A 57403-nucleotide genomic window follows, 5' to 3' on the forward strand; every position below is an offset into this window, starting at 1 on the left:
AAAGCTTTTTAGTTCCATATGGTAGATTTTACAAAAAGAAAAATCTTATACCAATTAGTCATCCATTTGGTCCCCTATATTAGTACATATTCCGAGAAAAGTAAAATCAAAAGAGGTTGTTTTTTTTGAATAGTAGCGGAAAGGCCCGTCAGTTTAACAAATAATTTATTTCTCGTCAATCCATTGAACAAGGGATATTCACTGTTACATTTTTAGGTGTTACAAAAGTGAACTTACATATAATCCACTTTCAAGATTGTCCTCAAAATTTCTTCGAATTTCTTTCTGAAAATGTGTTGACATTCCTTTCGAAATAAAGTAACTTAGTATCAATTGATAGTGAATAAACATACATTAAAATAAATAAAAATACACAACAGGGAGTGGAACGCAATGAGCAAAGAGAAAGTAGTATTAGCGTATTCAGGTGGGTTGGATACATCTGTATCAATCAAATGGATTCAAGAAAAATACGGTTATGACGTAATTGCACTCGGATTGGATGTAGGGGAAGGGAAAGACTTAGAAACAATCAAGAACAAAGCACTGAGCGTAGGTGCAATCAAATCGATCGTAGTTGATGCGAAGGAGTTGCTTGCAAAGGAATATCTGTTGCCGGCATTGAAATCAAATTGCCTGTATGAGGGAAAGTATCCATTATCTTCGGCTTTATCCCGTCCTCTTATTTCGAAGTTATTGGTGGAAGTTGCTGAACAGGAAGGTGCGATAGCAGTTGCCCACGGTTGTACAGGGAAAGGAAATGACCAGGTTCGATTTGAAGTTTCCATCCAGGCTCTGAATCCAGACTTGCAAGTGATTGCGCCAGTACGTGAATGGGGAATGACAAGGGACGAAGAAATTCAATATGCAGCAGAAAAAGGTATCCCGATCCCGGTCAACCTCGACAATCCTTTTTCAATCGATGCAAATATCTGGGGCCGTGCTTGTGAAGCCGGGGTGTTGGAAGATCCATGGGCAGAAGCGCCAGAGAATGCGTATGCATGGACCAATCCGATCGAATTGACCCCAGATGAACCGGAATATCTTGAAATCGATTTTGAAGAAGGTATACCAGTTTCTCTTAATGGTAAAAAGACACCGATCGTCGAGTTGATCGAAACATTGAACGAAATTGGTGGAAAGCATGGATATGGACGAATCGATCATATTGAAAATCGTCTTGTCGGAATCAAATCGCGTGAAGTATATGAAAATCCTGCAGCGTTATTATTGATTCAGGCGCACAAAGAGTTGGAATTCCTTACGCTCCCTCGAGAGGTCACCCAATTCAAGCCTCAGATTGAACAACAGATGGCGAAGCTTGTGTATGAGGGATTATGGTATTCACCTTTACGTTCCGCATTGGATGCCTTTATAAATGAAACGCAAAAATTTGTGAGTGGAACAATTAAAATCAAACTTCATAAAGGAAACGCGACAGTTGTGGGACGTAAGTCAAACCACAGTTTATATAATGAACAGCTTGCGACCTACTCTAAAGGCGATCTCTTCGATCATAATGCAGCTGTCGGCTTTATCAAATTATGGGGGATGTCAACAAAAGTGCATGCAGAAGTGAATAACAAACCGAACCTTAAGGTATACAGCAAGGAGAAAACCTATGTCTAAGCTTTGGGGGGGACGTTTTACGAAAGATACGAATGAGCTTGTTGAAGAATTCACAGCCTCCATTGAATTCGACCAACTGCTTGCATTAGAAGATATCCAGGGCAGTCTCGCCCATGTCCAGATGCTTTCTGAGTGCGACATCATCACACAGGAGGAAGCAGATAAGATCAAGGGCGGACTCCAAACCCTAAAGAAGAAAATCGAGAATGATGAGCTTGAATATGCAGTTGAACATGAGGATATCCATATGAACATCGAAAAGCACTTGATTGATGAAATCGGCAGCGTCGGTGGAAAACTGCATACTGGACGAAGCCGGAATGATCAGGTTGCTACAGATATGCATTTATACTTGAAGAAGAAGACGACAGAACTGATCCAATCAGTCGAAATGGTCCAACAATCGATATTGGAACAATCCAAAGCTAATGTGGATACGATTTTACCGGGGTATACGCATTTACAGCGTGCCCAGCCGATTTCCTTTGCTCATCATCTGATGGCTTATTTCTGGATGTTTGAAAGAGATAAGGAACGACTGATCGACAGCTTGAAAAGGGTGAACGTCCTTCCACTTGGAGCGGGAGCTTTGGCTGGTACGACATTCTCCATCAATCGGGAAAGGGTCGCTGAAATTTTGGAGTTCGATGCCATTTATCCAAACAGTATGGATGCGGTAAGCGATCGTGACTTCATATTAGAGTTTCTATCGATCGCATCAATCCTCATGACACATATTTCCCGTTTATCTGAAGAAATGGTGATCTGGTCCAGCCAGGAATTCAGGTTCATTGAATTGGATGATTCGTTCTGTACCGGTTCAAGCATCATGCCGCAAAAGAAAAATCCAGACGTTCCTGAGCTCCTGCGGGCAAAAACAGGTCGGACCTATGGAAATCTCATAGGATTGTTGACCGTCCTGAAAGGCTTACCATTAGCGTATAACAAAGATATGCAGGAAGATAAGGAAGGGATGTTCGATACGGTCAAGACATTGGACGGTTCCTTGAAACTGTTAGCGCCGATGATCAAAACGATGACGGTGAACAAAGGAGCTATGAAAAAAGCTGTGAAGGAAGACTATTCCAATGCAACTGATTTGGCAGATTACCTTGTCACGAAAGGATTGCCATTCCGAGAGGCACACGCCATCATCGGACAGATCGTCCTACATGCTATCCAAGAGCATAAATATCTCTTAGATCTCAAGCTGGATGTCTATAAACAATTCAGTCCTTTATTCGAGGACGATATCTATGATGTTCTAGCACCCGAAAATGTTGTGGCAGCCAGAAGCAGTACTGGTGGAACGGCTCAAGCAGAAGTCAGAAAACAGATCGAGCTCGCTGAATCAAAACTTAAAAGCATTGAAAAGGTATAAAAGGAGGGTTGGCCCATGAGTGTTTCATCAGGACCAACCCTTTTTCTATTCTATCTATTCCATCGGCATAAAATCTGAAAAAATGCGACAAGAATCAAAAAACCACGATAAACGCACATTAACTCTCAATTATATGGTGTACGGAGAAATCAAAAAGATGATCATCAATGTATGGAACAAGGCGAAATATCCAAACTCCTGATAGAAGTTCCAATGATTTTTCCTTACCAGGTGGGTGAAGAACCAGCTTAATAGGACAAGTACGATCGGAACGATGATTGAATACATTTGAAATGATAAGTAAATCGGCGAGTAAGCTTCAAACACCGGTGTGAAGAACCGTTGCAGCAAGAAATATTGAAATATGGTGAATAAACCGATTGCACTGTATCGGACCCAGCTTCGGCGCTGTTCGATCGCATCTTCATTCCAGAAGGTGACACAGAACAGGAATATAAGAGTCGGAGCAAGCCACATGACGGCTACTAACAAAAGAATCAATCCGTAAGGCAATTTCGCTATACCGCTGTAAAACCCATTTACCCAATCTGAAACTTGGAAGGTTTCCGCTTTTTCGATCAGGAATGGGTTATCAGAAACGGCTATGATTTTTGAATCCTTTCCTCTAGTATCGAGCCAGAATATTTCACCTTCATCTACATAGACATGGTTTTTCGACACAGAGGTTGAAGTACTGATATGATTTGCGATCCATTTACCATCCTTTTGTATTGCTCGATAAACGTTCCAGCTTTCAATCTTCGGTTTGATCATGCTTCTTATTGATAAAAATAATTCCGGCCCTCTTTCCGTCATTACTAGGTCTAAATTTTCGATTACTCGTTGTCTGCTTTTCGTAAATGTATCATAGACTTTAATTTCCTCAAATGAAGGTTGTTCATGAGGGGTACTGAACAGGTTATAATGCCCTCTGACAATGATCGTCCCTTCATAAGGTTGGGCGGTTTGATAGATGAGATGAATTCCATCCTCATTTTCTGCGATATCAATGTTTTTTACATTTTCCCCACTAATTGAATCAATATCGAATTCCTCGATCTTTTGAGCGTCACCTTTATTGGTTTTATATACAGAAACCTCTGTAGTATACTGTTCCTTTTTATTGATTACAGCAAAAAGCCCTTTTTGTTCACTTACAAAGAGTTTAGTAACAGGAGCACTTGTTTGTAAGAGCTGCCTCGAAGAATTATTGGTTGGGTCAATCATATAAACTCTATCATCTTTCCAATAGTAGAGATTTTCAGTCGATGCTTTAAACCCTTCTATCTTATTGTCTACCGTCTGTTTGTCTTCTCCATCAAAATAGACCAGCTCTTGATCTTCAAGGTAGTAGGCTTGGCCTTGATTTGCCCAAATAGAAGCATTCAAATCCAGTTGAACAGGCAGTGATTCTTTGTTTGTCACTTCAAGATTTTCGTTGACTTGAAGATTTGTCAGCTTGCCATTTTCATTAAAGTGGATATCATATCCGTCCCCAACTTTTTTTGCAGTCAACACTTTTCCTTTAGCTCCATCCGCAACTTCTGTATTACGGCTAAAGCCATTAGGTGTCAGGTCCCTCTCTTTCGTCGCGTGGTGAAACGTCAGCAATCCGATCAAAAGGATAAGAAGGAACGCCGGTAAATAAATGGTACGTTTTCTTTTTATATGCCGAACCACTAAATCCCCCCCTTTGGATGTTCCAAAATATGTATGTGTTTGATTATCGTATCATACGGGTTATGAGAATAATAGTTTCATTTTTACCAAAATTTTACCGGGTGTGAAAGGGGATCGCGGATTGAAGAAGAAAGTTTAAGAAGTGAAAGAAAGGCACTTAATGAAAAATATATCGCACTCTTGGATATCATTTTTTATGTCGTATTCCCATTAATTATGTGGCATTATGACAGGGATATCTGATAGGTGAATATAATGCAATGCTTGTATCCTCTGTACCAGGGATCATCTACAGCATCTACCGATTTCTCGATTCTAACTGTAATCGGATTTGTTTACATATCAAAAATTACTGCAAGAAGAAAAAGCGTTCAGGGAAATGATCGGTAACTCCCGACATTGCCAACCCTTTGAAAAAAGGAACGAAATGGATAGAGAGAGGTTATTTGAATGGGCAACCTAGTCATGTTAAGCAATATTGATGAACACCTTGATCAAGAATTAGAGTACAGAATTCGACATATTGTTTCAAAAAAGGGATTTATACTTGGGTATATCCCATCCCAATACGATCCGACAAAATTTTACTTTAATCGCATGAAACCGCATTTAGACAGATTCGGGTTCAAAAAGTACCTTTATTTTGATATTGATGAAGAATATACACCCCAGAACTTAGAAAAATTATCGCAGTGCGATGCGATCTACTTATCTGGCGGGAATACGTATTATTTTCTGAAGAACCTCCGATCGAGAAATATGCTTTCCTTCTTGAGGGATTATATGGGGAAAGGTGGATTGTTGATTGGTGTGAGTGCTGGCGCAATGATGATATCCCCGACGATTTCCGTTGCACAATTTTTAGATCCGAACGAGGTAGGATTATCCGACCTTAATGCCTTGGATCTGGCGTCGATACATTTTTTACCGCAGAGTGACAGGATCTCTAATGGAAAAGATGTAAAAAGCTTCGCAGATCAATCCCTTATACCCCTTTTTATGTAATGATAAAGCGGGAATCGTTATCGAAAACGAAAAAATGAGATGTTATGGAAACGTAAAAAGGGCTGGCCAAATCTGAGGCCGGTCCTTTTATAATACTCGATTACACATTGAATAGTCCACGATTGACCTGATTAAGATGAAACAATATACTAATATTCAAAAGAACGTTTGAATGAAAAGCATAGAGGTGAAAAAATGACGAAGATTGATGTTTGTAAAGTGACCTGTGTTCATGAAGAAAAAGTGGATCGGATAAAGGCTGACATAGAAGGAAAAGATACAATGTCAGCAGCGAAAATATTCAAAGCATTAGCAGATGATACGAGAATCAAAATCGCTTATACGTTATCGATAGAAGAGGAATTATGTGTATGTGATGTATCCAGTATCGTTGATTGTACTGTTGCAACCGCCTCTCATCACCTGCGTTTGCTCCGGAATATGGGGCTTGCAAAATATCGGAAAGCGGGAAAGCTCGTTTATTACTCTCTGGATGATGATCATGTTAGAGAGATCATCCAGACAGCATTCTCCCACTTGGAGGAGGGGAAACATCTTGAAACAAGCTAGAGTTAATGACACAGAACAGCATGTTTATCGGATTTCTGGTTTCACCTGAGCGAACTGTGCAAAAAAGTTCGAAACGAACGTAAAACGCCTGGATGGTGTTTTGGATGCAAAAGTGAATTTTACAGCCTCGAAGGTTACGGTTACAGGGAATGCGGAAATTCATGAGATTGAAAAAGCAGGTGCTTTCGAAAACTTGAAAGTCCGCCCAGATCACTTGAGAGACGAAGAGAGTAAAGAACCGGTCTGGAAATACCATTGGAATGTTTTTATTTCTGCTTTTTTAATGTTGACCGGTTGGATGATCAGTTTAGTAAATGTAGACGAATCGATTCTTTCTAACGGTTTTTATGCCGGTGCGATCATTTTAGGAGGTTATGGATTATTCCAAACCGGCTTAAAGAACTTGATGCGGCTTGAATTCGATATGAGGACACTCATGACTATCGCCATCATTGGTGCAGCTTTGATCGGGGAATGGGGAGAAGGGGCCATGGTCGTTATTTTATTCGCGATCAGTGAAATCCTTGAAACGTATTCAATGGATAAAGCGCGACAGTCGATCCGTGGGTTGATGGAAATTGCCCCAAAAGAAGCAACTGTCCGTCGGAACGCTATTGAAATGACGATTCCAGTCGATGAGGTTCAAGTAGGAGATACAATGTTGGTTTTGCCCGGTCAAAAGCTTGCGATGGACGGAATTGTCCTTAAAGGGTCATCTTACGTAAATCAATCTGCGATAACTGGGGAATCTGTTCCTGTCCATCTATCTGTCGGAGATGAAGCTTTTACAGGTACCTTGAACGAAGATGGATATCTAGAAGTTGAAGTAACGAAACGGGTAGAGGACACAACGTTAGCAAAAATCATCCACCTCGTAGAAGAAGCACAAGAAGAGCGTGCCCCCTCCCAATCGTTTGTCGATCGATTCGCAAAATACTATACTCCTGCCATTATTTTAGCAGCGATTGGAGTGGCCATTATTCCACCAATGTTGGGCGCAGCCTGGAGTGAATGGATCTACCAGGGGCTTGCTGTTCTTGTTGTCGGTTGCCCTTGCGCACTGGTGATCTCCACTCCGGTATCCATCGTCACAGCCGTAGGGAATGCTGCTCGAAACGGCGTTTTAGTCAAAGGCGGCGTTTACTTGGAAGAAGCGGGTAAATTGAAATCCATCGCTTTTGATAAAACGGGTACTTTGACTAAGGGTATACCCGAAGTTACGGACATATTCAGTTTGTCTGATTACACAGAGGCTGAAATTATACAGATTGCAGCTTCTCTAGAAAACCGTTCACAACACCCTATAGCCTCAGCTATCCTTAAAAAAGCTGAACAAATTGGGGGAGGAAAACCTTCAGATGATGTTGAGAACTTTCAATCGATTACGGGTAAGGGTATAAAAGGAGAAATCAATAAGACTGTTTTCTACGCTGGGAGCCTTTCATTATTTACCGATGAATTGCAATTGAAGCCAAAAGATGAAACCAACGATATTGTTAATCGTCTGCGAAATGATGGAAAAACGGTTTTAGCAATCGGAACCGAGGAGGATCTGATCGCAATGATTGCCGTAGCCGACACGATTAGAGAGGAAAGTTCTGATGTTGTGAAGGCCCTCCATGATATGAATATCAAAAATACGATCATGCTTACAGGTGACCATCAGCTGACAGCAAAAAGTATCGCAAATAAAATGAAAATTTCAACGGTAAAAGCTGAATTGTTACCAGAAGAGAAATTAAGCTACATTAAAGAGTATGGACAGCGTTATGGAAAAGTAGCGATGGTCGGTGATGGTGTGAACGATGCTCCTGCACTTGCAGCCTCCACAGTAGGGATTGCAATGGGAGGTGCGGGGACCGATACGGCAATCGAAACAGCGGATATCGCCCTGATGGGTGATGACCTGCGAAAGCTTCCTTATACAATAAAGTTAAGCCGAAAAACCCTTGCCATCATTAAACAAAATATCGCTTTTTCCCTCGGCATTAAGCTGTTGGCACTATTGCTTGTCGTCCCAGGCTGGTTGACACTATGGATCGCGATTTTTGCTGATATGGGCGCAACACTTCTTGTGACACTGAATGGGCTTAGACTTCTGCGGGTAAAAGAATAACAATAGAAAGGAACTGGCTGTTTAAGATAAGCCAGTTCTTTTTCTTATAGAACCATATAGGGTAAAATAGGGATAGGTTTTTTAAAAGTAGATTCGAATATCCGGTGGTTAACCGTCCTAAAAACGCACCTATTATACGGGCGGAAGAAAAAGATGAAGCCAAAAGAAGGGGCTGGCTGACGGGGATTGTACCTCATGATTTGCATACATTCCAGAAATGTTGTAATATACCACCAAGGGTATTATTAGACTAAATATAAGGGGGTCGAGCCTCATGGAATATACAGATCAAATGAAAAATCGCGTAAAGCGTATTGAAGGACAAGTCCGCGGAGTCCTTAAAATGATGGAAGATGAAAAGGACTGTAAAGATATCGTGACACAAATGTCTGCAATACGAAGTGCGTTGGACCGTACAATCGGCCTGGTTGTCGGTACGAACCTTGAACAATGTGTCAGAGAGCAATTGGACAAAGGTGAAGACACGGATGAACTCATTAAAGAAGCGGTCAATCTGCTAGTAAAAAGCAGATAAATCGTCAGGTGTTGACATTGGATTGAATGCATAGTATTATACCACCATGGGTATAAAGCAACACCTTTTTATTTTTACAAAATATAATACCTATACGGGTATATGTATAAACATTTTAAGGAGGAAGTAACGATGACAGAAGTAAGGAAAGATAAGACTACAATCGTACTGTTCAGTGGTGATCTGGATAAAGCTATAGCAGCGTACATCATTGCGAATGGCGCAGCAGCGTATGATCATGAGGTGACAATTTTCCACACATTCTGGGGATTGAACGCACTCCGTAAAGATGAACAGGTCCTAGTGAAAAAAGGTATGCTTGAAAAAATGTTCGGATGGATGATGCCGCGTGGAGCAAACAAGCTCGGCTTATCTAAAATGAACATGGCTGGCATGGGACCGAAAATGATCAAGCATGTCATGAAGAAACACAATGCAATGTCACTGCCAGAATTAGTGGAAATGGCTCAAGAGCAAGGGGTAAATCTCGTCGCATGTACGATGACGATGGATTTGTTAGGTCTGCAAAAAGAAGAATTGCTGGATGATATCAATTATGCCGGTGTTGCAGCTTATCTGGGAGAAGCAAACGAAGGAAAAGTCAATTTGTTCATTTAATTTTGCCTAAAAATATACCCCTATAGGTATTAATGGGGAAAGGACTTAAATTTAAAAACCTTGAAGGAGGCTCCACACATGATGAAAACAGACAAAGTATTAGATGCTAAAGGGCTTGCGTGTCCTATGCCAATCGTGAAGACCAAAAAGACGATCGGTGAAATCGAAGCTGGTCAGGTTCTTGAAGTTCAGGCGACTGATAAAGGATCTACTGCAGATATCGCAAGCTGGGCAAAATCAGCTGGCCATCAATATCTTGGGACAAAAGATGAAGAAGATGTACTAAAGCATTACCTCCGTAAAGCAAGCCCAGAGGAAGCAAAGGAGGAAACAATCTATCCGAATGTTATCCGTAATGACGAGTTGAAATCAAAGCTTGATGAAGGAGGAACTGTACTGGATGTACGAGAGCCGGCGGAGTATGCATTCAACCGCATCCCAGGAGCTGTATCGATTCCTTTAGGTGAGTTGGAAAGACGTCTGGATGAACTGGATAGGGACGATGACATCTATGTCGTCTGCAGAACTGGAAACCGAAGTGATAGAGCATCCCAATTATTGGCTGACAAAGGTTTTTCTAAAGTGAAGAACGTGGTCCCTGGGATGTCCCATTGGGACGGCCCTACTGAAAAAGAAGACTAGAACCACTGACTTGTTAAATGGGAGGGAAATCAGAAATGGCTTTAAAAGAAATGACAGCAAAAGAAATCACCCGAAAAGTATTAAAAAATGAAAAGCTCTTTATTCTGGATGTTCGAAACGAAAGTGATTTCGGTGATTGGAAAATTGAAGGTGACGCTGTCGAAACCATCAATATGCCATACTTCGAATTGCTCGAAGGAGTGGATCCTGTGATGGATCAGCTGCCGAAAAACCAAGAAGTATTGGTCGTATGTGCGAAAGAGGGGTCTTCCAAGTTCGTAGGTGAACAATTGGTCGAAGCAGGTTTGGAGGATGTGTTTTATCTAGAAGGTGGCATGAAGTCCTGGAGTGAGCATCTTGAACCTGTAAAGATCGGTGATCTAAGAGACGGAGGTACCATCTATCAGTTCGTACGGATTGGAAAAGGGTGTCTATCTTACTTGATCGAGTCTGATGGAGAAGCCATGATCATTGACAGTAACCGTATGACAGAGCCTTATGAAACGTTTGTAAAAGAAAAAGGGTTGAAAGTGAAGCATATTGCTGATACCCACCTTCATGCGGATCACATATCTGGTGGACGTAGGCTCGGAGAAATATTTGATGCAGATTACTACCTGCCTCCAAAAGATGCACAAAAAGTAACCTTTGAATACAACAAGCTTGAAGAAGGCAACGATTTGACAGTTGGGAATACAACGGTACAGATCCAACCTATCTATTCACCAGGCCATACGATCGGAAGTACGTCATTCATTGTTGATGATCAATATCTGTTGACTGGTGACATTCTCTTTGTTAAATCCATTGGACGTCCAGACCTTGCTGGTAAAGCAGAAGACTGGGTAGGAGATCTAAGGGAGACATTGTACAGCAAATATAAAAAGCTTTCTGACGATCTGATGATACTGCCGGCTCACTTCTCGAAAGTTGAAGAGCTTGGTAAGGATGGTTCAGTGAAAGCGAACCTAGGAGATCTTTATAAGAAAAATTCAGGGTTGAACATTGAAGATGAAAGGGAATTCCGAAAGGTTGTGACGGAAAATTTACCTCCTCAACCCAATTCATACCTGGAAATCCGTAAAACGAATATGGGTAAAATCAGTCCAGAAACTGATGAACAACGTGAAATGGAAATCGGTCCTAACCGTTGTGCAGTCGAAGGATAATAATTAATTTTCATTAAGCGAAATTTGTGAGACTCCTGCGGGAAAGCGAGCCAGGCAAGACCCCACAGTGAGGGACGAGCGAGGAGGCTTGCGGATCGCCCGCGGAAAGGGAGTGAATTTTCGTTGGTAAATATAAAAAAATCAGGAGGTATTATAAATGAATTCAGATAAAGTACTAGATGCAAAAGGTTTGGCATGTCCAATGCCTATTGTCAAAACAAAAAAAGCGATGGACGAAATCGATTCTGGTCAAGTTCTTGAAATCCATGCGACAGATAAAGGTTCGAAAAGCGACCTGACTGCCTGGGTAAAATCAGGCGGACACGAATTGCTTCAAGATGCAGAAGAAGATGGTGTCTTCAAGTTCTGGATCAAGAAAGCGTAAAGAGAAACGGGAAGGCTCAGTACGGGAAGGATGGGTAATATGCTGCCGATGCATTCCCTTAATATGAGCCTTCTTTTTATAAAGGAGGAAAGAAATCATGGATATTGCCTTTATCATCACGATATTCTCAATCGGGTTTGTCGGCTCATTTGTTTCCGGAATGGTTGGAATCGGCGGATCCATCATCAAATATCCAATGCTCTTATATATTCCATCATTATTGGGATTTGCCGCATTCACGTCTCATGAAGTCTCAGGAATCAGTGCCGTGCAGGTGTTCTTCGCCACAATCGGAGGGGTTTGGGCTTACCGTAAAGGCGGGTATTTGAACAAAGCACTCATCATTTATATGGGTATCAGCATTCTGATGGGTAGCTTCATTGGTTCGTATGGATCAAGATTCCTATCTGAAGGTGGAATCAACATCACTTACGGTATCCTCGCAACAATCGCTGCTTTCATGATGTTTATCCCGAAAAAAGGACTCGATGAGCAGGCGCTGGAACTCGTGAAGTTCAACAAATGGTTTGCTGCAATTCTTGCTTTGATTGTTGGAATTGGTGCGGGGATTGTTGGTGCGGCCGGTGCATTCATACTTGTTCCGATTATGCTAGTCGTTTTGAAAATCCCGACGAGAATGACGATTGCAACCTCACTTGCAATCACCTTCATTTCATCAATTGGTTCGACGATCGGAAAAATATCAACCGGACAAGTTCTATTAGTTCCTGCCATCGTCATGGTTATCGCTAGTTTAATCGCTTCCCCATTAGGTGCCAAGACAGGGCAGAGGGTCAATACAAAAATTCTTCAATGGATTTTAGCAATTTTGATCGTCGCAACATCCATCAAAATCTGGCTCGATATATTAAGTTGATTTTGTGTTTCAATTTAGAGTTCAAAGCCGAATCCTATATAAGGATGGGAAAAGGCATATGTGATCAAAGCAGTAGATAACCTGATTCATATCGTTTAAGTTTATATTGAAAAGGGAAAATCATTTATACGCTATAGGGTATAATAAAGACTAAATCAAAAAAGGAGATGTTTTGATGTTCCATTATACGATAACCACAAATCAAAATATTGATGAAGCTTGCGAAACATTGGAGAAACAATTAAAGGAAGAACAGTTTGGTGTACTATGGAACTTTGATCTGAAAAATACTTTGAACAACAAAGGCTTTGAGTTCAACCGTGATTTTCGTATTTTGGAAGTCTGTAATCCGAAGGAAGCGCAGCGTGTCTTGAATCAAAACGTAATGGTCGGTTATTTCTTACCATGTAAAATGGTTGTTTATGAAGATGCTGGGGTGACGAAGATCGGGATGCCCAAACCATCATCCCTAGTAACCATGGTCAATGATAAAGAAATCACCGAAATGGCAGAGGATATTGAAAAAAGATTGATAGCATGTATGGAGAAATCAAGCGTCTAAATCCTGATTTCAGACATAGAATGTACCTGTGAGATTCAATAAACATATTACAAATAAGTTACAAATATTCAAAATTCTGTTTCATTGTAAGAGCTGCAGGGTAGAAGATAAGACAATTTTCAGAAACTGTTGATTTTTGCGATGACATCCTAAGATAGTGGTGTTATAATAAAAAAAGATTTTCAGATTAGAAAATAAAAACGCAGGTGCGCCAACACCTGCGTATCATACGATAAGCTTTTCCCTTAAAGGGGATCGGCTGGACTAGAGTAGACCGTGGCCTAAAGTGTGCAGCTCAAGGACGGTCTATTTTTTATACGGGAATGACAATACGCTGATAATCAACGTGGCAAACGAGATGGTAACCATCAACGTTTGAAACACTGTCATCTTTACACCACCCCTTTCGAGTGTAGTGCCGACCGCCCTTGAGTACCGAAACTTATCGTATTTATACAATTCTATCACTTTTGGTAAAATTTCTCATGATACATATGGACCAGTTATAGCACGGCCAAACCTCCTACTAATTTGGGAGAGTAGGGGTGGGACAAGCGTTATGCATGTTAAAAGTCGCAGTTAATCGTGTAGCCTGGGAATAATAGGGTATGGTATCTGTAGGCAGCAATAATCTTAATGGAGGGAAAAGTGTGAGTTTACAAAATGAAATCATTAAGAAGTTACATGTCAAGCCGAGCATTTTACCTGGAGAAGAGATTGATCAACGTGTTGATTTGCTGAAGCAATATGCAAAAATGTCCGGAATGAAAGGGTATGTGCTTGGGATCAGTGGTGGCCAGGATTCTTCGCTTGCTGGCAAGCTCGCTCAGCTTGCAGTTAAACAATTGAGTGAAGAAACTGGAAAAGAGTATACGTTCATCGCTATGCGGTTGCCTTATGGCGTCCAGAAGGATGAGGATGATGCCCAGAAAGCACTTCGTTTCATAAATCCTGATCAGACAGTGACCTTTAATATAAAAGAGGCGGTTGATGCTTCTTATCGTTCATTCAGGGAAGGAACTGGCGAAGATTTGAGCGACTTTTTAAAAGGGAATACGAAGGCTCGTGAGCGTATGAAGGTCCAATATGATCTTGCTGCTTATCATAATCTGCTTGTCATCGGAACTGACCATGCTGCAGAAGCTGTGACAGGTTTCTTTACGAAGCATGGGGACGGAGCTTGTGACATAGCACCCCTCTTCGGCCTTAACAAAAGACAAGGAAAACTACTGTTAGAAGAACTAGGTGCTCCAAAAGCATTATATTCGAAAGTTCCAACAGCTGACCTTGAGGATGACCGGCCGGGTCTTCCTGATGAAGAAGCACTTGGATTAACCTATGAACAAATCGATGACTACCTGGAAGGGAACGAGATCGATTCCGAAGCAAGGGATACTCTCGAAAACCATTACGTGAAAACCCGTCACAAGCGTGAAGGTGAAGTTACGCTTTATGATGGCTGGTGGAAAAACGAATCGAAATAAAAATGCTGAAGGTATTTTAAAGGGCTGTCCTAGAAACGTAGGGACAGCTTTTTTTATTTGTCTTTAATGTTGTATTTTTATGAAAATTTCTTTAAGCGAAATTTGCTACACTCTGCTGGAAAAGTGAGCCAGGCTAAACCCCGCAGTGATTTAAGGATCTTCGAGTATAATAATGAACTTCGACTAAATACCCCACGTCCTGTGGTAACGTCGAAGTCAGTACATCCTGTACAAGTACGTCCTGCGCCTGGGGTTATTCGGCCCAAAACTACAAGGATGGATATGAGTCCGTGGTCTTGTGGTGAACGTCGAAGCCAGCATAAGGAAAGCTTCTAAGAATTCTCATCGCAGACACGAAAATGATTTCATTTTTGTGTTGAGATCCTGTGCAAGTGAGCGAGGAGGCTTGAGGAGCGCCCGCGGAAAGGGAGTGAATTTCTCAAAAATAGATAATTAAGCATAGAAATTTTTAATTTAAAAGGTTTTGGTCACAATAAATAGTGGAGATAAGATTTAAGCTGAAAATTTTTGCTGAAAGGGATCCTTAATTATGGTTACAGCAATCATCGTTTGTTTCGTTACCATCTTGTCTTTTTCATCATTGAAATATTGTAAGAAACGATTTGATGTGTTGGAATTGATCATTCTTTTTCTTTTTAGCAGTTGTATCTGCCAAACCATCTTTTATAAGATATTCTCCGCTTATGACCGATTGGTTATCGTCGAATCATTTTATGCAAGTTTTTCGGTCAAACTGCATTTTGGGATGATGTTGCCATCATTACTTATCTGGGTGATGTTCGTCTTAAAATCCAAGACAGAGCTATTGACCAAATTGATCGTGTCTTTTTCGTGGATTCTTTTTAATGTGATAGGTGAGAAGATCTATCTGCTTGTTGGCGTATTAGAATCTAAAACACCAAGCTGGTATCCCTCGATCGATTTGTTTTTCGGAATGTTGATCATCCCTGGGACATTGTTTTTTCTTGAAAAAATGAATGACGTATTACGAAAGGACCATGTTATTCAATGAATGTCCTCCAACCATTACTACCAGTAAAATTTGATGAAAACGAAATATATACGATTACTATCACAATGATCGTATTCATCTTGTTCATCTATTTACATAAACGGCCAAAACAATTAATGACAAGTGAAGTCATATTGTTTTATTTTATCAATTGGTTCATTGGATCGGTTGTTGAATCGATCTTAGCGGAACCGCCTCTTGATTTATATGATACTGTGGACAAACCACATGCAGAATTGATGGATATCATTTTACAGGGTTGGACCTATCCTTTACGATTTTGATTTCCTTGCATTTCTACGCAAGATATTTACCAAACTGGTTTTTATACAGTATACTGTGGACTGCCATATTGACAGCCCTGGAATTGATACGGTACACTTTTTTCAATTGTTTAAGTTCAAGGGATGGTATACCTACCATTCATCCATGTTTTACTTTTTAATACTGATTCTGAACTTCCGTTTGTTTGAGCATTTCCGATCAACTCTCGTTATAAAAACATATGGATAAGGACAAAAATCAAAAAAATATAAGCGGCATAACGATGGAACCTTCTGCGTTTTCCAGAAGACTTTTTCTTTCTTAAATACCCTGTCACCAGTAAAGGGATCAAAGCACAAACAGCCAGGAACCCTGATACACCTGATACGGTTTGTCCCCATCCTTCGCCCAACATATGAACAATGTGAAAAAGTATAGAAGTTACACCTAAAATAGCCATCGCTACGTGGAATCGTATAAAAATCCGTGTAAAGGTGACTATTTTTTTTCGTATCGAGGTTTGCCCTAAATTGCTGATCAATCGTAAAAAGATATAGAGCAAGAATGAAAGGAGAAAATAAGACAAAGCGGTATATGCCCAAAGAATAGCTTTTGTATGATTGTTTGGCGTCATCAATAAATAGACGAACCATGGAGAGGACAGCAAACAAACAATCACCATACTCTGCCAGACATTGATCTGGTATAAGAACTTGAACAATTGCATTTTCATTGATCCCATCCATTCCTGAGCGTATTCAACACTTCCTCTTAGACAATTGCATATTCTGCATTATAGACGAATATCACAATTGGGGGAAGAAGTATGGGGATTGAGCTGACTATGCTCCATGGTGTGTATCTCTTATTCATTTTCATCATAATCGGTATCATGATCATGCGAAGAGACACTACACTTGTCTGTGTGATTGGCATTTTCCTTTTAGGATTGATTGCTTCGAATTCGTTGAACATAGCAGTAAGCGGGGTCTTCAACAGTTTCATTTTTGCTATCCGTGAACTTTTAGGAACGATTCTCATCATCTCGATCATTGTTGCGATGAGCAGGATTTTGATAAGACTTGGCATAAATGAGGTGATGATATCACCATTTACAAAAATGATCAGGACACCTACACTTGCTTATTGGACGATTGGAATCTTGATGATGGTCATATCCTGGTTCTTCTGGCCATCTCCAGCAGTTGCTTTATTAGGAGCTGTTCTTTTACCTGTCGCTTTAAGAGTCGGACTGCCCGCTCTCGGAGTAGCAATGGCCATGAACCTCTTCGGGCATGGGATTGCATTGTCGGGAGATTATATCATACAAGGTGCGCCAAAGCTCACTGCTGATGCGGCAGGGATACCAGTAGGGGAAGTCATGGCGGCGAGTGTTCCGCTTGTGATCATTATGGGAGCAGTAACGACAGTGGTGGCATTTTGGATGCTGAAAAGGGATATGAGGAAAGGGAAATTAATTGTTTCAGAGGAAGAATTGATTCTCCACCAGGAGGATGAAAAGCATGAGGTCTTATCTTTTCAAACGAAGAAAACACTCGCACTCTTGATCCCTGTTGTGCTTCTGATCGATGTCGTGGTCATGTTCACCCTTGATTTACAGGGAGGAGATGCGACAGCACTTATAGGTGGTACGGTCATTTTCATCCTGATCCTGATCGCTATGATGGGTTACCGGAATCAAGGGCTGGAGAAAATTACATCTTATATGATTGAAGGTTTTCAATTCGGTTTTAAAGTGTTTGGTCCAGTAATCCCTATTGCCGCATTTTTCTACATGGGAGACGCTGGTTTCACATCGGTGTTCGGAGAGTTGTTGCCTGAGGGATCACAAGGGATTGTAAATGATCTCGGTTATGCACTAGCCCAGAACGTCCCTGTGCATGATTCAATTGCAGCCATTACTTTAACAATTGTGGGTGCGATAACAGGATTGGATGGATCGGGATTCTCAGGAATCTCATTGGTAGGTTCGATTGCGAGCCTATTTGCTATAGCAATAGGCAAAGGAATCGCAACTTTAACTGCTCTTGGCCAAATATCAGCTATTTGGGTTGGCGGAGGTACGCTTGTTCCATGGGCACTGATTCCAGCAGCTGCAATTTGTAATGTCAGTCCCTTTGAACTCGCCAGAAGAAACATGCTCCCGGTCATCATCGGCCTGTTGGTAACGACAATCGCCGCAATGTTAATCCTATCCATTTAGAATAGACTATTCCTAAAACCTATGTGTATAAGAATAGGATAATTTGAATAAACTAGTAAAAATCACTCATTTTGAAAAGTGGGTGATTTTTCGGTTTTGCGCGCCCAAATATTGGGTATAAGATATCACTTCTTGTTAAAGGTGAGATGAAGAGTGATTAAGAGGAGCGGGGATTTATTCATCATCGGCGGGAATGAAGATAAGGAAGGTGATCTGGAAGTCTTATCTATTTTCGTAGAAGATGCGATTTCGAGTGGCGGTAAAATTGGTATTTTAACTACTGCTACGGGATATCCAGAGGAAATCGGTAGTGAATACCGGGACATTTTCTTGAAGCTTGGAGCCTCTAAGGTTGATCTATTACATATTAATACCCGTGAAAAAGCTGATGAGGAGTCGTTTACAAATCAAGTCCATGGTCTATCAGCATTATTCATGACTGGCGGAGATCAGAATAGGCTTTCGAGCATCATAGGAGGAACCGCTTTTTTTAAAGAGGTGCAAAAAGCCTGGCAAAATGGAATGATTATTGCAGGAACAAGTGCGGGTGCCGCCATCATGAGCAGGCATATGATCGTTTCAGGAAAGACAAAACTGAAGCATGACAAGATTCACGTAGAAATTGGTGTGGGCTTCGGATTTCTTGAAGATGTCGTCATCGACCAACACTTTTCCCAAAGAGCCCGCTTTGGTCGTCTGCTACACGCAATTGCGCATAACCCCCAGGTTATCGGAGTCGGAATTGATGAAAACACAGCCATCTGGGTGAAGGATGGCGGTAAGTATTTTGAAGTTATTGGTGAACATTCAGTAACTGTAATAGATGGTTGCAAACTCTCATTTGTGGATATTGCAGATGAAGCAGAAAGTGATGAAGTGACGATAACAGGTGTACAGCTGCACTCTATTGCAAAAGGCTATCAATTTGACTTGGAGAACCGTAAGTTAATCAAGAAAGAGAAGGGATCTGCCCAATGAAAATCAATAAGGTGAAGTTTCTTTCTGGGCCAAACTATTATAGTTATAAACCGACCATTTGGCTTGAGTTAGATATTGAAGAACTTGAAGATATGCCGTCCGATAAAATTACTGGTTTTACAGACAGGTTGTTAGAAGTGATGCCCACATTGAACACACATTCTTGTTCACGGGGCTATGAAGGCGGCTTTGTTGAGCGGTTACGCGAAGGAACGTGGATGGGTCATATTCTTGAGCATATGGCGATCGAACTGCAATCGCTTGCCGGTATTGGTGTGAAAAGAGGAAAGACGGTTACAAGTGAGCGCGTTGGTATATATTACGTTACCTATCGTTACAAAGAAAAAGAGTCTGGATTATATGCCTTCAAAGCAGCTATGGAAATCGTCAATCATCTTCTCGAAGGCCAAACTGTCTCGATCGATCCCTATGTGAATAAAATTGAACAACTTTACTATGATAATAAATTGGGTCCAAGCACGGAAGCGATTTTTAAAGCAGCCTATAAACGTAAAATTCCAGTCGAGCAAATCGGGGATGAAAGTATTCTGCGGCTAGGTACCGGTCGAAAACAAAAACGGATGGAAGCAACAATGTCCAGTCAAGCATCATTTTTAGCAGTGGAATATGCTTGTGATAAGGTGATGACCAAATCGATCTTACAAGACGTTTGTCTTCCGATCCCAGAAGGCTGTGTCATATCATCCGAGTCTGAAATGCTCAAGGAAGCAGAACGTCTCGGTTATCCCCTTGTAATAAAGCCAGTGGACGGCCACCAAGGACAAGGTGTCTGGACGAATTTACGTTCTCAAAAAGAACTGGTTGCTGCCTATAAACAACATAAGAATGAAGAAAAAGTAATCCTTGAGCGTTATTATACAGGGGACGATTATCGGTTTACTGTAGTGGATGGCCAGCTTGCTGCAGTCAGTTTACGTCTTCCGCCTTTTGTTGTCGGTAATGGTCGTGACTCGATAAAGGTTTTAATTGAAAAGGAGAACGAAAATCCATTACGTGGCGAAGGCCATGAAAAACCGATGACGAAAATTCCGATCAATGATTCTGTTGTCAATTATCTCCGCCAATCGAATTTGAGTCTCGAAACGGTTCTTGATGAAGGGCATATTGTTCAAGTCCTGGGGAATGCCAATCTATCAACTGGCGGTTTAGCTATTGATGTGACGGACAAAATACACCGTTCTTACAAAGAGATTGCAGAAAGTTCAGCCCGAGCCATAGGATTGGATATTGCAGGGATCGATATGATCATTCAAGATATTACTGCTGCTTATAAGCCAGGATGTGCTGCAGTCCTTGAAGTGAACGCGGCTCCGGGGATCAGGATGCATCATTATCCTAGTGCAGGTACTCCAAGGGATGTCGGCGGTGCAATTGTCGATTACCTTTTTAAGAATAGGGAGGAAGCGACTATTCCTACGGTTGCTGTAACAGGAACAAACGGGAAGACAACGACAGTGAGGCTTATCTCACACTTTCTGCAACAAAAAGGAAAAACGGTTGGAATGGCACATTCAGATGGGGTTTATATTGGCAATCGTTGTATTGATAAAGGTGATTGCAGCGGCCCTGTCAGTGCCAGAAAAGTTCTCCACCATCCTGAAGTTGATGCAGCTGTTCTTGAAACTGCTAGAGGCGGTATGCTTCGAGAAGGGACAGCCTTCCGTTTTTGTGATATTGGAATCGTAACGAACGTTTCAGAGGACCACTTAGGCTTGGATGGAATCGAGACGATCAATGAACTTTGTAAGCTGAAACGGTTGATTCCAGAGGTTGTCCATCCTGATGGATATTGTGTTTTGAATGCTGATGATGGTGCCGTAGCCGAAATGAAGGATTACACGGACGGGACGGTCGTATTCACTTCATTGGATGAAAATAATGCCTATTTGCAAAACCATCGCTCAGCTAATCAAGAGTGCTGGTATGTGCAAGGCCAATGGATTGTCCACGAGAAGGATGGCAAGTCCGAGAAATTTATGAAGTATGCTGATATTCCGATCACGTTCAATGGGTATGCGAAACATAATATAAGCAACTTGCTTCAAGCCTTGGCATCTGCATATTTGCTTGGTGTTTCATACGAAATGTTACGCACGAAAGTCCTCACTTTCTTCCCGGACTTCCTACAAAGTCCTGGACGATTCAATAAAGTCGATCAAGATGGACGAACGATCGTTGTTGATTATGCACATAACACAGCAGGACTCAAAGCGATTTATAATACACTCAAGGCCATACCGTGCGAACGTCTAATTACTGCTGTATCGGCACCTGGGGATCGTTTGAATGAAGATATCCGCAATTTGGCACAAATAATCGGCAAGGAAACCGATATTGTCGTGATAAAGGAAGATGGGGACTTGCGAGGAAGGAAACCGAAAGAAGTTGCTGCCATTATGGATAAGGTGCTGGCAAAACAGCTTCCGTCAAGCTGCAGAATCATCGAGCTTAAGGAAGTGCAAGCCTTCCATAAGGCCTGGGAGACATCCCGGCCTGGTGATCTGCTCTTGTTCCTTTATGATTCATTCAGCTCGGTTGAAAACTTCTTTAAGGAGTATAAAAGGAGACGGTCCGAATTTACGAACAGATACCGCAAAACCTCTTCATTGTAAAATAAACAAAAATGTCAGGTATACCTGTACAATAGTTTTGCATCCATTTTAAGTTGATGTAAGATTGTAGTATAGATAAGCCTGACTTTTTTTCTGAAGGGTAAAACAGTATAAACATCAATGATGTCAATTACTTTTTATGTGGTAACCCACGTAGAACAAAGTCTTTGCTTGGTTCGAACCTCCCTATCGAACTTCCAATGACCTTCGAGGCTTACCAGGGTGCTTTCAAAAAAGGAGGATGATTAATGAACGTACTACCAAGTTTCCGACTGGATGGAAAAGTTGCTGTCATTACAGGTGCAGGGAGAGGAATCGGACGAGCGCTTGCAACTGGGTATGCAGAAGCTGGTGCTGATGTCGTTCTGCTTTCGAGAACAGAGACAGATCTACATAAGACGGCTGAATCGATACAGTCATTAGGGAGAAAAGCATATGTATTTCCGACTGATTTAACGAACATAGATGAAGTGAATGATATGGTGGAAAAAAGTGATTACTGAAGTTGGACAAGTTGATATCCTCGTCAATAATGCGGGGATGAACATCCGTACGCCTGCCTTTGAAGTGACAGAGGATGAATGGCAGACGATCATGGACACTAATTTAAGGTCAGCCTTCCAGCTCTCACAAAAGTTTGCACACTATATGAAAGAAACAGGAAGTGGAAGAATCATCAACATATCCTCTGTTGCCGGGACCACTGCACTTCGAACAGGGGTGGTATATGCTGCAACGAAAGCAGCGATGATCCAAATGACAAAAAATTTGGCCATGGAATGGGGAGAGCTTGGCATACAGGTCAACTCGATCGGACCATGGTACTTCAAAACACCTTTGACGGAAAAACTTCTGCAGGATCAAAAATACTTGGACAGCATCTTGTCGCGCACGCCGTTAAAACGTGTAGGTGAGCTTCCGGAATTGGTCGGTCCCGCTGTCTTCTTAGCTTCGGATGCAGCTTCTTATGTAACCGGACAAACATTGTTTGTTGATGGCGGCATGACGATTTATGGATTTTGAGTTCAGAATGAGAAAATGGGGCTGCCCAAAAGCAAAGTATCAGACCCTTACGGAAATAGTCATTTACTTATTGGACGGCCCCTATCTTCAATATATTCACCTAATCGATTTGTCCAGCTTCAGTCCCGGGCATAGCTGACATCTTTGGTGGGATGCATGAAAGGACTGCCCTTCGGTATGCGGTTCTCCTCAGCCAGCTCGCGATTTTCAGTTGAATTCCAACCGATATCATTATAAGGGTGGACCCATTCATCTCCAGACATGATTGCTGGATCGGTTTCATCGCTCCAGTTCTCAAGCGGAGAATTTTCAGATTCATAATGACTGTCCCCGATAATCACCCCGTATTGATTGACAAATGGCTGGCGTTCCTGTTCATCGACATTTTCGAAAACGGGAGCATTGGCCTGATGAGGAAGCGTACCTTCAATTGATGGATTTTGGTTTTTACTATCCATTTAATGACACCTCCAATAGAGGATATCCTTATTGTAAACAAACTCCGGTGCTTTTATGTTGATACGATTAACGGATTACACCGGATTCTAAAATATTTGTTTTAAACTTCACTTTTATATCGAGTTCAGGGTATATTTCATTCCACTTTTTTTCATCCCAGTTTCGGTAATGGGCATTTGCGCTTTTGCCAATCCCTAAAGGATCCAAACCCTGTTGTTGAAGGGTCTTGATCATAGTTTCTGACTTTTTTTCAAGAACCTTGTCAACCGATTTTTCGATGAGCTTCACCTGTTTTTCAATCCCTTTGATATTACCGGAATATTCATTGATAAGCCCTTTTGGTTGGATGATATACGTAATTTGAGGTGAATTTACATCCCCCTTTATTTTAATTTCGGGTTCAGCATTGATATGACCTAATGATACTTCTGCATTGAGTTCTTTGATAGGGATGACAAAACTTCCACTTTCGAAACCGCTGTGAAGCAAGGTGAACATGTGTAAATCCGAAGCTGGCAATTTCGATACCATCTTTCCTTTTTTAAACAAACTGACACCTTTCAAATAGACCTTACCATCTTGTGTGCCAAGTAACGGCAAAAATGGATCTTTCCCTTCAGTAAAATAATCCCTAAAAAAGAGATGGATGTTCGTTCTAGGAAACGTTTCTTGTTTTATATTTTGTTCAATCAACCTTGTCAAAGCCATTCCTAAATCTTGATTGGGAATCCTATGATCCAAAATAAAATCATGGACATTACCATCATAAACCGCTAATTTCATATTGGCGCTGACACTTGGGTCTCTTCTGAAGATATCATTCGTTTCGATGAGCCCTCTTTCAGCAAATTCAGTTCCGAACAAAACGATTTCTAGCTTACCGTTTACCAGTGGACGTTGAGCCTGTAAGGTCAATTTTTGCCCTATGTCATACCCGATTTCACCAACAGCGCTAAAATATTCATTTTGGACCGTCCCATCTGGTTGGTATTGTGGAACGACCACTGTCCCCCGTGTCTTTTCATCAGAATGATCAAAACCGACTAAGGTGAGCAGATTGATATCGTCGAGTATTTCTTTTTTTGTTGAGCAGCCGGCCAAGAGCAGACTAGTTATTAACAACAATGAGAAGATCCGTTTCATCAGCTGCTCCTCCTTCTTGATTGAAGATGGAAGACGATGAATAGGAACGGGGTATAGAGATAGATCATAAAAAATCCTACTCTGGAGACAGCGTTCATGAACATATCCGTCATTTCACGATCCGATATCAAAAGCTGTAAAACATATACGATCAAAAGCATGACAATCAGTGATCCTCTTTGTCTGATATTAAATGTCCTTTTTAAAGCCCGGCCGGCACACCAGAGACTGATACAGATATTGGGAAAGATGATCAATGCCCATATTGTGATTGCAATATATTCAAAGCGTTCCACAAATGGGAATTCAACGATCTTGAACATGCTCAAAGTAGTCCAGATTTGCCTTCCCAGCTGTTCTTGACTGAAGTAGGAGAAGGAAACGATTGCGACAATAACATAGAGGATTATTGAAAAAAGGATGCCAAATTGCCCCCATTTTTGCGACTTTTCCGGCTTTTTAAGAAAAGGATATAAAATCAGTATCACTTCAAATCCGATATATTCAAGTGTCGCTGTCTTCGAAGATAATAAAATATCTTTGATCGAGTGATTGAAAACCGGCTGTAAATAGTCCCAATCACTATACTGTAGTGGAAAATACAAAAAGAAAACAAGGAATAAAGGGAGTATGACACCAAAGAATGCGACCCCTGTGATGAGTCTGAAACCGCCTGATATCGTATAGTAGAGAAGAAGGATAAAGATCACAAGAAAGACCCAATGCTCCATCTCCGGAAACATCCACACCTGGACAACCTCCATATAACTCCTGAGCACAGTTACGCCCATCAACAGAAAATAAAGTGCGAATAGGAAGCTGAAAAAATTTCCTGCATGTTGGCCATACGCACGTTGATGGATTGCGATCAAATCACCTTTCTCTTTATTCAACATCGAATACATCATCCACAGGATCAAATGGATGGACAGACCGGATATGATGATGGAAATCCAAGAATCATACTCTGCGTTCACGGCTATATATCGTTCGTATCCAAGGATGCCGATCCCGATCTGCATCGTATGGATCAGAAAGAAAGCCATGCCGGGGGAGACTTTAAAGCGTTCTTGTATATTGGAGCCCATAAAGGTCTGCCTCCTTTCTACCTACTCGTCAATATCCCTTTTTTGTTTTGCTTTATGTTTTTTGAAGCGTTTCGTATCTTCAGTCTGAAGATTGATTGGACGTAAGGATTGTGCAGAGAAAGGAAGCCGCACAATCGTATCTTTCAAATCCTGGACCCTGGGTGGAAACAGGGGTTCAAGGTACGGCCTCCCAAGGGATTCAACCCGTAACAAATGGACAAGCAAAAAGCAGAAACATATCATGATTCCTAATAACCCCCATAATTGAGCAAAAAACAAAAATGGGAATCGTATCAACCGGATCGTATTGCCCATTTTATACACTGGTGTTGTGAAGGAAGCCAGTGCAGCAAGTGCGACAATGATGAGGAGGACGTTGCTCGTCAAGCCTGCTTCAACGGATGCTGTTCCAATGACGATACCTCCAACGATCCCGATTGTTTGGCCGACTTTTGTCGGAAGTCGGGCACCAGCCTCACGTAACAATTCAATCGCAAGTTCAAGGATGATTGCCTCTAATATAGGTGGAAATGGAATGTTGCTCCGGGAAGTGACCAAAATTCCCAATAAGTCTTTCGGTATCAATTCATAATGATAGGTCAATACAGCAACATAGATCGGTGTGGCAAAAACCGAGAACATGACCGAAAACATCCGGATTACCCGGAAGGTCGTAGCTACGTGCCAGTTCAAAAAATAGTCTTCAAAGGATGAAAAGAACTCGATCAAGGTTGTAGGACCGATCAAGGCATGTGGAGATCCCTCAACTAAAATGGCGATCTTACCTTCCGACAGCGCAGCTGATACACGGTCAGGCCTCTCTGAGTCAATCAGCTGGGGAAAAGGTGAATTCTGGTTGTCCGCGATTAATTGGGTAATGAATGAGCTGTCCAAAATTTGGTCGAATTCAATTTCTTCGATCCTTTGAAGAACGGTATTGATGTTCTCTTCATTGGCGATTCCTTTTACGTACAAAACACTGATTAGTGTTTTCGAAGTCGTCCCGATCCTCATTTCCTCTACCGTCAGGTCCAAGGTCGGCAACCTTTTCCGGACCAGGTGCAGGTTTGTATCGAGTGACTCGACAAAAGCTTCCTTAGGACCGAGTACACTAAATTCGATTTCAGGTGCAGCAACTTCTCTGCTCGAAGATGAAAGAGCCTTTATCAATAGACATTCATCATTGTTCGTATTGAGTTGCAAAACAACATAACCAGCAAGCAGTTTTTCTTTTATTTCATGGATTTTATCAGAAATGAGGATATTATCGATAGGAATGTTCCCTTTTAAATCCTCTATATTCTTTTGTTTTTCATGCTGGACATATGGAAGGATGTCACGGTGTAATGTATCCATATCAACCAGCGTCTTGATGTAGGATATATAGATTGTCCCGGTTTCTTTCTTTATCTCAAAGCGAACAAAATCTTTGGAGCTGGATGCCATGTCAAAGAGATCAGAAAGGGTTTGGGGTTCAATTTTTTTGTTTTCATTTTGTTGTGGAGAAGAGTTCATCCACTTTTGTAAAAATTTCTTCATTACAAAAATTCCTCTCTCGACCATCTTTGTTACTCTTTACGGTTACCAATTATTAGTAAGAGTATGCGATAATGGAATAAACTCTTTTATCTTGAATAAAACGTAAATATTGGGGTTACATAGTAGAATTTAACGAGTCAAAACATAAAAAAAGAAGGTCCATAATTGGACCTTCAAAGTGCGTTTTCGCTGCTTCTATTTAAGCTTGAATGATTGAATTGACTTTAACAGGGCTTGGGCTGTTATCGTTAACGAGTCTGCCTGGTTGTTGACTTCCGCCATAGTTTCCAGTTGTTCATCGGTAGTCGCAGATACCTGCTGGGTACGGTCTGCAGACTCTCTTGCGATTCGTGCTGTGTCAGTAGTGGATGAATGTACCTGTTCTGAACTCGCTGAAATTTCTTCAACAGAAGCAGAGACGTCTTAAATTTGTCCGGCAACCTCTTCAATGAGGGTGGCGATTTTTTCAAATGATTGTTCAGCGTCCCCGATCACAAGCGACCCATTCTCGACTTCTTTTTTACCGCTGTTCATAACTGATACGGTCTGTTGTGTTTGGGTTTGAATACGTTTGACAAGTTCTGAGATTTGGGAAGCGGATTGCTCGGATTGTTCCGCAAGCTTTTGAACTTCTTTCGCTACGACAGCAAATCCTTTTCCGTGTTCACCGGCACGGGCAGCTTCGATGGCAGCATTCAATGCCAGGAGGTTCGTCTGATTAGCAATCTCTGTAATGACATTGACAATCTGATTGATTTCTTTCGATTGTGAGCTGAGCTGCTGAATTTTATCTGCTACGTTGTCTGTAACAGAATCGATCGCATCCATCTGCTCCCGTACTTTTATGATGAATCTCTTGCCAGAATCAACTTCTTCTGTAGCTTTATTGGACTTTTCAGCGACAACTGAAGCAGATTCAGCGATACGTTGGATACCGGCTGTCATTTCATCCATGATTCGAGCCGTTTGTTCTGCACCGCTTAATTGTGTATCGGTACCTATTGCAACTTCTCTCAGCATTGTATTGATTTCCTTTGAGGATGCTCTCGTCAGCTGAACTTGGTTAATGAATTGTTTTGACGTATCGACAACTTGATCACTATTTACAGATTTTCCGAACGGGAAAGCCCATGCAGGGCATAGCCCGCCTTTAGGCATGGGATGAGAGTGAGAACGGATACGGAGCACCGCTAAAACCGTATCATTAATCAACTATCATTTCGTTTTTTGTCCTCGATACAGAAGGAAAATATTTCTCCGTACTGATGTAGAGGAACGATTTAAACAGTTAGTACAGGAAATATGTGAAGAATTAGAAATTGTCATTGTTGCTTTAGAGTGCGACAAAGACCATACCCACATGTTCCTAAACACACTACCAACACTTAGTCCTGCTGATATTATGGCAAAAATCAAAGGAGTGACTTCTAGAAAGTTAAGAGAGGAATTTCCTCATCTTCAACATCTGCCGAGTCTTTGGACACGTTCCTATTTTGTATCGACCGCAGGAAATGTATCGAGTGCAACCATTAAGCGTTATGTTGAACAACAAAAAACAAGGGGGTGAGCGTTTTGGATAAACAGGAAATCACACTTAATGGACTTGTTGCAAGACAAGTTTCATGAATGGAAACACGAACACTTCCAGCTATATGATGAAGATGGAAACGAATTAAACGAAGATTTGGAAATCGAAATCGACCAAACTCTACATGACTTTATAGAAAATACATCTCATGAGATCTATTCCAACAAAATTTTAAAGAAATGGGGGTGAATATATGCCGACAATCACGCTACGCTTAGAGCTACATAAACCGACTCTTGCCAAACAACAGATGTATAAACGAATGGCAGAGACAAATACAGGATTTGCGAACTGGTTATTGCTTCATCCAGACATAAATCAGGCAACCAGTCGAATCTTTAAGGAGTTTTCAGCAGAGAAATTTCCATCCGCAGTCATTAATCAAACCATTAGAGAAGTAAAATTTCAAAAGAAAAATCAGAAAGCAAAGACCTTCCGTAAAATGTGGTGCTGCTTTAATAATCAAAACTTAAAAATAGAAAAGAAGAGTAAATTATACACCGTTTCTTTTCCTACACTTGCAAAACGTATAGGGGTTCCAGTAATAGCAAAACCATTTCAAATAAAGTGGCTTGATCAAATGATCAGTGGAAGCGTAAAGATAGGGACTGGAAAGCTTTATCAAAAGAAAAAGAAATGGTATCTTGCCATTTCAATCACTTGGAATGTGGAATCATCACAAGGTAAAAAAGTCATGGGGATTGACTTGGGACTTCGATATCTCGCAGTTGCCAGTATTGGAACAAAGTCTTTCTTCTTTAAAGGCTCAAAAGTCGCATATACTCGTAGACACTTCTCGGCAAGAAGAAGGAGACTAGGAAAAGCGAAAAAACTACAAGCCATTAAGAATTCCAAAGGCAAAGAGTCTCGTTGGATGAAAGACCAGAACCATAAAATCAGCCGTCAAATCGTTAACCTTGCACTCGCCAACGGTGTTGGAGTGATTCGCATGGAAGACTTGACGGATATTCGAAATACTACCAAATCAAAGAAAAACGACCAAGGTAGGAGCCTGCATTCATGGTCGTTCTACCAACTTAAAGAGTTCATCAAATACAAAGCTGAGATGATAGGGATCCGTTTTGAATTGGTGAATCCAGAATACACCAGTCAAACTTGCAAATGTGGTCATCAAGCGAAAGAAAATCGAAACGGTCTCCATTTTCAATGTAGAGAATGTGGCTACACCTGTCATGCTGACCTCAATGGAGCCATTAATATATCGAAAGCGATTTCGGGTTTAGTAGCCTAGCATACTGGTAATAGGTATGCCGCCCATGTGGGTACATTTTAACTGCATGGGACGGGGTAATGAGATACCCTCATCTTGGAGGCTGTTCAAAACAGAAATGGACTGCGAACGCTTAGTCATTCAAGAATCTCACCCCTCACACCGTAAGGTGTAGGGCTTGCGGCTTTAGCCGTGGGAGTCTCAACCTGATATTTTCTATAAGTGCTCTTAAATTACCGGTCATTTGATTAAAAGCATCTGCAAGCTATCCAAATTCATCCTTAGATTGAATATCAAGCTCCGTTCTTAAATCGCCATTTGCTACTTTTTTCATTGTCCGGACTGTTTCATATAAAGGATTTAAGATCAGTAAGCGAACGGCCAGCATGAAAAGGAAAGCAGTAACGGCAAGACTTACGATCGTATTGAGAACAATAGCGACACTTGCAGGAAGATCATCAATCAATCCAGAGAGCATACCATTAAGGAATGTGGAAATAGGTGTACTGATGAGCAAGCTGACAAGCAATACAAGAAAAAGTTTAACACCGACACTTTTCAAGGAACGTTGAAATTTGAAGGATGAAACTGTGTTTGTTAGGACAGAGCTTTTTGTGGACATTTTATAATTTCCTCCGTTTCAAATAAACCATTCATTCTAAATATAATATCGACACTTTTCGGAAAACTTTGACTCCATCTTTCAGCTAATGAATATTTTATTCGTCTTTGAAACTTTTTCGGGGGAAAATCGACTATTAATAGTAAGAGGGGGAGAAAACCGTGATGGAACATATATTTAACCGGTTATATGTTGACTATCACCAATCGCTGTTTCAATTTCTCGTTTATATGTTAAGAGATCGGGATGCAGCCGAAGAACTCGTCCAAGACGTTTATATCAAGGTGATAAACTCCTATGACAAGTTCAAAGGGGATAGCAGTGAAAAAACTTGGTTGTTTTCAATCGCGCGAAATGTAGCGATCGACTATATAAGAAAGCAGAAAAGACAGAGAAAAACAGTAATAGGTTCATTCGATATGGAAGAGAGAGAAAATCAACTGGTCCATCCTGACAGACTACCGGATGAGATTCTAGAACAGAATGAATCCTTCAGACAAATGTTTGATGCATTATCTCAATGTAAGGAAGATCACCGTCAATTGATTTTATTACGATACATCCATGGTTTTAGTATAAAAGAATCGGCAGCGATCATGGGTTGGTCCGAAGGAAAGGTGAAAACGGTGCAGCACAGGACACTGAAAACTTTGAAAAACATTCTTGATGACAGCAAGAAGGAGGAAGAATTGTCAAATGGGACAATCTAAATGGAACGAAGAAAAAATCATTCAAACACTCCGTGATTTTCCTGAGATTGAGGATCGTCAGAAAAAAGAAGAGTTGTTTGCAAAGATAGAAGAGCGAATCGAGTCAAAAAAAACGAAACGGAAGACTTTCCGCTTCATGCCGATGCTTGCTGCCGCGTGTGTCCTGTTGATCGCTGCCATCATTTCACCAGTTGTCCTTCAAGAAACAGTGTTCAAGAATCCAGGAAGCGAAACGGGACAAAAATCATCAGGTTCCCCGTCAGAGCCAGGAAATGAACCTCCGAATATACAGAAGACCCCCGAAAGGTCCGTACCGCCTGCTTCTGACACAGAAGAGGGGAAAACACTTAAAGCTGAACCGCCTGCAGAAAGTGAGATTGAACCAAAAGCTTATGAAAGCCACAATGTCACCTATCATTCAGGGGTGGTGGAAGTGCCTCAAGACAAGCAGGTGATCACTGTCTATTATACGGATGAAGTAGCCGAAGGTGTAGTTCCTGTCAGTTTTTTGGCGGATAAAGAATTGCCGAAAATCGAAGCACTTCAACAGGCGTTCCAAATGATCAATCCGGATGAACTAGGCGTTTTTGAAACAGAATTCCATAAGGGTGATAAGGTCAAAGTTTCAGATGACCAGGAAAAGAAATCGCTCATTGTAGATATCGAACCAGGATCGATCCAAGGGGGAACGGGTGAACGTATGTTCATGGATACTGTGAACTTCACGGCCTATAACCTGGGATATGAGAAAATCATTTTTAGAACAAGTGGGGAGCCTGGTTATGAATTCCCTCATTTCGGACCACGTGAAATGGTGGAGATTGAATCACCAAAAGGAGTCAGTACTTTACTGACAAAGAACGGAACACTTCTTCTCGTAGAAGGAACCAACGCGAATGAATCAGAAGAGCGGTCAAATTTTGAAGAGATCATCAGGACGGTTAAAATCGATACAAGCGGATTTGGGTATGAAGAGACCATCCAACCTAGCTTCTTCATTAAAGAAATAAGTGAAAGCGAAAATACTGTAACAGTAGAGCTTGTTAAAGGATCAAAGCTTGAAAACAGCATGATGTACATTGCTATGATTGAAGCCATGTTGCTGACAGCAGGTCAGTTTGGATACGAGCAGGTGCACCTTATCGGTTCAGATACCAAAGAGGTTGGACCATACAACTTAGAAAAGCCGATCCCTGTTCTAAAAGCACCGAATGTCATTTCAAATTAAGAAAGCAGCTGCCATTGATATGATCCCCACATAGTAGACAGAAAAAAGAAAGCACATTAATCTGTCTATTATGGAGGGGATTTTTCTATGGGGAAAATGAGACAATCATATGATGTTGCATTTAAGAAAAAAGTAGTGGATCTATATATTAAAGATGGTATGGGCTACGATACGGTTGCGAAGGAAGTAGGTATTTCTAGTTCAGTTGTACGTCGTTGGGTTCAACACTTTGAGGCAGAAGGAATAAAGGGTCTCGAGGAAAAGCGCGGGAAAGCAAAAGGACCTGGGAAAGGCAGACCAAGAACCCGTCCTGAGGATCCAGAAGAGAAAATCAAACGATTAGAAGCCGAGAATGAAATGTTAAAAAAGTTCTTAGGGAAGTAAAAGGGGGTATGGAAGCCGTATCAACAGGTACTAAGTATAAAGTGATTCAAGATATGTCCAAGAAACAATACCCTGTCCAACTTCTATGTGAACTTGCAGGGGTATCAAGGGGCGGATATTACAAGTGGTTAAAGCGTCAGGAAGCCCCCTCTTCTAAACAGTTAGAGGATGATAAAATCAAGAAGTTAATCATAAAGTGTCACACAAAGCTCAAGGGGATTTATGGTTATAGAAGGATACATGTCTGGCTTAAGTCGGTACACAATTTACATATGAATCATAAACGGGTTCAACGCTTGATGGGTGAATTGGGAATAAAAGCCATCATAAGAAGAAAACGGCCCTACTACGGAAAGAAGGAAGCTTATGCCATCTCAGAAAACCATTTGAACCGAGATTTTAAAGCCTCTAAGCCAAATGAAAAATGGGTAACAGACATTACATACTTAATTTTTAATGGACAAAGATTGTATTTATCGGCTATTAAAGACTTATACAATAACGAAATCATCGCATATAAAATCAGTCAAAGAAACGACCTTCAACTAGTAATGGATACAGTAAAAAAGGCAAGAAGAAAACGGAGTGTAAAAGGAATTATCCTTCATAGCGATCAGGGATTCCAGTACACCTCAAAACAATATAACCAACTGCTTAAAAAATACAAAATGAAAGCGAGTATGTCTCGAAAAGGAAACTGTTGGGATAATGCTTGTATGGAGAACTTTTTTAGCCATTTTAAAACAGAATGTTTTCACTTATACTCTTTCCGAACCTCTGAAGAGGTTAAGTTTGCCGTCCACCAATACATACGATTTTATAATCACCAGAGATTTCAAAAGAAATTAAACAACCTGAGTCCCTATAATTATAGAGCTCAGGCTGCTTAAAAATGCTTTTTAATTTCTGTCTACTTGACAGGGGTCACTTCACATTAGGCGGCTGTTTTTTATGAGCGATAAATATCGAGAGGTAATCGATATTTTCAAAACAAAGAAAGAAGCTGAACATATGGCTCAGCTTCTTTTCCTAGGTGACTCTATTCTTTAAACGGTAAGATCTTCACTTCAACTCTTCGGTTTTTCGCTCGTCCTTGACTCGTATCATTGGAGGCCACAGGTTGGAATTCTCCATATCCAGTTTGACTGAACTTGGTCGGGTCGAGATTTTCATTTTGGAGCAACAATTGCATGAAATTGATGGACCGTTGTGCACTTAACTCCCAATTAGAGCTGAATTCATTATTTTTAATAGGAACATTATCTGTATGACCAGCAATGACGATCTGTCTCGGGGGGTCTGTTACGAGCAACTGCGAGACCTCTCTTGCAAGGCCGACAGCATCCTCTTTAATGTATGCACTTCCTGAATCGAATAACGCATTATCCAATATCGTTATGATCAAACCACTCTCGGTAAGTGTCGTTTTCAAGCTTTTACTCAAGTCGTTTTCATTGATATATCCATCAATTTTCTTTTTTATTTCTTGCAGTTGCAGCTGATCAAGATCCCCATTTGTTTCTTCACGGTCATCTGTTGGATCAAGTGCATTTTCGCTGGTTGGAATTGACGTCTGTTCCACAATGCTTACAGGGCTCGTATAATCCAGGGGACCTGTTCCGCCATTGAGTGCAGATTTGAAGGAGTTGGCCATATTTTCAAATTTTGCAGCATCGACAGTACTAACCGCAAAAAGAACAATGAACAAGGCCAGCAGCAAGGTAAGCATATCTGCATAGGGAATGAGCCACGTTTCATCAATGTGCTCTTCTTTTTTCTTTTGGCGAGTCTTAAGCATTAAGCCCCTCTCCTTCCCGTACAACAGGAGCTTCTTGATTACGTTGATTAGCAGGGACATAGATCTTCAGCTTTTCTTCTATAACACGAGGAGATGCACCATCCTGGATCGATAAAATCCCCTCAACCATGACCTGCTTCACCATTACTTCTTGCTTTGACTTGCGTTTCAACTTGTTCGCAAACGGATGCCATAACACGTATCCTGTGAAAATACCGAATAAAGTTGCAATGAATGCTGCAGCGATTGCATGTCCTAGCGCTTCGATGTCCTGAAGGTTGCCCAATGCGGCAATAAGTCCGACAACAGCCCCGATCACTCCTAGGGTAGGAGCGTATGTACAAGCCTGCGTAAAGATGGCAGGTGAACTTTCATGACGTTCTTCCATTGCCGCGAGATCCTCAACCATCACATCACGGATAAATTCGGGTGTCTGGCCGTCAATCACCATTTTCATTCCATTCTTTAAAAATGGATCATCGATGTCATCTGCATGTGCTTCCAATGCAAGTAATCCTTCTTTTCTAGCAATTGTAGCCCACTCTGTAAAAATCGGTACTAACTCTTCTACTGTCGTCATTTTTTTATCCGTAAACAAAATCTTCAAGAGCTTAGGAAATTTTTTGATCTCATCCAATGGAAAGGCGATTAGTATTGATGCTGCAGTTCCTGCAAAAATAATCAATAGAGCAGCAGGGTTGAACAGCGCCACAGGGTTCACCCCTTTATTTGGAATCAATGGAAGGATGGACGGAAAAATCGATCCTATACCTGTATGAGTAGAAGGGGGACATCAGGGGACACACTAACAGGCAAATGGTAAAAAAGGTCTCCATCGCCCTGGTAGATGGTCTGATCAAAAGGAGGTTCAAGAATGGCATCAACCAATAAGAAAGAAGATGAACATGTTGCGAAAGAGCTCGCAGGGACGGTCAAACCTGAGATGCCGGTTAAAGAGGAAAGGGACGGTGAAGAGATTACTAACCCTTACCTGATTGTCCAGCGATTGATAGAACGGGCATGTGAAACATTGGAACTGCAAGAAGGGGTATTTGATATTTTGAAAAAACCGAAACGGATCATGAAAGTTTCGATCCCGGTCCGTCGTGATAATGGTGATGTTGTCAATTATACAGGTATGCGTTCGCAACATACTGATATCCTTGGACCGACGAAGGGAGGGGTCCGTTTCCATCCGAATGTCAATGAAGACGAGGTCATAGCTTTATCAATGTGGATGTCATTGAAGGCAGCGATCGTCGGAATCCCGTTCGGTGGTGGTAAAGGCGGAATTATCGTCAATCCGGAAGATATGTCTGAACGCGAAATTGAGGAGTTGAGCAGAGGGTTTATACGTGAGCTTGAACCGATCATGGGACCTGAAAAGGACATTCCTGCGCCCGATGTAAACACCAGTCCGCAAATCATGGGATGGATGCTGGATGAGTTTGATCGTCTCAGAGGTCACAATGTTCCTGGTTTCATCACAGGGAAACCATTAATCATCGGTGGTTCGGAAGGTCGGATTGAGGCGACAGGCCGCGGCGTGGTCATGACCATTCAAGAGGCAGCAAAGCGTCTTGACCTTAAGCTAGACGGAATGAAGGCAGTCATACAGGGATTTGGAAATGTCGGTTCCATTACTGCGAAATATTTGGATGAAGCAGGGGTAAAGGTCATTGCAGTCACAGATGCCAAAGGTGGTGCATTAAACGAGAATGGTCTAGACATCCCGACATTGATTGAATACATGCCTGAGCATAACACTGTAAATGGCTTTTTTGACAGTAAGGATATATCGAATGAGGAATTGTTCAGATTGGAGTGTGACATCCTTGTGCCTGCCGCATTAGAAAACCAGATTACTGGTGAGAACGCAGGGGATATAAAAGCGAAAATCGTTGCCGAAGCGGCGAACGGTCCAACAACGCCAGAAGGCACACAGATTTTAGAAGATAAGGGCGTATTCATCATTCCGGACATCTTATGTAATTCAGGCGGTGTAACGGTGTCTTATTTTGAATGGGTACAGAATGCGATGCACTATGCATGGAAAGAAGACGAGGTTCTTGAAAAACTTGAAGAAAAGATGACGGTGGCTTTTAAGGCTGTATACGATATGAAAAAAGTAAAGCAGGTCAAGATGAGGGAAGCAGCTTACTTGTTGGGAATTGGACGCTTAGCTCAAGCTATGAAAGCAAGGGGTTGGATCAAAAATTGGGAAATGCCGATTGAATGTTGAATGAATTTCACTGATTACATCTAAAAACCGGCCCGGCTGCACCCATCTTTAAAAATCGGTACGTTACCTTTAAAAATTAGAAATTATCTTTAAAAAACAGAAAAGAACTTGAAAACAGGAAAAATTATCTTTAAAGTGGCTACATTATGTGAATCCAACAGTCATTTTTTTCATAAATCCAACCCGATCAGACAAAACCGTTTATCCTGAGTCCGACATAATACGGGCGGATGGATACTATAGTCCGCTTACTTTATTCGACAATCAATCAATAAAAAGAGAGTGACCATGACGTCACTCTTCATTGATTATTTTTATCAGCATACTCAGCGATTATTTTTATCAGCATACTCAGCGAACCGTAACAAATCACCGTAAATCAGACCATCGGATAGATCCAGCTCGTCAAGCTTTTGCCTTGCTTTTGAACATGCCCGGTTATCCACCTGTTTTCCAGATATACGTCCATAACAGTTATCGGAAGTATAGACATACTTGTCAGTTACGACACTCCGATCTCTGAAAATAGCAAAGTCTTTATGATCAGGGGAGAAGAGATCTGTACCGAATTGGACCCCTTCATCCTTAATCCCGAGCAAGTTCAAGATAGTCGGTTTTAAATCAATCTGGCCAGAAACATTTGAAATTGTTTTTCCTTCATGTCCAGGAATATGGATGATCAGGGGAACGCGTTGCAATTGCACACTTTCATAAGGTGTGATCTCTTTATTCAAGACCTGGGCCATCGCATTGTTATGCTGTTCGGAAATACCGTAATGATCCCCCAAAATGATAATGACCGAATCCTCGTATAAGCCTTCATTTTTCAATTGTTGGATGAAATTTTTGATCGCCTCATCTGTATACCGGACGGTGACTGGATAACGGTCAACAATCGGATCCCCAGTTTCGAAAGTAGGGACCATCTGATCCTCTGCACCGAATTTGAATGGATGATGGTTGGTCAAGGTGATGAATTTAGCATAAAAAGGTTGTGGAATCTCCTTTAAATATTTCATCGATTGATCAAAGAAAGGCTCATCCTTTAAGCCGTAATTGATTTTATTCGTTTCATTGATCTCATAATATTCTTCAGCAAAGAACCTATCATAGCCCAATGACTGGTACATGATATCTCTGTTCCAGAAGCCTTTGTTGTTGCCATGAAAAACGGTGCTATAATACCCATGCTCCTTGATGATTTCAGGTGTGGCATAATATTCATTCAAAGCGTGTGTTTGAAAAACAGCACCTCTCGGCAATGGGTACAAAGAGTTATCGATGATGAACTCAGAATCTGAAGTTTTCCCTTGACCGGTTTGGTGATAAAAGTTGTCAAAGTAATAACTCTCCTTGATGAAATCATTCAGGAATGGGGTAATCTCCTTGCCGTTGATTTCTCTTCCAATCACGAATTGCTGGGTCGATTCCATTGAAATCAAAATGATGTTTTTGCCTTCAGCGATCCCGTAAAAATCTTTATCCGGTTCGGCAGACTTTTTCTTTGTATAATGGTTGATCTCAATCCTATCGACGTTATCAGCTAAAACCTTCTGAGCAGAAGTCTTTGATTGCAGTACAAGGTCGTATAAATGGTAATTGTATGTACCCAGGTTCTTTACGAGCAGCTCCCTGTCAAATGTACGTGTCAGCAGTTCTGGTCGTTCAGACTCGGCAAGACCGAGATTGACCGTCAGGAAAATAAGAGCAGTGAGTAAAATCTTATAGAGCCTTTTCTTCGAATAGACCGCGGGTTTAAGATGTCCGCGTTTTGCTAAGAAATACAGGAAAATGAGATCAGCAAAAAAGACGATGTCATACCAATACGTTTGTGCAATGACACTGTTTCCGATATCACCAACGTTATTCGTCTGGAATAATACAGGGACCGTAATAAAATCATTAAAAAATCGATAATACAGTGTGTTTGCATAAAGGATGATGGAGAAGCTGACAGCAATGATCCAGATCATCCGGATTCGAAGGCGGACTGGAAAAAGAAAAATAAGTGTTAAAGAAAACAAGACAGAACTAAGAGGATTGATGAAGAGGATCAATTCCTGAACCCAATTGCCCGTCTCTAGATTGAAGCATACTTTATATACAAAATAGGTTTTGAGCCACAACAGAAAAGCTGTTATGACAAGGCTATCATAATTTTCAATTCGCTCTTTCATACAAGCAACCTCCTAGTTGACACAAGCGCACACTGTAAAAACAACCTATTTTATAGACGAGCGGATGTTAATAAAGTTCCATGATTATATGTAGGATTCCATAATAACAAATTTTGTTAATTTGTTGAAATTTTAAGGTTTCAGTCAAACTCTTCCTCAATTACTATTGCCAATTACAGATAACATGACTATAATAAGAAAAAATTAACAATGAACTTTGGTGAAGAGGATAGTAGATATCAGGTGATCACGAAGCGAGCTGGAGTTGGTGGAAGTCCAGTATAACCTGTTATTGAAGCGCACCTCGGAAAAGCTTTTTTGAAAATAAAGTAGGAAAAGCCGCTACCCAGCGTTAAAGGGTCAAGTTGGTTCTGATCGTTTGAACAAGCAGAGTGGTACCGCGGGGTAATCTCGTCTCTCATTTTATGGAGAGGCGTTTTTTTAATTTTAAAAAGGAGTGTCAGTACATGACGATTCAAAAATACACAGCACAACATTTAGAACAGATCCTTGATGTGCCATTAGATGAAATTGAAAAAGCACTTGAAGTTCCTCCTGATCGATCGTTAGGAGACCTGGCCTTCCCGTGTTTTATATTAGCAAAAAGATTGAAGAAATCACCGGTTCAAATTTCCCAGACTCTAGCTGAAAAATTGAAGGATTCAAAAAGCTTTGAACGAGTAGAGGCTGCAGGACCGTATCTGAATCTCTTCTTACCGAAACAAGAGCTGACAGAAGAAGTCATCACAAAGATTCTGGAAAAAGGACAGTCATATGGGAATGAAACCACGAGTAAAGGTACTATTACCATTGATCTCTCGTCACCGAACATTGCAAAACCATTCTCCATGGGCCACTTACGTTCCACAGTAATCGGGAATGCCATTGCAAACATCGCTTCCAAGAAAGGGTATCAGCCTATCCGTATCAACCATTTAGGAGATTGGGGAACTCAATTCGGGAAACTCATGGTTGCCTATACCAAATGGGGTGACGAAGCTGCTGTCAAGAAAAGTCCTATCAAGGAATTGAATACGCTCTATGTTAAATACCACGAAGAAGCGAAAGGTAATCCTGACCTTGACCATGAAGGAAGACAATGGTTCAAGAAACTTGAAGATGGGGATGTAGAAGCAAGAAAGCTATGGACATGGTTTAGAGAGGAATCCTTGAAAGAATTCCAAAAGATATATGACTTGCTCGATGTACAATTCGATTCTATGCATGGTGAAGCTTTTTATAACGATAAAATGAAACCCGTAGTAGAAGAGCTCAGTGAGAAAAATCTTTTGATTGAATCGGAGGGTGCATTGGTAGTGGATCTTTCAGAATTCGATCTTCCCCCTGCTTTGATCCAAAAGAAAGACGGCGCATCCCTTTATGCGACGAGAGATCTCGCTGCCGCCCAATATCGAAAAGGTACTTACCAATTCGTGAAATCCCTTTATGTCGTAGGGCATGAGCAATCCTTGCACTTCGAACAGGTGAAAAAGGTCCTTTCAAAAATGGGATATACTTGGGCTGATGATATGGAGCATATTCCGTTCGGGATGATTCTTCAAGATGGCAAGAAGATGTCTACTCGTAAAGGGAAGACGGTGTTGCTTGAAGAAGTACTCAATCAAACGATCCAGCAGGCAAAAGAAAACATCGAAAGCAAGAATCCTACTTTAGAAAACAAAGAAAAGGTCGCCGAAATGGTCGGGGTAGGAGCCGTCATATTCAATGATTTGAAACAATCGAGATTGAATAGCGTCGAGTTCGATATCGAAAGCATGCTTCGATTCGAAGGTGAAACCGGACCTTATGTACAGTACACTTATGCGCGTGCTTGTACCTTGTTGGCGAAAGGAGACTGGGACGTTGAGAAGACCTCAGCCTCCAATGATGTCGAAGAGCCGTATTTGTGGGAGATCATTCTGGCGCTGGAAAAATTCCCTGGTACAGTAGACAGAGCTTTCCATGATTATGAACCGTCAATCCTATCTCGTTATTTGATCGAGCTCTCCCGTTACTTCAACCAGTATTATGGGAAAGTACGAATCTTGGCCGGGACGGAAGAGGAGCAGATGGCACGACTTAATCTCGTAAAAGCTGTGACGGTAGTGTTGGAGGAAGGGCTACGTCTACTTGGAATTAAGGCACCAGATAAAATGTAGGAAAGGGTGGCTCATGTTCAATGAAAAGGAAGAAAGGACTCATCCACCATATTGAACTGTATGTCTCGGATCTGAAAAAAACAATCGACTTTTGGGGGTGGTTGTTGCCAGAGCTTGGGTATTTCGAATATCAAAATTGGGATAAGGGACGGAGCTGGAAGCTTAGAGATTCATATATCGTTTTCGTCCAAGCTGACAAAAAATTTCTTGATGTGCCGTTCCATCGCTGTCGGGTGGGTTTGAACCATCTTGCCTTCCATGCAGACTCGATGGATCAAGTGGACCATCTCACGAGCGAATTGAAGAAAAGAGGCGTGACGATTTTATACACCGACCGTCATCCTTATGCGGGTGGACCCAAGCATTATGCAGTGTATTTCGAAGATCCCGACCGGATTAAGGTGGAGATCGTAGCTCCATTATGAGAGGACAGAAGTAACAAAACCTGAATGGAATCATCTTTTCCATCCAGGTTTTCTTGCTCATTATTGACCTGCAAGCCAGGATACAGTCCAAACGCCTTTTGACTCATCAAAAACGAGCCTGAAGTGTTGCGTGTTTTCCTTTGTATCACCCCATGTGATATACGCTTCTTTCCTATCCTGCGGAGTCTCTTGGATCATTTGAATGAATTTCTCGGTTTCTTGTATCTGTTGAAGTTTCTTTTCGGTATTTTTACTTAAGACAGGATCTTGGGCAATTTCATCGAGGTATAGCTGTTTAGAAGGCATCGATCCCGCAGGGTCTTGGAAATACATCACATATTTCGTTTCATGATCTTCTTGCTGTTCGGCATGGTAATAAATTTGCATCACTTCAAAGGGTTCTAGCCCTTTGAGCGCTTCTTGGTCCTGATCAGTTTTCAATTTTTCATATACCGATACAAGGCTCTTATCTATAGGGAGCAATGGACCTGTGATTTTTTGTTGATCGGCATCACCTTTTTCGGCGATTGAAAAATCGTCTTTTGGTGGCAGGGCTTCCGTGTCTTTCTGCCCCTCTTCGCCTAAAGCAGGCATTGTTTTATCAGGTCCTGCACTACCGCTGTCACCGCTATGGTCTATTGCAGAACTCAACGTAGCATTTTCATTTCCGCTTGAACTTAGGCTTCTGGATGAGAAGTTATTCATGGCAGCTTGTGCAATAGCTATGAACAGCAAAAGACAAACAGCGGTACTGAGTATCGGTTTCCAATGGGAAGATAGGAAAGCAAACCGCTTTGATCGCTTTTTGGCTATGGCGGTTCTGATGTTCTGCTTTTGTTTTTCCGTAAATCGCTCTTCTGTTGCCATCATTCGGTTCAAGCTTTTGTTCAGATCTTTAAGTTGATTGTCCATCACCGATACTCCTTTCTGATGAAATAAATTCTTTTAGAAGCTGACGGCCTCGATGCAGGCGTGTTTTTATTGTAGATTCATTCGTAAGAAGCATCAGACTGATCTCTTGTATAGATAGTTCTTCAAAATAATATAGCAGCAGCACTTCCCGATATTTAAGGGGCAAGGCAAGTACTTGTTTTGCTAGTGCTTCACTTTCGTCTTTTGCGATGAGATCAGCTTCAGGTGTGTGTGTATCTCCCTTTATCCAACGGGATATTTTATCTGTAAATTGAAGGTTCCGGAATGACCATGTCCTATGATAGTCATGGCAACGATTGATCGTTATCCGGTATATCCAGGTTTTGACGGATGACTCTCCTCGGAATGTATCTAGTTTTGTATAACAAGCGACAAAGGCTTCTTGGACGATATCCTCCGCCTTTCCCCAATCTTTTACATAGGTGTAGGCAAGGCGAGTCAATTTTTCCCCAAACTGATCCATCATAAGCTCGATGATTTCGTCTTTCGGGTAACGGCCGATCACGTTATCAATCTGTATCTTGGACCGGTTTTTCGGCTGATATTCTTCCAACCTGCTGACCTCCCTTAACTGTCTTTAACCTTTTGACGTAAATGATTACTGAGACGTTTCATTTTCAAGAAAACTACATACAATTATAGACGTATGACGATTAAACAAGTATTGTAAAGTCTAAGAAATAAAACAGAGAGGAGGATTCGATTGTGGATACCAATACCATTGTCAGATGCGCCTGGTGTGAAGAAGACTCTTTGTTGATCAGCTATCATGACAAAGAATGGGGGAAGTCTGTGTCTGATGATGACCAATTATTCGAAGCATTGACGTTGGAGATTTTCCAAGCAGGGTTAAGCTGGAAAACCATATTACATAAACGTGAAAATTTCAGGAAAGCCTTCGACCACTTCTCGATTGGAAAAGTGAAGGCTTATGAAGAAGAGAAAATAAAAAGGCTCTTAGAGGATAAGGGGATTGTACGTCACCGTAGAAAGATTGAAGCCACAATCCATAATGCGAATGTAGCCGAAGACCTGGTTGAAAGATACGGAAGCTTGAAAAAATATTTCGATTCATTGCCAGCCGACAAGTATGAAAAACAAAAAGCAATCCAAGCGACGTTCAAGCACGTAGGGCTGACAACCGCAGAAAGCTTCTTGATGGCAGCAGGATTCATAGAACCCGATCACAGTGAAGAATGCTTTTTGACCCAGGGATAAAAAAGAAGGCACCTCTTCGGATGCCTTCAAATCTTTAAGTATTAATACTCATAGGTGGGTTATCGTCATAAGCTAGAGATAATTTCATAGGTGGGTTGTCATCGTAAGCTAGGAATGATTTTGCCATAGGCGGATTGTCATCGTAAGCTAGGAATGATTTTGCCATAAGCGGATTGTCATCGTAAGCTAGGAATGATTTTGCCATAGGCGGATTGTCATCGTAAGCTAGGAATGATTTTGCCATAGGCGGATTGTCATCGTAAGCTAGGAATGATTTTGCCATAGGCGGATTGTCATCGTAAGCTAGGAATGATTTTGCCATAGGCGGATTATCATCGTAAGCTAGGAATGATTTTGCCATAGGTGGATTATCATCGTAAGCAGTTATCTTTTTATTTAATTGTTCGCTGCCCCCAACAAATAAAACACTAAATGTTAGTAAGAAGCTTAAAGAAATGAGATACTTTTTCATTTCACACACCCTTTATAAATATTTTTTATTTGTAGTTAATGCTAATTTATAGAATTCACTAGCATTTTTATACTGTGAATTATCATAATAATAATCGGCTAGTAAGGTAGAATATTCACTTACATGTTCCAGAACATTTTTTTCTTGAAAATAAGGAAGCACAGTCTTCTTTAAGTAGACCTCACACTCTTTATTAAATTTACCTTCTAATCGAAACTTCAGAATTTGTGCGTGAATCTCATACTCATCATGCTGATTTTCTTTTAAAGTTTCAATAGTTTTATCAAGCCATTCACGAGATAATTCAGTCTTATTTAAATTCAAGTATTCCTTAGCTATTAAGTAGTAGGTGCTTTGTATATTTCTATTTTCATATTTTTCTTTTATTGAAACACTTTTTAGATAGTATTGTATCGCAGTTTCAGATTCTCCCTTATTTGAGAATAAGAAGCCAAGGTTATGATAAATAATTCCTAAGCTACGATTATCATTAAAGGATTCTGCAAACTTAAGAGCCTGGGTAAAATGATATTCAGATTGAGAATAGTTTTTAATACGTCGGTTCGAAATTCCAAGAAGGATCTGACAATCAGAACTTCTACTAAAATTATACTCTCTATCGAATATTTCTAGTGCTTTATAAGCATAAGTCATTACAGAAGTACTGTGGAACAAATAACTATGTGTTAATGCCACACTATAATAGAAAACACCAATTTCTATTTGATTGAAAGGGGTTTGTTGTAAAAAGGGTTCAGCTTTTCCAAAGAATTTTAATGCTTCGGCATAATTACTATTAAAGTAAGCATAGTACCCCTTAATATAATAATAATAAAAGGATAGAGAAGAATCCGATGTGTTTTCTTGAAGTTTTTCGACTTTATTAAGTAACTTTTTTGCGTTTTTCAAGTCATTATGGACTAAGTAATACCTAATTAAATATAGGTCATATCTATTTAATAAAGCGGGATCTTCAATAAATGGTAAATATTCTTTAATTTTTTCATGAAGATCTTTTGCTTCTTCAAACTTTCTCAGTATGATTAAATAGTTCCACTCATTAAGTAATCCAAGTAAATTTACATCTAGTTGCTCTTCAGTAGCGGAGATCCCAAGCCTTTCACATAGGAGTTCTATAACGTCTTCACTAGATTTAGCATCTCCGTTTTCGATTTTACTAAGATAAGAGACGGAGCAAATTCCCCTGGCTAATTCTTCTTGAGTGAGGCCTTTTGTCTTTCTGTAATATCTTATTCGTTGTCCTATCAAAATATCCCCCCTCCCAAACTTGGGAAAATTGACCCGAAAAACCCTTGAATATCGTCTATCAAAACTACCATTTTTCCCAATACAGGACCATATGTTCCTTTGATAAAATAAATATAACACAAAATATGCTCGCTAGTTAGTCTTTCAAACTAGTTTTTCTGTATTTTGGAAAGATTATTACAATATTTGTAGTAAGAATGTTGCTGTTTTAATTATGACATGAATGGGAGGATAGCATAATGGGAAAAATGGACAGTTTATTTAACAAGACTTACGAATCGAAAGGCCCTTTTTATGCTTCTGATGACCTGAAATCCGGAAATAAATCAAGAAAGCCAAATAGAAAAACAGTGAAAAATACCCAATTATCTTCAAAGGATCTACTTACTGATGACCATCAAAATAAGTGGTATTATAATCGCATTGACAAAAAGGGCTATAGTACTCTTGTGGCGGTTAACTTGAATAATGATGTCGTAATCAAGAAGAAGCTCTATGGGAATCCGAACATTTATGAATTTCCTGATCATGTAGTGATTGCTTGTGAAGGGGACGGTGAAACAGGTTCGGTTTATCAGTTTTCCAAAGCCACACTAGAGTTAGTGGAAGAATGGGAGATTGATGGATTCATATGGGATGTCAATCTGTTCAACAACTCTGTATGTGTTTCTGCATATGTGGTCGATCTCGATATGGCAAGGTTGTATATCCTTAATGGCAGATCGATTGATTTTGTTGAGCTCGGCACTCACTTTGCGCCAGCCGATTTATTAGTATTACAGAAGGATTTGTTCATTTCGGCATATCCATTGACCGAAAAAAGCCCTAAAAAAATACTGAGGCTCAATCAAGACTTTGATCTTGAGAAAGAATATGATGTCTCCATTTGCCCTCGGTTCCTCTTTAAGAATGGTGAAGAGATCTTGATCCAAGAGTTGGATGTGAAAACAGGGCGCTCAGATCGGTATTGTTCCTTAGATTTGCTTACAGGAAGAGAAATCATCTCGAAACGGAATAAACCGAGACAACGGGTAAGTTTCTATTAATATAATCAATTCCAAAAGGTTGGCCTTCCAAAGGTCAGCCTTTTTTCATGGTCTGACAGGGATCGGAACGAATAGAAGAAATAAGTGGTTGAGAGGAGTGGGAGAGGATGTGGAAAGGCTCAGCTGCTGTATGTATAAAAGATCAAAAGGTATTAATGGTTCAACAAGGCAAACCTAATGAGAAGAAACTTTGGACAATACCTTCGGGTGAAAAGTCAGAGGATGAATCCTATGAAGCTTGTTGTTTACGGGAATTGGAGGAAGAAACAGGATATAAGGGAGTAATTCAACGCTCCTTGTTCGTAAAAAAAGGTCAAAGTTTCGGAATAGATGTAACAGTCCACTACTACCTTGTCGATATTACAGGAGGAGATATGATGATCCAGGATCCGGACGGATTAATTCATGATATCAAATGGGTATCTCTAAAGGAGATACAAGTGATTGGCTTATCCTTTCCGGAAGATCTAACTTTTCTTTCGGAATACATAAAAAGATCTACCCTATAATGAATGATATGGAAAATTCAGAAAACGGAAAATTTTGTTTTGCGCATATCCCATAATTAAAAGAAAATGGAAATTGGAATAAAATCCTTTCAAAATGTCTTTCTTTTACGAATGCTATTGTTAGACCGAAAAATCTTTTAATAGGGGCACTGTAAAAATGAAAAAGGTAAGCATATTATTTGTGTCTCTTCTTTTAAGTTTTGTTTGGATACTGCCACACAATGTAAATGCAGAAATAGACGAACCAACAGACCTTTTAAGTGAGACCTCCATTTTAATCGATGCAACAACTGGTGAAATTTTGGCAGAAGAACATCCAGATAAAAGAATGTATCCAGCAAGTATTACGAAAATCGTTACTGCTATCCTGGCGATTGAATCTGGAAAAATGGATGAAAAAGTGACCATCAGTGAGAATGCCGCCTCTGCTCCAGGGACTCAGGTTTATCTAGTGGAAGGGGAGGAGATGACTCTCAGGCAGCTTGTCCAGGGCTTGATGATCAATTCCGGTAACGACGCAGCGGTAGCGATTGCTGAACATTTATCCGGAAGCGTAGAATCTTTTTCGGAGGATATGAATGCACTTGTTGAAGAGGATTTAGGATTGAGCAACACTCATTTTGTCAATCCGAATGGGCTGCATGATGATAATCATTATTCAACAGCTTCCGATATGGCTAAAATAACCCAATATGCACTGCAGCTGGATGAATTCAAAGAAATTGTTGGTACAAAAGAAATGGAATGGAAGGGCGCGGGATGGGAGACTACACTTTATAACCACCATAAGCTGCTCTGGCGTTATGATGGGGCGATCGGTGTAAAGAATGGTTACACGAGTAAATCCAAGCATACCCTGGTTACTGCCGCAAGCCGTAATGGTACCTCTTTAATCGTTGTTACGATGAAAAATGATTCTTCGGAACAAGCCTATCAGGATACTGTAGAGCTATTGAATTATGGATTCGAACATTTTCAAACTGAAAAAATCAAAAAAGGTACGATTATAACCAGCCCCAATGGTGAAGAAATCAAGATAAATGAAGATAAAATGTTTACCCATAAGATTGGTGAGGGATTTGAAACACTTATCAATGATGAAGGGAACCTGGTCATCAAAAATGAAGCAGATGAAGAAATCGCTACTTTCCCGATTGTTCCTAATACGAAAAAGGGCAGCGGAATAAAGGCTGCTCTCGGAGAAGTGGATATAGAAGAGTCTGAAGGCACTTCCCTTCTACCTGCTTTATTAAAAGGAAGCTTATGGGTTCTCTTATTATTGTTTGTAATGAACTTCTTCAGAAAGATTAGAAGGCGTAGGAAGAAAAAACTGCGGAAAAAAAGAATGATGAAAGAAATCAACCGGATAAAGGGATCGACTTAGATTAGATAGTCTTGTCGATCTCTTATTTCTTTTTATACCGCAATTAATTGCTGATATAGGAAATGCGGATCAGTTGAGTTATAATCAGCGTAAGAGTTTAAGAATACAGTACAGGGGGCCACTATTCATCATGCGTTTGGAACCATCTAACCAAATCGCGCCGAAAGCATTGAAAGTTTGGCGTATTTACGGCGCTTTCAATAGTCTGTTTTTCATCTTATTATCAATCGGAAGCATTGTTCTAGTGGTTATGACCCCGGTTCCGCTATGGGTATCGATCGTTACCATTGTTGTTACAGCATTACTTACATATCTATTTGTCCTGTTGCTCCCAGCAATTCGGCACCGCGTTTGGCGTTATGAGGTACGGGAATATGAGATTGAGTTGAAGTTCGGTCTTTTAATCATCCGCAGGGTACTCATTCCGATGGTAAGGGTGCAGCATGTCGATACGAAGCAAGGTCCGATTCTCCGTCACTATGATTTATCCACTGTGACGATTTCGACTGCTGCCACAACACATGAAATTCCTGCTTTGGACTGTGAGACAGCGGATCAGGTCCGTGACTATATTTCACAAATGGCTAGGGTGACTGAAGAAGATGTATAATCCAACAAGACTTCATCCATTAGCAGCAGGGTTGTCCTTTCTAAAGATGCTTAAGGAATGGATCATCCCTCTTGTATTATTTTTGTTGTTCGGACCAGGGAGTCCTACAGGTATGGCGTGGGTTTCGTTTGCCCCGTTTATCTTCGTCCTCCTGTTAGGCGGATACGGAATCTTGCATTGGTACCGATTCACCTATCATATCGAAGGTGATGAATTGAAAATAGAGTATGGTGTTTTTGTACGGAAGAAACGGTACATACCGAAGAAGAGGATCCAATCGATCGACTATACTCAAGGCATTTTCCACAGGGTTTTTGACGTCGTGAAGATCAATATTGAAACAGCTGGAGGCCCAGGAGGAGCAGAGGCTTCTTTATCTGCTGTCCGTAAAACAGATGCGGATCAACTAGCCGTCGCTTTACGCGAAGAAAAAGAGGCTTCCGATGATGGAACACTATTGGAGACGAAGAGTGAAGAAGCCTCTTATACATATAAGTTATCTTTAAAGGACCTGCTTTTGGCAGCTTCTACTTCAGGTGGGATCGGTGTCGCATTGCCACTTATCGGTACGCTCAGCTCTCAGTTCGATAATTTTTTACCGGATGATTTTTATGCCGAGGCCTTCAATTGGCTAAGTGGGTTCAGCTGGGTTGTCATTGCTGTGATGGCCTTCTTATCTGTATTCGTTGCATGGTTTGCCTCATTTATTGGGGTGATTTTGAAATACGCCAACTTTCAAATCAACCGGTTCGAGGATCGTATTGTCATCAGCAGAGGGCTGCTGGAAAAACGGGAGCTGACGCTTCCTCTACAACGAATACAAGGATTACGGGTAGTAGAAAGTGTACTTCGCCAGCCATTCGGATTTTCAACCGTACATGTAGAGAGTGCTGGTGGAGCTGGACCGGAAATGGGTGTCTCAGCAATGCTCTTTCCGTTCATCAAACGTTCTAAAATCAATGATGAGCTTGCGGAAATCCTTGAAGCTTATCACATCCCTGAGGAGATGGTCCCCTTACCGAAACGAGCTATGAGACGTTATATTTTACGCAATGCTGCTCCTGCCATTTTATTGATTCCTTTATTTTGGATAGTCCCTTCATCATTTTGGTTTTTGTTATTCATTCCTTTACCTATCCTTGCAATATGGGGAATCCTGGATTTCAAAGACAGTAAATGGTTGATTGATGACCAGTCATTCTACCTCCAATCGCGAACACTTTCACGCTCCTTGCTGGTAACGAAAAAAAGAAGGATGCAGGACTTTGAGATCAAGCAATCCATTTTCCAAAAACGCCATAATCTGATGACGATGAAGACTGCGATTTTATCAGGTGGTGTAGGCAGGGTTTTTCAATTGAAGGATATAGAATCCGGAAGATGGAAAGAGGTTTGTGGTTGGTTTTCTCGAAAGTCAAGCGATCAAAACGCTTAATCATAAAATCAAAACAGGAGGACCATTAAGAAGGCGCTCCTGTTTTGCATTTAAAGGAGGTTTCATTGTTGATATTCTCGAAATTCACTCCCTTTCCGCGGGCGATCCGCAAGCCTCCTCGCTCACTTGCACATGGATCTCAACACAAAAATGAAATCATTTTCGTGTCTGCGATAAGAATTCTTAGAAGCTTTCCTTATGCTTCGACGTTCACCACAGGACGTGGTGGTATTTTGTCGAAGTTCAATATTATACTCGAAGATCCTTAAACTGCTGTGGGGTCTCGCCTGGCTCGCTTTCCCCGCAGGAGTGTCACGAATTTCACTAAAAGCTCTAAAAAGAATCTCTAACAACGCCTATTAAAAAATAAGATCCTATGGCGGTCGACACATTTACGAGGGCGATTGGATGTTTTTCTTAACTGTATCGGTTCCGTCTTCCTATCAGGATGATCGGACCTAATGCTGCTCCTCCGACCAAACCGAAAAGGTGTCCAAGAATATTGATGTTCGGTGTAACGAATGTCATGACCAAGCTTAAGATGAGGATCGTCATGACAATTTGAGAATTTTGTTGATCGATCAGCTCTTTGCGAGCATAGATGATGTATACATATAAACCGAATAGGCCGAATATCGCACCGGATGCACCTATGTGACTATAACTAGGTCCTTGGAGAATGAAAGTTGCGATATTTGCAATCACCCCGGCTCCGAGGTATCCTATGATGAATTTGAATTTCCCTAAGATCCGTTCCAGTCCTGGACCAAATAGAAACAATGAAAATGTATTGAACAGGACATGCGGAAAAGATTCGTGGATGAAAATCGGCGTTACGAGTCTCCAATATTCACCTAATCCTATATAAAAATTTATACCAGCTGTCAGGTGTAACAAAGCTGGGAATAAATTGACACCAATGAATAAAACGATATGGATAGCCATGATTATGGTGATAATAGGATACAACCTTCTAAACGATCTGAAATTTTCTGTTCGGATAAACATAGGAAAGCCCTCCCTTTTACATATAGGGTTCTTTATATATTGTTTAATAAAAGCTTCGATATAAATGTTAGGGAATCAATACCTATTCAGTTTATCATATTAGTTGGACGGAGTCTGAATGAATGATTCCAAATTGTATATAAGAGGTGTCATGCAATATGATCATTGGGATTGGTATAGATATTATTGAAATTAAACGGATCAAGCGTACATATGAACGTCAGCCAAAACTTGCTGACCGCATTTTGACAGAGACGGAGCTCGGCTATTTCCACGCGTTGGAGCACCAAAAAAGCCTGGAGTTCCTTGCCGGAAGGTTTGCTGCAAAAGAAGCGTATGCAAAAGCGACAGGTACCGGAATCGGAGGGCGTCTTAGCTGGAAAGATGTCCAGATACTTCCGAATGATTCCGGAAAACCAGTTATTGAAGGTGGGAATCCTGAGTGGAATGCCCATGTATCCATCTCCCATAGTAAAGAATTCGCAGTTGCACAAGTAATCCTTGAAAGCTCGTCAAGCTAGTCTGCATATTGCCAGAAGTTGTCTCATATATTTGTAGTGCGGTTAGGAGGGAACGCTGAAACATATGGGCAGATGGTCGAGTGAGTGCAGCCGCTAAAGGTTTTTAACAAGGGGGTGTAGATCCAAGGAAACTGCTTGCATTCACCATGCCAGGATTTTTAAGCCTCAATTCGCACTAATATAACATTCAGGGAATTTGTGTATCCCCGTGGCGGAGCATCAAAGACCTATCTGCATGTCATATGTGAGGTCCCTCTTTTGTCATCTATATGAGGCAAAGGAGATGAAAAATTTGAAAAGAATACTCTCGCTTCTTGTGATTGCACTTATGATCACGGCGCTTGCTGCTTGTGGGTCCAAAAGCCAGAAGGATGTATTGTCAGATTTAGAAAGAACGATGGATAAAATGTCCGGTTATAAATCCGAGGCTACAATGACCCTCCAGACTGGAGAAAATCCACTGACCTACGAGATAGAAATCTGGCATAAAAAGCCGAGTTTTTACCGGGTCAGCTTGAAGAACGCCGAAAAGGACCAAAGCCAAATGATCCTGAGAAACAGTGAAGGTGTGTTCGTGCTAACACCAGCACTCAACAAGAGCTTCAGATTCCAGAGTGATTGGCCGGAAAACAGCAGCCAGGTGTACTTGATGGAGTCTTTGATCAGCGATATTCTGATGGATGATGATCGGAATTTCAAGACTGGAGACAATGGCTATGTATTCAATACTAAAACAAATTATCAAAATAAGAACCTTTATCAGCAAGAGATCACACTTGATAAGTCCAACTTACTCCCGAGCAAAGTGAAAGTAATGGACAAAGATTTGAAAGTCTTAGTAGATGTTAAGTTCAAGAATACGAAGTTAAATACGAAATTTGACGACGGAGCATTCGATATGGAGCGTAACATGGAAAGTGCTCAACTGGAAGTTCCAACAATGGCAACAGGGGATAAGAACAAGAAACTCACCCCTGTATTTCCAGAATTCGTTCCTGAGGGCACGACTTTGTTGAACCAGGTCGCGAACAGCACAGGGGATGAAGTTATTCTCACATACGCGGGAGACCAATCATTCACCATCATCCAAAAGCAGGCGACTGTTGCACCTGCAACCAAAATGCTGACGATGAACGAAGGCGAACTTGTCGATATAGGCTTTGCAGTTGGTGTGTTGAACGGTACAACACTTAGCTGGTCAGTCGATGGAGTAGATTATTACCTTGCCTCGAATGATCTGACAGAAGAAGATATGGCAGCAATCGCATCATCAATGGTGATGGCGCAAGGAAAATGATGGATGACAGGCTGGAAGAATAGAACTGATATTCTTTTAAGCCTGTTTTTTTGTTGAATAGCGGTGCCTCAAGGGTTCTCAAATGGTGCCAGGTACCGCACGAGAACCCAACGGGGGCAAGGCATCTGAATCGGTGCCTGGTACACGATGATGAAACACCAGCCAAACACAATATATAAACCTCCAAAAATAAATTTACCGTTACGAAATGGTTATGTACAATAGAAGGAAAATAGTTTGGGCTGGGAGTCGTTTTCATGCAATTTTACAGACCTACTTGGGCAGAAATCAATTTAAACCACATTATAGATAACTACCTTCATATACAAAACCATTTAAAAGGCGGAACGAAAGTGATGGCGATTGTAAAGGCTGATGGATATGGACATGGTGCCGTACAAGTCGCCAGCAACCTGATAGAAAATGGTGTGGATCACTTAGGTGTAGCTCTATTGGATGAAGCGATTGCGCTAAGAAGATCCGGAATCGAGACGCCGATCCATGTTCTAGGCTGGATTGATCCTGAATATGCTTCAATAGCTGCACAATACAACGTTTCATTAACCGTTTTTCAATCAGAATGGCTGCAAAGTCTAGGTGAAATTGAAGGTGAATTAAAGCTTCATATCAAGTTTGACACTGGTATGGGCCGTATAGGTATAAATGATGAGAATGAGGCAAAGATAATAATTAATCAAGTTAAACAAAATCAGAGTTTGAAGTTAGAGGGCGTTTTCTCACATCTTGCAACAGCTGATGAACTAGACTCAGAGCTTGTGGATCGTCAAATGGATCGCTTTTCGAAGTACCTCTCTCTTTTAGAAGATGAAGGCGTATCTCCGGAGCTCATTCATTTCGGAAACAGTGCCGGGGCTATTCGTTTTCCGGAGTATAGACAACATTATGTCCGGGTTGGAATTTCGCTTTATGGCCTTTCTCCCTCAGAGGAGATTAAAAGTGTCTTGCCATTTCCTCTTAAACAAGCTTTTTCATTACACAGTAAGTTGACCCATGTAAAAAAAATCAAACCTGGAGATACCTTAAGTTACGGGGCGACTTATCGTGCGGAAAAGGAAGAGTGGATTGGAACGGTACCTATCGGATATGCAGATGGTTGGTTTCGAAGATATGCCGAAAAAGGTTCAGTCCTCGTCAACGGTCAATTGGCAAAAATCGTCGGCCGCATCTGTATGGATCAGCTTATGGTGAAACTGCCATATAAGGTTGCCGTGGGAACTGAAGTCATACTTTTGGGACATCAAGGATCTGAGGCGATAACCATTGATGATGTTGCAAACCAAAATGGAACGATCAACTATGAAATACCCTGCGCGATCTCCTCTCGAGTGCCGAGAATTTACAAAAAAAACAACAAAATCATTGAAACAATGAATCAAACTTTAAATAATTCGTAAATTATTAAAGGAAATCGGCTGAAAATGGCGAATGGATATACGGAGATTGCTTTGCAAAATTGCGTATAGGATGGTACTATTAATAGGGGATTTTAAGAGAGCGTAGCAGTTAGCTGGAGGTGGATTTTTGTGTCAGATTTGAACACAAAGAGAATTGTCATAAGCTTACCGGAGCAACTGATAAAAGAGGTGGACGGAGCGATTATGAACGAAAACTTGAACAGAAGCGAGTTTATTCATCAGGCAACCAAAATGTATCTGCGAGAACGGGAGAGCAGCCATATCCGCGAGTCAATGCGCCAAGGGTATAAGGAAATGGCGAAAATCAATTTGAACATTGCATCAGAAGCCTTTCTTGCTGAGGAGGAAGCTGATCTAACTTTGGACCGCTTAGTAAGCGGGGTGTAATGATTTGATAGTGAAGCGTGGCGACGTTTACTTTGCAGATCTTTCTCCAGTAGTAGGGTCGGAGCAAGGAGGTATCCGGCCGGTATTGATCATACAGAATGATATCGGTAACCGGTTTAGTCCGACAGTAATCGTCGCGGCCATTACAGCCCAGATTCAAAAGGCTAAACTACCTACTCACGTAGAAATCAGCGCTAAAAAATATAAGTTCGAACGAGACTCTGTCATCTTACTAGAACAAATCCGGACGATAGACAAACAAAGATTAACAGACAAAATAACACATCTAGACGATGAAATGATGAAAAAAGTTGATGATGCTCTCCAGATCAGCCTGGGGCTCATCGATTTTTAACCGTCATGACAGAGTAAGCTGCTGATTTTACCAGCGGCTTTTTTACATTTAAAGAAAGTTTTGACTTGCTTCAATATAAGTGCAACTAAGGCTTAGCCTCGCGCAAATGGCCTGGCTGCCAAGTTTTCATTATACATAAATTTGGATCTATAACCCGAATGGAAGTACTAAAAGTTGTGTCATTAGCTCCTACCCTTTACGTATCATGGCGTTTAAAGGGTTTTGCTTTCCCAAGCCCTATGCCTTCTGACAAAAAATGCAATTTGAGACGAAGAGTTTAGTGTCAGAATGGGCATTGACTCGAATGTAAAATTGTGCCTCAAAGGTGAAAAGGATTGAAAGATTTAGACAATAATGAAATAATGTTTTCATGGAGAATTTTTGATCGGAGGGTACGGGATGTATTCGACAATAAACGAAGTTATAAAACATAACCGTTCATTTATTGAAGAAGAATGGCAGTCACAGATGCTGCAATTTAGAGAAGATGAGCGTGAATTAAACAGTGTTACGAACGAAGTATATAAAAACTCTAATACAGAGTTCATAGATAATTTATTGAAGCATGTTATAGATGGCCAAGAAGAGATAAGCTCAGACCTTCAAGACTTCTTCGAAAGAACTGTCCAGATCGGATGGCCTTTAAGTTATGTTACGAAGGGCCTTCAGCTTTTTCGCCGAATTGGATTGAAAACCATCGTTAATGAAAAAGAAAACATTGATGATGTCATGGATACGTTCGAGTTTTTCGATCGGACGATAGATACCCTCTATGAAAAAATTGTAACGTATTCCACTCAGAATTGGAAAGATACAATATCAGTTCAGAAGAAAGCTTTGCTCGAATTATCAGCACCACTGATCCCTGTTTTTGAGAGTATCAGTGTAATGCCTCTGATTGGAACGATTGACACAGAACGGGCAAAACTGATTATGGAGAATCTGTTGGATGGTGTCATAAAAAATCGCTCTCAGGTGGTATTGATTGATATAACAGGCGTTCCTGTAGTCGATACGATGGTCGCCCATCACATAATCCAAGCAGCAGAAGCAGTAAGGTTGATTGGATCAAAATGCATTCTTGTCGGAATCCGTCCGGAAATTGCCCAAACTATCGTTAACCTTGGAATCGATTTAAGTGAATTCCCTACAAGAAGTACTCTTCTTAAAGGAATCGAAGCAGCACTAGAATTAACGAATAAAAAAATAGAAGCCTTATCCTAGGGGGGACTACGGATGAGAGTACCAATTCTTAAACTACATGAATACTTATTGATCTCAATTCAAGTCGAACTTGATGATAAGACTGCTTTGCAATTCCAGGAAGATTTATTAAGTAAGATCCATGACACGGGCGCTAAAGGAATTGTCATAGATCTTACTTCAGTGGACATGGTCGATTCCTTCATTGCAAAGGTACTTGGTGATGTCGTCAAGATGTCGAATTTGATGGGTGCTAGAGTGGTTTTGACTGGGATACAACCACCTGTAGCCATAACATTGATCGATCTTGGCATCAATATGAGAGATGTGCCAACTGCATTAGATTTAGAACAGGGGCTAGATAAATTACAACAGGACATGGAGGGATGACTATGGCCGTCCAATCCTGTGTAGATGTTCGTAATGAATGGGATATTGTCAGTGCGCGTCAATTAGGCAGGGATCTAGCGAAAGATCTTGGTTTTTCAAGTGTTGATCAAGCTAGGATTACGACAGCGATATCCGAATTAGCAAGAAACATATATCTATATGCAGGGAACGGAAGAATCTGTATCGAGCCGATTGAGGAAGGAAACCGAAGAGGCCTTCGAATCGTCGCCAATGATACCGGCCCTGGAATTCAAGATATACGTAAAGTAATGGAAGATGGATATACAACATCTGGTGGACTGGGAGCTGGTCTTCCAGGGGTGAAAAGA

60 protein-coding genes, 1 pseudogene and 1 other annotated feature (1 of these 62 cut by a window edge) are annotated in these 57403 nt (G+C 41.0%); of the genes and pseudogenes, 44 read left to right on the top strand and 17 right to left on the bottom strand.

What is annotated here, in order from left to right; all coding sequences use genetic code 11:
• The first annotated feature begins 393 nt into the window (after positions 1 to 393).
• Entirely contained in the window at positions 394 to 1629 is a 1236-nt protein-coding gene (locus ACJROX_RS01285) for an argininosuccinate synthase (protein WP_408009005.1), read from the top strand.
• Entirely contained in the window at positions 1622 to 3010 is a 1389-nt protein-coding gene (gene argH, locus ACJROX_RS01290; RefSeq protein WP_408009006.1) for an argininosuccinate lyase, read from the top strand. Before ACJROX_RS01285 ends, argH begins: the two co-directional genes overlap by 8 nt.
• Before the next feature lie 129 nt (positions 3011 to 3139).
• On the opposite strand, the gene ACJROX_RS01295 is transcribed toward argH, so the two are convergent.
• Positions 3140 to 4690, bottom strand: coding sequence for a hypothetical protein (locus ACJROX_RS01295; RefSeq protein WP_408009007.1), 1551 nt, complete (start codon positions 4688 to 4690; stop codon positions 3140 to 3142).
• Positions 4691 to 5140: 450 nt separating this feature from the next.
• Here ACJROX_RS01295 and ACJROX_RS01300 point away from each other — a divergent pair, with 450 nt between their 5' ends.
• From ACJROX_RS01300 to ACJROX_RS01345, 10 genes are all read left to right on the top strand, one after another.
• On the top strand, positions 5141 to 5695 hold the full coding sequence (locus ACJROX_RS01300; RefSeq protein WP_408009008.1) for a Type 1 glutamine amidotransferase-like domain-containing protein: 555 nt from the start codon (positions 5141 to 5143) through the stop codon (positions 5693 to 5695).
• Positions 5696 to 5890: 195 nt separating this feature from the next.
• Complete coding sequence (locus ACJROX_RS01305) at positions 5891 to 6265, top strand: ArsR/SmtB family transcription factor (RefSeq protein ID WP_408009009.1); 375 nt, start codon at positions 5891 to 5893, stop codon at positions 6263 to 6265.
• A complete protein-coding gene (locus tag ACJROX_RS01310) occupies positions 6252 to 8381 on the top strand; it encodes a heavy metal translocating P-type ATPase (RefSeq protein WP_408009010.1) in 2130 nt (709 codons plus the stop codon). Before ACJROX_RS01305 ends, ACJROX_RS01310 begins: the two co-directional genes overlap by 14 nt.
• 274 nt (positions 8382 to 8655) lie before the next feature.
• Positions 8656 to 8916 (top strand): metal-sensitive transcriptional regulator, encoded by a 261-nt coding sequence (locus ACJROX_RS01315; RefSeq protein ID WP_408009011.1) that lies wholly within the window; start codon positions 8656 to 8658, stop codon positions 8914 to 8916.
• A 132-nt stretch (positions 8917 to 9048) separates the two neighbouring features.
• Positions 9049 to 9534: a DsrE/DsrF/DrsH-like family protein gene (locus ACJROX_RS01320; protein ID WP_408009012.1), complete on the top strand. Its 486-nt coding sequence runs from the start codon at positions 9049 to 9051 to the stop codon at positions 9532 to 9534.
• A 78-nt stretch (positions 9535 to 9612) separates the two neighbouring features.
• Complete coding sequence (locus ACJROX_RS01325) at positions 9613 to 10176, top strand: sulfurtransferase TusA family protein (protein WP_408009013.1); 564 nt, start codon at positions 9613 to 9615, stop codon at positions 10174 to 10176.
• Positions 10177 to 10211: 35 nt separating this feature from the next.
• On the top strand, positions 10212 to 11345 hold the full coding sequence (locus ACJROX_RS01330) for an MBL fold metallo-hydrolase (protein WP_408009015.1): 1134 nt from the start codon (positions 10212 to 10214) through the stop codon (positions 11343 to 11345).
• A gap of 157 nt (positions 11346 to 11502) precedes the next feature.
• Entirely contained in the window at positions 11503 to 11730 is a 228-nt protein-coding gene (locus tag ACJROX_RS01335) for a sulfurtransferase TusA family protein (RefSeq protein ID WP_408009016.1), read from the top strand.
• A gap of 97 nt (positions 11731 to 11827) precedes the next feature.
• Entirely contained in the window at positions 11828 to 12607 is a 780-nt protein-coding gene (locus ACJROX_RS01340; RefSeq protein ID WP_408009017.1) for a sulfite exporter TauE/SafE family protein, read from the top strand.
• A gap of 175 nt (positions 12608 to 12782) precedes the next feature.
• On the top strand, positions 12783 to 13169 hold the full coding sequence (locus ACJROX_RS01345) for a DUF302 domain-containing protein (RefSeq protein WP_408009018.1): 387 nt from the start codon (positions 12783 to 12785) through the stop codon (positions 13167 to 13169).
• A 306-nt stretch (positions 13170 to 13475) separates the two neighbouring features.
• Here the strand turns inward: ACJROX_RS01345 and ACJROX_RS01350 are convergent, their stop codons facing one another.
• Positions 13476 to 13559 carry a putative holin-like toxin gene (locus tag ACJROX_RS01350; protein WP_369010071.1) on the bottom strand — a complete coding sequence of 28 codons (84 nt, stop codon included), beginning with the start codon at positions 13557 to 13559 and terminating at the stop codon, positions 13476 to 13478.
• 260 nt (positions 13560 to 13819) lie between these two features.
• On the opposite strand from ACJROX_RS01350, the gene nadE reads away from it, so the two are divergent.
• The 3 genes from nadE (at position 13820) to ACJROX_RS01365 (ending at position 15970) form a co-directional block, all read left to right on the top strand.
• The gene (nadE, locus tag ACJROX_RS01355) at positions 13820 to 14653 is read left to right on the top strand and encodes an ammonia-dependent NAD(+) synthetase (protein WP_408009019.1); all 834 of its coding nucleotides are present in this window, start codon (positions 13820 to 13822) and stop codon (positions 14651 to 14653) included.
• A gap of 550 nt (positions 14654 to 15203) precedes the next feature.
• Entirely contained in the window at positions 15204 to 15686 is a 483-nt protein-coding gene (locus ACJROX_RS01360; protein WP_408009020.1) for a hypothetical protein, read from the top strand.
• Positions 15683 to 15970, top strand: a complete 288-nt coding sequence (locus tag ACJROX_RS01365) for a hypothetical protein (RefSeq protein ID WP_408009021.1) — start codon at positions 15683 to 15685, stop codon at positions 15968 to 15970. The genes ACJROX_RS01360 and ACJROX_RS01365 overlap by 4 nt, the downstream gene beginning before the upstream one ends.
• Before the next feature lie 209 nt (positions 15971 to 16179).
• Here ACJROX_RS01365 and ACJROX_RS01370 read toward each other — a convergent pair whose 3' ends face one another.
• Complete coding sequence (locus ACJROX_RS01370; protein WP_408009022.1) at positions 16180 to 16683, bottom strand: hypothetical protein; 504 nt, start codon at positions 16681 to 16683, stop codon at positions 16180 to 16182.
• 93 nt (positions 16684 to 16776) lie between these two features.
• Between ACJROX_RS01370 and ACJROX_RS01375 the strand changes: the two genes are divergently transcribed.
• From ACJROX_RS01375 to ACJROX_RS01390, 4 genes and pseudogenes are all read left to right on the top strand, one after another.
• Positions 16777 to 18174: a hypothetical protein gene (locus tag ACJROX_RS01375; protein WP_408009023.1), complete on the top strand. Its 1398-nt coding sequence runs from the start codon at positions 16777 to 16779 to the stop codon at positions 18172 to 18174.
• 153 nt (positions 18175 to 18327) lie between these two features.
• The gene (locus tag ACJROX_RS01380) at positions 18328 to 19152 is read left to right on the top strand and encodes a cyanophycinase (RefSeq protein ID WP_408009024.1); all 825 of its coding nucleotides are present in this window, start codon (positions 18328 to 18330) and stop codon (positions 19150 to 19152) included.
• The gene (gene cphA / locus ACJROX_RS01385; protein ID WP_408009025.1) at positions 19149 to 21785 is read left to right on the top strand and encodes a cyanophycin synthetase; all 2637 of its coding nucleotides are present in this window, start codon (positions 19149 to 19151) and stop codon (positions 21783 to 21785) included. The genes ACJROX_RS01380 and cphA overlap by 4 nt, the downstream gene beginning before the upstream one ends.
• Positions 21786 to 22033: 248 nt before the next feature.
• A pseudogene (locus ACJROX_RS01390) lies at positions 22034 to 22808 on the top strand (SDR family NAD(P)-dependent oxidoreductase).
• 119 nt (positions 22809 to 22927) lie between these two features.
• Here the strand turns inward: ACJROX_RS01390 and ACJROX_RS01395 are convergent.
• From ACJROX_RS01395 to ACJROX_RS01415, 5 genes are all read right to left on the bottom strand, one after another.
• Complete coding sequence (locus ACJROX_RS01395; protein ID WP_408009026.1) at positions 22928 to 23266, bottom strand: DUF3905 domain-containing protein; 339 nt, start codon at positions 23264 to 23266, stop codon at positions 22928 to 22930.
• Positions 23267 to 23333: 67 nt separating this feature from the next.
• The gene (locus tag ACJROX_RS01400; RefSeq protein WP_408009027.1) at positions 23334 to 24410 is read right to left on the bottom strand and encodes a Ger(x)C family spore germination protein; all 1077 of its coding nucleotides are present in this window, start codon (positions 24408 to 24410) and stop codon (positions 23334 to 23336) included.
• Complete coding sequence (locus ACJROX_RS01405; RefSeq protein WP_408009028.1) at positions 24410 to 25498, bottom strand: GerAB/ArcD/ProY family transporter; 1089 nt, start codon at positions 25496 to 25498, stop codon at positions 24410 to 24412. Before ACJROX_RS01405 ends, ACJROX_RS01400 begins: the two co-directional genes overlap by 1 nt.
• 21 nt (positions 25499 to 25519) lie before the next feature.
• On the bottom strand, positions 25520 to 27037 hold the full coding sequence (locus ACJROX_RS01410) for a spore germination protein (RefSeq protein WP_408009030.1): 1518 nt from the start codon (positions 27035 to 27037) through the stop codon (positions 25520 to 25522).
• Positions 27038 to 27460: 423 nt separating this feature from the next.
• On the bottom strand, positions 27461 to 28249 hold the full coding sequence (locus tag ACJROX_RS01415) for a methyl-accepting chemotaxis protein (RefSeq protein WP_408009031.1): 789 nt from the start codon (positions 28247 to 28249) through the stop codon (positions 27461 to 27463).
• Between ACJROX_RS01415 and tnpA the strand changes: the two genes are divergently transcribed.
• From tnpA to ACJROX_RS01430, 3 genes are read left to right on the top strand one after another with little or no spacing between them, the layout of a single operon-like run.
• Positions 28215 to 28604: an IS200/IS605 family transposase gene (tnpA, locus tag ACJROX_RS01420; RefSeq protein ID WP_408011551.1), complete on the top strand. Its 390-nt coding sequence runs from the start codon at positions 28215 to 28217 to the stop codon at positions 28602 to 28604. The two genes, ACJROX_RS01415 and tnpA, sit on opposite strands and share 35 nt — an antisense overlap.
• A 30-nt stretch (positions 28605 to 28634) precedes the next feature.
• Positions 28635 to 28814 carry a hypothetical protein gene (locus tag ACJROX_RS01425; protein ID WP_408006921.1) on the top strand — a complete coding sequence of 60 codons (180 nt, stop codon included), beginning with the start codon at positions 28635 to 28637 and terminating at the stop codon, positions 28812 to 28814.
• A gap of 4 nt (positions 28815 to 28818) precedes the next feature.
• Complete coding sequence (locus ACJROX_RS01430; RefSeq protein WP_408006920.1) at positions 28819 to 29877, top strand: RNA-guided endonuclease TnpB family protein; 1059 nt, start codon at positions 28819 to 28821, stop codon at positions 29875 to 29877.
• A 244-nt stretch (positions 29878 to 30121) separates the two neighbouring features.
• On the opposite strand, the gene ACJROX_RS01435 is transcribed toward ACJROX_RS01430, so the two are convergent.
• On the bottom strand, positions 30122 to 30478 hold the full coding sequence (locus ACJROX_RS01435; protein ID WP_408009032.1) for a HAMP domain-containing protein: 357 nt from the start codon (positions 30476 to 30478) through the stop codon (positions 30122 to 30124).
• A 161-nt stretch (positions 30479 to 30639) separates the two neighbouring features.
• On the opposite strand from ACJROX_RS01435, the gene ACJROX_RS01440 reads away from it, so the two are divergent.
• From ACJROX_RS01440 to ACJROX_RS01455, 4 genes are all read left to right on the top strand, one after another.
• Positions 30640 to 31188: an RNA polymerase sigma factor SigX gene (locus ACJROX_RS01440; RefSeq protein ID WP_408009033.1), complete on the top strand. Its 549-nt coding sequence runs from the start codon at positions 30640 to 30642 to the stop codon at positions 31186 to 31188.
• Entirely contained in the window at positions 31175 to 32416 is a 1242-nt protein-coding gene (locus ACJROX_RS01445; protein WP_408009034.1) for a hypothetical protein, read from the top strand. Before ACJROX_RS01440 ends, ACJROX_RS01445 begins: the two co-directional genes overlap by 14 nt.
• Before the next feature lie 87 nt (positions 32417 to 32503).
• Positions 32504 to 32800 (top strand): transposase, encoded by a 297-nt coding sequence (locus ACJROX_RS01450; RefSeq protein ID WP_408007393.1) that lies wholly within the window; start codon positions 32504 to 32506, stop codon positions 32798 to 32800.
• Positions 32801 to 32808: 8 nt separating this feature from the next.
• A complete protein-coding gene (locus ACJROX_RS01455; protein WP_408007392.1) occupies positions 32809 to 33690 on the top strand; it encodes an IS3 family transposase in 882 nt (293 codons plus the stop codon).
• A 149-nt stretch (positions 33691 to 33839) separates the two neighbouring features.
• Here the strand turns inward: ACJROX_RS01455 and motB are convergent, their stop codons facing one another.
• The gene (gene motB / locus ACJROX_RS01460; RefSeq protein ID WP_408009035.1) at positions 33840 to 34598 is read right to left on the bottom strand and encodes a flagellar motor protein MotB; all 759 of its coding nucleotides are present in this window, start codon (positions 34596 to 34598) and stop codon (positions 33840 to 33842) included.
• Positions 34591 to 35367 carry a flagellar motor stator protein MotA gene (gene motA / locus ACJROX_RS01465; protein WP_408011552.1) on the bottom strand — a complete coding sequence of 259 codons (777 nt, stop codon included), beginning with the start codon at positions 35365 to 35367 and terminating at the stop codon, positions 34591 to 34593. The genes motB and motA overlap by 8 nt, the downstream gene beginning before the upstream one ends.
• 174 nt (positions 35368 to 35541) lie before the next feature.
• Here motA and ACJROX_RS01470 point away from each other — a divergent pair, with 174 nt between their 5' ends.
• Complete coding sequence (locus ACJROX_RS01470) at positions 35542 to 36840, top strand: Glu/Leu/Phe/Val family dehydrogenase (protein WP_408011553.1); 1299 nt, start codon at positions 35542 to 35544, stop codon at positions 36838 to 36840.
• Between the two features lie 326 nt (positions 36841 to 37166).
• Here ACJROX_RS01470 and ACJROX_RS01475 read toward each other — a convergent pair whose 3' ends face one another.
• Positions 37167 to 39017: an LTA synthase family protein gene (locus ACJROX_RS01475; RefSeq protein WP_408009036.1), complete on the bottom strand. Its 1851-nt coding sequence runs from the start codon at positions 39015 to 39017 to the stop codon at positions 37167 to 37169.
• Positions 39018 to 39228: 211 nt separating this feature from the next.
• Positions 39229 to 39439, top strand: a binding site (T-box leader).
• Between the two features lie 45 nt (positions 39440 to 39484).
• Here ACJROX_RS01475 and argS point away from each other — a divergent pair.
• Together argS and ACJROX_RS01485 are read left to right on the top strand one after the other, a co-directional pair.
• Positions 39485 to 41176, top strand: coding sequence for an arginine--tRNA ligase (gene argS / locus ACJROX_RS01480; protein ID WP_408009037.1), 1692 nt, complete (start codon positions 39485 to 39487; stop codon positions 41174 to 41176).
• A 20-nt stretch (positions 41177 to 41196) separates the two neighbouring features.
• Positions 41197 to 41601 carry a VOC family protein gene (locus ACJROX_RS01485; RefSeq protein WP_408009038.1) on the top strand — a complete coding sequence of 135 codons (405 nt, stop codon included), beginning with the start codon at positions 41197 to 41199 and terminating at the stop codon, positions 41599 to 41601.
• 60 nt (positions 41602 to 41661) lie between these two features.
• Here ACJROX_RS01485 and ACJROX_RS01490 read toward each other — a convergent pair whose 3' ends face one another.
• Both ACJROX_RS01490 and ACJROX_RS01495 read right to left on the bottom strand, forming a co-directional pair.
• Positions 41662 to 42513: a hypothetical protein gene (locus ACJROX_RS01490; protein ID WP_408009039.1), complete on the bottom strand. Its 852-nt coding sequence runs from the start codon at positions 42511 to 42513 to the stop codon at positions 41662 to 41664.
• Positions 42497 to 43087, bottom strand: coding sequence for a sigma-70 family RNA polymerase sigma factor (locus ACJROX_RS01495; protein ID WP_408009040.1), 591 nt, complete (start codon positions 43085 to 43087; stop codon positions 42497 to 42499). Before ACJROX_RS01495 ends, ACJROX_RS01490 begins: the two co-directional genes overlap by 17 nt.
• 152 nt (positions 43088 to 43239) lie before the next feature.
• Here ACJROX_RS01495 and ACJROX_RS01500 point away from each other — a divergent pair, with 152 nt between their 5' ends.
• Positions 43240 to 43752, top strand: a complete 513-nt coding sequence (locus ACJROX_RS01500) for a DNA-3-methyladenine glycosylase I (protein ID WP_408009041.1) — start codon at positions 43240 to 43242, stop codon at positions 43750 to 43752.
• Positions 43753 to 43786: 34 nt separating this feature from the next.
• On the opposite strand, the gene ACJROX_RS01505 is transcribed toward ACJROX_RS01500, so the two are convergent.
• Positions 43787 to 44224: a hypothetical protein gene (locus ACJROX_RS01505; RefSeq protein WP_408009042.1), complete on the bottom strand. Its 438-nt coding sequence runs from the start codon at positions 44222 to 44224 to the stop codon at positions 43787 to 43789.
• Positions 44225 to 44236: 12 nt separating this feature from the next.
• Positions 44237 to 45493, bottom strand: a complete 1257-nt coding sequence (locus tag ACJROX_RS01510) for a helix-turn-helix domain-containing protein (RefSeq protein ID WP_408009043.1) — start codon at positions 45491 to 45493, stop codon at positions 44237 to 44239.
• Between the two features lie 239 nt (positions 45494 to 45732).
• Here ACJROX_RS01510 and ACJROX_RS01515 point away from each other — a divergent pair, with 239 nt between their 5' ends.
• The 6 genes from ACJROX_RS01515 to ACJROX_RS01540 all read left to right on the top strand — a co-directional run bounded on the left by ACJROX_RS01515 (position 45733) and on the right by ACJROX_RS01540 (position 50746).
• Positions 45733 to 46539 carry a hypothetical protein gene (locus ACJROX_RS01515; protein ID WP_408009044.1) on the top strand — a complete coding sequence of 269 codons (807 nt, stop codon included), beginning with the start codon at positions 45733 to 45735 and terminating at the stop codon, positions 46537 to 46539.
• 107 nt (positions 46540 to 46646) lie between these two features.
• Complete coding sequence (locus ACJROX_RS01520) at positions 46647 to 47048, top strand: NUDIX hydrolase (RefSeq protein ID WP_408009045.1); 402 nt, start codon at positions 46647 to 46649, stop codon at positions 47046 to 47048.
• Between the two features lie 157 nt (positions 47049 to 47205).
• Positions 47206 to 48432 (top strand): D-alanyl-D-alanine carboxypeptidase family protein, encoded by a 1227-nt coding sequence (locus ACJROX_RS01525; RefSeq protein WP_408009046.1) that lies wholly within the window; start codon positions 47206 to 47208, stop codon positions 48430 to 48432.
• A 130-nt stretch (positions 48433 to 48562) separates the two neighbouring features.
• On the top strand, positions 48563 to 49042 hold the full coding sequence (locus ACJROX_RS01530) for a PH domain-containing protein (protein ID WP_408009047.1): 480 nt from the start codon (positions 48563 to 48565) through the stop codon (positions 49040 to 49042).
• On the top strand, positions 49035 to 50477 hold the full coding sequence (locus tag ACJROX_RS01535) for a PH domain-containing protein (RefSeq protein WP_408009048.1): 1443 nt from the start codon (positions 49035 to 49037) through the stop codon (positions 50475 to 50477). Before ACJROX_RS01530 ends, ACJROX_RS01535 begins: the two co-directional genes overlap by 8 nt.
• A gap of 68 nt (positions 50478 to 50545) precedes the next feature.
• Positions 50546 to 50746: a hypothetical protein gene (locus tag ACJROX_RS01540; protein WP_408009049.1), complete on the top strand. Its 201-nt coding sequence runs from the start codon at positions 50546 to 50548 to the stop codon at positions 50744 to 50746.
• Between the two features lie 148 nt (positions 50747 to 50894).
• On the opposite strand, the gene ACJROX_RS01545 is transcribed toward ACJROX_RS01540, so the two are convergent.
• The gene (locus ACJROX_RS01545) at positions 50895 to 51485 is read right to left on the bottom strand and encodes a rhomboid family intramembrane serine protease (RefSeq protein ID WP_408009050.1); all 591 of its coding nucleotides are present in this window, start codon (positions 51483 to 51485) and stop codon (positions 50895 to 50897) included.
• Between the two features lie 158 nt (positions 51486 to 51643).
• Here ACJROX_RS01545 and acpS point away from each other — a divergent pair, with 158 nt between their 5' ends.
• The 8 genes from acpS to ACJROX_RS01585 form a co-directional block, all read left to right on the top strand.
• Positions 51644 to 52006 (top strand): holo-ACP synthase, encoded by a 363-nt coding sequence (gene acpS / locus ACJROX_RS01550; protein ID WP_408009051.1) that lies wholly within the window; start codon positions 51644 to 51646, stop codon positions 52004 to 52006.
• 283 nt (positions 52007 to 52289) lie between these two features.
• The gene (locus ACJROX_RS01555) at positions 52290 to 53303 is read left to right on the top strand and encodes a LolA family protein (protein WP_408009052.1); all 1014 of its coding nucleotides are present in this window, start codon (positions 52290 to 52292) and stop codon (positions 53301 to 53303) included.
• Between the two features lie 257 nt (positions 53304 to 53560).
• Entirely contained in the window at positions 53561 to 54718 is a 1158-nt protein-coding gene (gene alr / locus ACJROX_RS01560) for an alanine racemase (protein ID WP_408009053.1), read from the top strand.
• A 129-nt stretch (positions 54719 to 54847) separates the two neighbouring features.
• On the top strand, positions 54848 to 55126 hold the full coding sequence (locus ACJROX_RS01565; RefSeq protein WP_225066439.1) for a CopG family ribbon-helix-helix protein: 279 nt from the start codon (positions 54848 to 54850) through the stop codon (positions 55124 to 55126).
• Between the two features lie 4 nt (positions 55127 to 55130).
• Positions 55131 to 55481: a type II toxin-antitoxin system PemK/MazF family toxin gene (locus ACJROX_RS01570; protein WP_221569017.1), complete on the top strand. Its 351-nt coding sequence runs from the start codon at positions 55131 to 55133 to the stop codon at positions 55479 to 55481.
• Between the two features lie 399 nt (positions 55482 to 55880).
• Complete coding sequence (locus ACJROX_RS01575; protein WP_408009054.1) at positions 55881 to 56705, top strand: STAS domain-containing protein; 825 nt, start codon at positions 55881 to 55883, stop codon at positions 56703 to 56705.
• Positions 56706 to 56717: 12 nt separating this feature from the next.
• Positions 56718 to 57074: an STAS domain-containing protein gene (locus tag ACJROX_RS01580; protein WP_408009055.1), complete on the top strand. Its 357-nt coding sequence runs from the start codon at positions 56718 to 56720 to the stop codon at positions 57072 to 57074.
• Between the two features lie 2 nt (positions 57075 to 57076).
• On the top strand, positions 57077 to 57403 hold the 5' portion of the coding sequence (locus tag ACJROX_RS01585) for an anti-sigma regulatory factor (RefSeq protein WP_408009056.1). It continues 75 nt past the right edge of the window; only the first 327 of its 402 coding nucleotides appear in the window; it begins with the start codon at positions 57077 to 57079; its stop codon lies off the right edge, out of view.

It is taken from the genome of Pseudalkalibacillus sp. A8, assembly GCF_045920555.1.
GTDB lineage: Bacteria > Bacillota > Bacilli > Bacillales > Fictibacillaceae > Pseudalkalibacillus.

What these genes read in the sequence shown, in the direction of transcription:
- ACJROX_RS01285 (WP_408009005.1), top strand. Translation starts at nt 394, where the DNA reads ATGAGCAAAGAGAAAGTAGTATTAGCGTATTCAGGTGGGTTGGATACA.
- argH (WP_408009006.1), top strand. Translation starts at nt 1,622, where the DNA reads ATGTCTAAGCTTTGGGGGGGACGTTTTACGAAAGATACGAATGAGCTT.
- ACJROX_RS01300 (WP_408009008.1), top strand. Translation starts at nt 5,141, where the DNA reads ATGGGCAACCTAGTCATGTTAAGCAATATTGATGAACACCTTGATCAA.
- ACJROX_RS01305 (WP_408009009.1), top strand. Translation starts at nt 5,891, where the DNA reads ATGACGAAGATTGATGTTTGTAAAGTGACCTGTGTTCATGAAGAAAAA.
- ACJROX_RS01315 (WP_408009011.1), top strand. Translation starts at nt 8,656, where the DNA reads ATGGAATATACAGATCAAATGAAAAATCGCGTAAAGCGTATTGAAGGA.
- ACJROX_RS01320 (WP_408009012.1), top strand. Translation starts at nt 9,049, where the DNA reads ATGACAGAAGTAAGGAAAGATAAGACTACAATCGTACTGTTCAGTGGT.
- ACJROX_RS01325 (WP_408009013.1), top strand. Translation starts at nt 9,613, where the DNA reads ATGATGAAAACAGACAAAGTATTAGATGCTAAAGGGCTTGCGTGTCCT.
- ACJROX_RS01330 (WP_408009015.1), top strand. Translation starts at nt 10,212, where the DNA reads ATGGCTTTAAAAGAAATGACAGCAAAAGAAATCACCCGAAAAGTATTA.
- ACJROX_RS01335 (WP_408009016.1), top strand. Translation starts at nt 11,503, where the DNA reads ATGAATTCAGATAAAGTACTAGATGCAAAAGGTTTGGCATGTCCAATG.
- ACJROX_RS01340 (WP_408009017.1), top strand. Translation starts at nt 11,828, where the DNA reads ATGGATATTGCCTTTATCATCACGATATTCTCAATCGGGTTTGTCGGC.
- ACJROX_RS01345 (WP_408009018.1), top strand. Translation starts at nt 12,783, where the DNA reads ATGTTCCATTATACGATAACCACAAATCAAAATATTGATGAAGCTTGC.
- ACJROX_RS01350 (WP_369010071.1), bottom strand. Translation starts at nt 13,559, where the DNA reads ATGACAGTGTTTCAAACGTTGATGGTTACCATCTCGTTTGCCACGTTG.
- ACJROX_RS01360 (WP_408009020.1), top strand. Translation starts at nt 15,204, where the DNA reads ATGGTTACAGCAATCATCGTTTGTTTCGTTACCATCTTGTCTTTTTCA.
- ACJROX_RS01365 (WP_408009021.1), top strand. Translation starts at nt 15,683, where the DNA reads ATGAATGTCCTCCAACCATTACTACCAGTAAAATTTGATGAAAACGAA.
- ACJROX_RS01370 (WP_408009022.1), bottom strand. Translation starts at nt 16,683, where the DNA reads ATGAAAATGCAATTGTTCAAGTTCTTATACCAGATCAATGTCTGGCAG.
- ACJROX_RS01375 (WP_408009023.1), top strand. Translation starts at nt 16,777, where the DNA reads ATGGGGATTGAGCTGACTATGCTCCATGGTGTGTATCTCTTATTCATT.
- cphA (WP_408009025.1), top strand. Translation starts at nt 19,149, where the DNA reads ATGAAAATCAATAAGGTGAAGTTTCTTTCTGGGCCAAACTATTATAGT.
- ACJROX_RS01395 (WP_408009026.1), bottom strand. Translation starts at nt 23,266, where the DNA reads ATGGATAGTAAAAACCAAAATCCATCAATTGAAGGTACGCTTCCTCAT.
- ACJROX_RS01400 (WP_408009027.1), bottom strand. Translation starts at nt 24,410, where the DNA reads ATGAAACGGATCTTCTCATTGTTGTTAATAACTAGTCTGCTCTTGGCC.
- ACJROX_RS01405 (WP_408009028.1), bottom strand. Translation starts at nt 25,498, where the DNA reads ATGGGCTCCAATATACAAGAACGCTTTAAAGTCTCCCCCGGCATGGCT.
- ACJROX_RS01410 (WP_408009030.1), bottom strand. Translation starts at nt 27,037, where the DNA reads ATGAAGAAATTTTTACAAAAGTGGATGAACTCTTCTCCACAACAAAAT.
- ACJROX_RS01425 (WP_408006921.1), top strand. Translation starts at nt 28,635, where the DNA reads ATGGACTTGTTGCAAGACAAGTTTCATGAATGGAAACACGAACACTTC.
- ACJROX_RS01430 (WP_408006920.1), top strand. Translation starts at nt 28,819, where the DNA reads ATGCCGACAATCACGCTACGCTTAGAGCTACATAAACCGACTCTTGCC.
- ACJROX_RS01435 (WP_408009032.1), bottom strand. Translation starts at nt 30,478, where the DNA reads ATGTCCACAAAAAGCTCTGTCCTAACAAACACAGTTTCATCCTTCAAA.
- ACJROX_RS01445 (WP_408009034.1), top strand. Translation starts at nt 31,175, where the DNA reads ATGGGACAATCTAAATGGAACGAAGAAAAAATCATTCAAACACTCCGT.
- ACJROX_RS01450 (WP_408007393.1), top strand. Translation starts at nt 32,504, where the DNA reads ATGGGGAAAATGAGACAATCATATGATGTTGCATTTAAGAAAAAAGTA.
- ACJROX_RS01455 (WP_408007392.1), top strand. Translation starts at nt 32,809, where the DNA reads ATGGAAGCCGTATCAACAGGTACTAAGTATAAAGTGATTCAAGATATG.
- motB (WP_408009035.1), bottom strand. Translation starts at nt 34,598, where the DNA reads ATGCTTAAGACTCGCCAAAAGAAAAAAGAAGAGCACATTGATGAAACG.
- ACJROX_RS01470 (WP_408011553.1), top strand. Translation starts at nt 35,542, where the DNA reads ATGCCGGTTAAAGAGGAAAGGGACGGTGAAGAGATTACTAACCCTTAC.
- ACJROX_RS01475 (WP_408009036.1), bottom strand. Translation starts at nt 39,017, where the DNA reads ATGAAAGAGCGAATTGAAAATTATGATAGCCTTGTCATAACAGCTTTT.
- argS (WP_408009037.1), top strand. Translation starts at nt 39,485, where the DNA reads ATGACGATTCAAAAATACACAGCACAACATTTAGAACAGATCCTTGAT.
- ACJROX_RS01485 (WP_408009038.1), top strand. Translation starts at nt 41,197, where the DNA reads ATGAAAAGGAAGAAAGGACTCATCCACCATATTGAACTGTATGTCTCG.
- ACJROX_RS01490 (WP_408009039.1), bottom strand. Translation starts at nt 42,513, where the DNA reads ATGGACAATCAACTTAAAGATCTGAACAAAAGCTTGAACCGAATGATG.
- ACJROX_RS01505 (WP_408009042.1), bottom strand. Translation starts at nt 44,224, where the DNA reads ATGAAAAAGTATCTCATTTCTTTAAGCTTCTTACTAACATTTAGTGTT.
- ACJROX_RS01515 (WP_408009044.1), top strand. Translation starts at nt 45,733, where the DNA reads ATGGGAAAAATGGACAGTTTATTTAACAAGACTTACGAATCGAAAGGC.
- ACJROX_RS01520 (WP_408009045.1), top strand. Translation starts at nt 46,647, where the DNA reads ATGTGGAAAGGCTCAGCTGCTGTATGTATAAAAGATCAAAAGGTATTA.
- ACJROX_RS01525 (WP_408009046.1), top strand. Translation starts at nt 47,206, where the DNA reads ATGAAAAAGGTAAGCATATTATTTGTGTCTCTTCTTTTAAGTTTTGTT.
- ACJROX_RS01530 (WP_408009047.1), top strand. Translation starts at nt 48,563, where the DNA reads ATGCGTTTGGAACCATCTAACCAAATCGCGCCGAAAGCATTGAAAGTT.
- ACJROX_RS01535 (WP_408009048.1), top strand. Translation starts at nt 49,035, where the DNA reads ATGTATAATCCAACAAGACTTCATCCATTAGCAGCAGGGTTGTCCTTT.
- ACJROX_RS01545 (WP_408009050.1), bottom strand. Translation starts at nt 51,485, where the DNA reads ATGTTTATCCGAACAGAAAATTTCAGATCGTTTAGAAGGTTGTATCCT.
- acpS (WP_408009051.1), top strand. Translation starts at nt 51,644, where the DNA reads ATGATCATTGGGATTGGTATAGATATTATTGAAATTAAACGGATCAAG.
- ACJROX_RS01555 (WP_408009052.1), top strand. Translation starts at nt 52,290, where the DNA reads ATGAAAAATTTGAAAAGAATACTCTCGCTTCTTGTGATTGCACTTATG.
- alr (WP_408009053.1), top strand. Translation starts at nt 53,561, where the DNA reads ATGCAATTTTACAGACCTACTTGGGCAGAAATCAATTTAAACCACATT.
- ACJROX_RS01575 (WP_408009054.1), top strand. Translation starts at nt 55,881, where the DNA reads ATGTATTCGACAATAAACGAAGTTATAAAACATAACCGTTCATTTATT.
- ACJROX_RS01580 (WP_408009055.1), top strand. Translation starts at nt 56,718, where the DNA reads ATGAGAGTACCAATTCTTAAACTACATGAATACTTATTGATCTCAATT.